59 protein-coding genes and 1 pseudogene (2 of these 60 cut by a window edge) are annotated in these 53,861 nt (G+C 74.3%); 31 read left to right on the forward strand and 29 right to left on the reverse strand.

Features of this window, described 5'->3' with window-relative positions; translation table 11 throughout:
* Positions 1-213, forward strand: partial view of an HAD family hydrolase gene (locus tag C7M71_RS01455; protein WP_111493967.1) — the 3' portion only. 480 nt of this gene lie to the left of the window's left edge; 213 of the gene's 693 nt are visible here — the last part of the coding sequence; its start codon lies beyond the left edge, outside the window; the stop codon is at positions 211-213.
* Between the two features lie 33 nt (positions 214-246).
* Here the strand turns inward: C7M71_RS01455 and dhaL are convergent, their stop codons facing one another.
* Both dhaL and C7M71_RS01465 read right to left on the reverse strand, forming a co-directional pair.
* Positions 247-918, reverse strand: a complete 672-nt coding sequence (gene dhaL / locus C7M71_RS01460; RefSeq protein ID WP_114914126.1) for a dihydroxyacetone kinase subunit DhaL — start codon at positions 916-918, stop codon at positions 247-249.
* Positions 919-932: 14 nt separating this feature from the next.
* Positions 933-1,931, reverse strand: coding sequence for a dihydroxyacetone kinase subunit DhaK (locus tag C7M71_RS01465; RefSeq protein ID WP_111495539.1), 999 nt, complete (start codon positions 1,929-1,931; stop codon positions 933-935).
* Between the two features lie 792 nt (positions 1,932-2,723).
* On the opposite strand from C7M71_RS01465, the gene C7M71_RS31280 reads away from it, so the two are divergent.
* Positions 2,724-2,906, forward strand: a complete 183-nt coding sequence (locus C7M71_RS31280) for a hypothetical protein (protein WP_229758462.1) — start codon at positions 2,724-2,726, stop codon at positions 2,904-2,906.
* Between the two features lie 16 nt (positions 2,907-2,922).
* Here C7M71_RS31280 and C7M71_RS01475 read toward each other — a convergent pair whose 3' ends face one another.
* Positions 2,923-4,212: an ATP-binding protein gene (locus C7M71_RS01475; protein WP_229758463.1), complete on the reverse strand. Its 1,290-nt coding sequence runs from the start codon at positions 4,210-4,212 to the stop codon at positions 2,923-2,925.
* Positions 4,213-4,491: 279 nt separating this feature from the next.
* Between C7M71_RS01475 and C7M71_RS01480 the strand changes: the two genes are divergently transcribed.
* From C7M71_RS01480 to C7M71_RS01500, 5 genes are all read left to right on the forward strand, one after another.
* Positions 4,492-5,025: a ferritin-like domain-containing protein gene (locus C7M71_RS01480; RefSeq protein WP_111494191.1), complete on the forward strand. Its 534-nt coding sequence runs from the start codon at positions 4,492-4,494 to the stop codon at positions 5,023-5,025.
* Positions 5,026-5,124: 99 nt separating this feature from the next.
* Positions 5,125-6,180 (forward strand): PP2C family protein-serine/threonine phosphatase, encoded by a 1,056-nt coding sequence (locus tag C7M71_RS01485; protein ID WP_229758464.1) that lies wholly within the window; start codon positions 5,125-5,127, stop codon positions 6,178-6,180.
* A 148-nt stretch (positions 6,181-6,328) separates the two neighbouring features.
* Entirely contained in the window at positions 6,329-7,465 is a 1,137-nt protein-coding gene (locus tag C7M71_RS01490; RefSeq protein WP_111494193.1) for an MFS transporter, read from the forward strand.
* 61 nt (positions 7,466-7,526) lie between these two features.
* The gene (locus C7M71_RS01495; protein ID WP_111494187.1) at positions 7,527-8,315 is read left to right on the forward strand and encodes an enoyl-CoA hydratase-related protein; all 789 of its coding nucleotides are present in this window, start codon (positions 7,527-7,529) and stop codon (positions 8,313-8,315) included.
* Entirely contained in the window at positions 8,312-9,703 is a 1,392-nt protein-coding gene (locus tag C7M71_RS01500) for a CoA transferase (protein ID WP_229758465.1), read from the forward strand. The genes C7M71_RS01495 and C7M71_RS01500 overlap by 4 nt, the downstream gene beginning before the upstream one ends.
* A 158-nt stretch (positions 9,704-9,861) precedes the next feature.
* Here the strand turns inward: C7M71_RS01500 and C7M71_RS01510 are convergent.
* The 4 genes and pseudogenes from C7M71_RS01510 to C7M71_RS01525 form a co-directional block, all read right to left on the reverse strand.
* Positions 9,862-11,244, reverse strand: a pseudogene (locus C7M71_RS01510) (amidohydrolase family protein); the annotation flags it as partial.
* 67 nt (positions 11,245-11,311) lie between these two features.
* Positions 11,312-11,680, reverse strand: a complete 369-nt coding sequence (gene crcB, locus C7M71_RS01515; protein WP_111492050.1) for a fluoride efflux transporter CrcB — start codon at positions 11,678-11,680, stop codon at positions 11,312-11,314.
* The gene (locus tag C7M71_RS01520; protein WP_229759029.1) at positions 11,680-11,997 is read right to left on the reverse strand and encodes a DUF190 domain-containing protein; all 318 of its coding nucleotides are present in this window, start codon (positions 11,995-11,997) and stop codon (positions 11,680-11,682) included. The genes crcB and C7M71_RS01520 overlap by 1 nt, the downstream gene beginning before the upstream one ends.
* Positions 11,998-12,083: 86 nt before the next feature.
* Positions 12,084-12,647, reverse strand: coding sequence for a fluoride efflux transporter FluC (locus C7M71_RS01525; protein ID WP_111492048.1), 564 nt, complete (start codon positions 12,645-12,647; stop codon positions 12,084-12,086).
* 408 nt (positions 12,648-13,055) lie between these two features.
* Between C7M71_RS01525 and C7M71_RS01530 the strand changes: the two genes are divergently transcribed.
* The 5 genes from C7M71_RS01530 to C7M71_RS01550 all read left to right on the forward strand — a co-directional run bounded on the left by C7M71_RS01530 (position 13,056) and on the right by C7M71_RS01550 (position 17,491).
* The gene (locus tag C7M71_RS01530; RefSeq protein ID WP_111492047.1) at positions 13,056-13,556 is read left to right on the forward strand and encodes an inorganic diphosphatase; all 501 of its coding nucleotides are present in this window, start codon (positions 13,056-13,058) and stop codon (positions 13,554-13,556) included.
* 86 nt (positions 13,557-13,642) lie between these two features.
* Complete coding sequence (locus tag C7M71_RS01535; RefSeq protein WP_111492046.1) at positions 13,643-14,698, forward strand: DUF5954 family protein; 1,056 nt, start codon at positions 13,643-13,645, stop codon at positions 14,696-14,698.
* 147 nt (positions 14,699-14,845) lie between these two features.
* The gene (locus tag C7M71_RS01540) at positions 14,846-15,052 is read left to right on the forward strand and encodes a hypothetical protein (protein WP_111492045.1); all 207 of its coding nucleotides are present in this window, start codon (positions 14,846-14,848) and stop codon (positions 15,050-15,052) included.
* A gap of 147 nt (positions 15,053-15,199) precedes the next feature.
* On the forward strand, positions 15,200-16,558 hold the full coding sequence (lysA, locus tag C7M71_RS01545) for a diaminopimelate decarboxylase (RefSeq protein WP_229758466.1): 1,359 nt from the start codon (positions 15,200-15,202) through the stop codon (positions 16,556-16,558).
* 9 nt (positions 16,559-16,567) lie between these two features.
* Positions 16,568-17,491, forward strand: coding sequence for a LysR family transcriptional regulator (locus C7M71_RS01550; protein WP_111492043.1), 924 nt, complete (start codon positions 16,568-16,570; stop codon positions 17,489-17,491).
* 40 nt (positions 17,492-17,531) lie between these two features.
* Here C7M71_RS01550 and C7M71_RS01555 read toward each other — a convergent pair whose 3' ends face one another.
* Genes C7M71_RS01555 through C7M71_RS01575 form a run of 5 tightly spaced genes read right to left on the reverse strand, consistent with a single transcriptional unit; the run spans position 17,532 to position 22,669 of the window.
* Positions 17,532-18,377 (reverse strand): serine hydrolase, encoded by an 846-nt coding sequence (locus tag C7M71_RS01555; protein ID WP_111492042.1) that lies wholly within the window; start codon positions 18,375-18,377, stop codon positions 17,532-17,534.
* A complete protein-coding gene (locus C7M71_RS01560; RefSeq protein WP_111492041.1) occupies positions 18,374-20,008 on the reverse strand; it encodes an N-acyl-D-amino-acid deacylase family protein in 1,635 nt (544 codons plus the stop codon). Before C7M71_RS01560 ends, C7M71_RS01555 begins: the two co-directional genes overlap by 4 nt.
* Positions 20,008-20,769 (reverse strand): amino acid ABC transporter ATP-binding protein, encoded by a 762-nt coding sequence (locus C7M71_RS01565; protein WP_162824510.1) that lies wholly within the window; start codon positions 20,767-20,769, stop codon positions 20,008-20,010. Before C7M71_RS01565 ends, C7M71_RS01560 begins: the two co-directional genes overlap by 1 nt.
* An 8-nt stretch (positions 20,770-20,777) precedes the next feature.
* Complete coding sequence (locus C7M71_RS01570) at positions 20,778-21,725, reverse strand: amino acid ABC transporter permease (RefSeq protein WP_111492039.1); 948 nt, start codon at positions 21,723-21,725, stop codon at positions 20,778-20,780.
* A 20-nt stretch (positions 21,726-21,745) separates the two neighbouring features.
* Positions 21,746-22,669 (reverse strand): ABC transporter substrate-binding protein, encoded by a 924-nt coding sequence (locus C7M71_RS01575; RefSeq protein WP_111492038.1) that lies wholly within the window; start codon positions 22,667-22,669, stop codon positions 21,746-21,748.
* A 207-nt stretch (positions 22,670-22,876) separates the two neighbouring features.
* Here C7M71_RS01575 and C7M71_RS01580 point away from each other — a divergent pair, with 207 nt between their 5' ends.
* A complete protein-coding gene (locus C7M71_RS01580; RefSeq protein ID WP_111492037.1) occupies positions 22,877-23,206 on the forward strand; it encodes a trypsin-like serine peptidase in 330 nt (109 codons plus the stop codon).
* A 37-nt stretch (positions 23,207-23,243) separates the two neighbouring features.
* Here the strand turns inward: C7M71_RS01580 and C7M71_RS01585 are convergent, their stop codons facing one another.
* Positions 23,244-24,167, reverse strand: a complete 924-nt coding sequence (locus C7M71_RS01585) for a DUF4231 domain-containing protein (RefSeq protein ID WP_111492036.1) — start codon at positions 24,165-24,167, stop codon at positions 23,244-23,246.
* A 262-nt stretch (positions 24,168-24,429) separates the two neighbouring features.
* Between C7M71_RS01585 and C7M71_RS01590 the strand changes: the two genes are divergently transcribed.
* The 7 genes from C7M71_RS01590 to C7M71_RS01625 all read left to right on the forward strand — a co-directional run bounded on the left by C7M71_RS01590 (position 24,430) and on the right by C7M71_RS01625 (position 30,918).
* Positions 24,430-24,732, forward strand: coding sequence for an urease subunit gamma (locus C7M71_RS01590; RefSeq protein ID WP_111492051.1), 303 nt, complete (start codon positions 24,430-24,432; stop codon positions 24,730-24,732).
* A complete protein-coding gene (gene ureB, locus C7M71_RS01595) occupies positions 24,729-25,067 on the forward strand; it encodes an urease subunit beta (RefSeq protein WP_111492035.1) in 339 nt (112 codons plus the stop codon). The genes C7M71_RS01590 and ureB overlap by 4 nt, the downstream gene beginning before the upstream one ends.
* A gap of 1 nt (position 25,068) precedes the next feature.
* Entirely contained in the window at positions 25,069-26,775 is a 1,707-nt protein-coding gene (locus tag C7M71_RS01600) for an urease subunit alpha (protein ID WP_111492034.1), read from the forward strand.
* Positions 26,776-26,791: 16 nt separating this feature from the next.
* The gene (locus C7M71_RS01605; protein WP_114914127.1) at positions 26,792-27,478 is read left to right on the forward strand and encodes an urease accessory protein UreF; all 687 of its coding nucleotides are present in this window, start codon (positions 26,792-26,794) and stop codon (positions 27,476-27,478) included.
* Positions 27,471-28,202, forward strand: a complete 732-nt coding sequence (gene ureG / locus C7M71_RS01610; protein ID WP_111490112.1) for an urease accessory protein UreG — start codon at positions 27,471-27,473, stop codon at positions 28,200-28,202. Before C7M71_RS01605 ends, ureG begins: the two co-directional genes overlap by 8 nt.
* Complete coding sequence (locus C7M71_RS01615; protein WP_111490113.1) at positions 28,199-28,957, forward strand: urease accessory protein UreD; 759 nt, start codon at positions 28,199-28,201, stop codon at positions 28,955-28,957. The genes ureG and C7M71_RS01615 overlap by 4 nt, the downstream gene beginning before the upstream one ends.
* Before the next feature lie 611 nt (positions 28,958-29,568).
* Positions 29,569-30,918, forward strand: a complete 1,350-nt coding sequence (locus C7M71_RS01625) for a transaminase (protein ID WP_111490114.1) — start codon at positions 29,569-29,571, stop codon at positions 30,916-30,918.
* A gap of 10 nt (positions 30,919-30,928) precedes the next feature.
* Here the strand turns inward: C7M71_RS01625 and C7M71_RS01630 are convergent, their stop codons facing one another.
* On the reverse strand, positions 30,929-31,960 hold the full coding sequence (locus C7M71_RS01630) for a bile acid:sodium symporter family protein (protein ID WP_229758467.1): 1,032 nt from the start codon (positions 31,958-31,960) through the stop codon (positions 30,929-30,931).
* Between the two features lie 157 nt (positions 31,961-32,117).
* Here C7M71_RS01630 and C7M71_RS01635 point away from each other — a divergent pair, with 157 nt between their 5' ends.
* The gene (locus tag C7M71_RS01635) at positions 32,118-32,981 is read left to right on the forward strand and encodes a LysR substrate-binding domain-containing protein (RefSeq protein WP_111490116.1); all 864 of its coding nucleotides are present in this window, start codon (positions 32,118-32,120) and stop codon (positions 32,979-32,981) included.
* A gap of 108 nt (positions 32,982-33,089) precedes the next feature.
* Entirely contained in the window at positions 33,090-34,046 is a 957-nt protein-coding gene (locus C7M71_RS01640) for a fibronectin type III domain-containing protein (RefSeq protein ID WP_229758468.1), read from the forward strand.
* Positions 34,047-34,144: 98 nt separating this feature from the next.
* On the opposite strand, the gene pepN is transcribed toward C7M71_RS01640, so the two are convergent.
* The 3 genes from pepN to C7M71_RS01655 form a co-directional block, all read right to left on the reverse strand.
* Entirely contained in the window at positions 34,145-36,658 is a 2,514-nt protein-coding gene (pepN, locus tag C7M71_RS01645) for an aminopeptidase N (protein ID WP_111490118.1), read from the reverse strand.
* A gap of 83 nt (positions 36,659-36,741) precedes the next feature.
* A complete protein-coding gene (locus tag C7M71_RS33090; protein WP_407675844.1) occupies positions 36,742-37,293 on the reverse strand; it encodes a Clp protease N-terminal domain-containing protein in 552 nt (183 codons plus the stop codon).
* The gene (locus C7M71_RS01655; RefSeq protein ID WP_111490120.1) at positions 37,290-37,523 is read right to left on the reverse strand and encodes an RNA polymerase subunit sigma-70; all 234 of its coding nucleotides are present in this window, start codon (positions 37,521-37,523) and stop codon (positions 37,290-37,292) included. The genes C7M71_RS33090 and C7M71_RS01655 overlap by 4 nt, the downstream gene beginning before the upstream one ends.
* Positions 37,524-37,602: 79 nt before the next feature.
* On the opposite strand from C7M71_RS01655, the gene C7M71_RS01660 reads away from it, so the two are divergent.
* Entirely contained in the window at positions 37,603-38,283 is a 681-nt protein-coding gene (locus C7M71_RS01660; RefSeq protein WP_111490143.1) for a ThuA domain-containing protein, read from the forward strand.
* A gap of 21 nt (positions 38,284-38,304) precedes the next feature.
* Here C7M71_RS01660 and C7M71_RS01665 read toward each other — a convergent pair whose 3' ends face one another.
* Positions 38,305-38,670, reverse strand: a complete 366-nt coding sequence (locus tag C7M71_RS01665) for a hypothetical protein (RefSeq protein WP_111490121.1) — start codon at positions 38,668-38,670, stop codon at positions 38,305-38,307.
* Between the two features lie 217 nt (positions 38,671-38,887).
* Here C7M71_RS01665 and C7M71_RS01670 point away from each other — a divergent pair, with 217 nt between their 5' ends.
* A complete protein-coding gene (locus tag C7M71_RS01670) occupies positions 38,888-39,340 on the forward strand; it encodes a MarR family winged helix-turn-helix transcriptional regulator (protein WP_229758469.1) in 453 nt (150 codons plus the stop codon).
* A 651-nt stretch (positions 39,341-39,991) separates the two neighbouring features.
* On the opposite strand, the gene C7M71_RS01680 is transcribed toward C7M71_RS01670, so the two are convergent.
* From C7M71_RS01680 to C7M71_RS01705, 7 genes are all read right to left on the reverse strand, one after another.
* Entirely contained in the window at positions 39,992-40,666 is a 675-nt protein-coding gene (locus C7M71_RS01680; RefSeq protein WP_111490122.1) for a DedA family protein, read from the reverse strand.
* Between the two features lie 83 nt (positions 40,667-40,749).
* Entirely contained in the window at positions 40,750-41,052 is a 303-nt protein-coding gene (locus C7M71_RS01685; protein ID WP_111490123.1) for a GNAT family N-acetyltransferase, read from the reverse strand.
* 128 nt (positions 41,053-41,180) lie between these two features.
* Entirely contained in the window at positions 41,181-41,552 is a 372-nt protein-coding gene (locus C7M71_RS30450) for a hypothetical protein (RefSeq protein ID WP_162824100.1), read from the reverse strand.
* A gap of 679 nt (positions 41,553-42,231) precedes the next feature.
* Complete coding sequence (locus C7M71_RS01690; RefSeq protein WP_162824101.1) at positions 42,232-42,384, reverse strand: hypothetical protein; 153 nt, start codon at positions 42,382-42,384, stop codon at positions 42,232-42,234.
* 48 nt (positions 42,385-42,432) lie between these two features.
* Entirely contained in the window at positions 42,433-42,813 is a 381-nt protein-coding gene (locus C7M71_RS01695) for a hypothetical protein (protein WP_111490125.1), read from the reverse strand.
* A gap of 116 nt (positions 42,814-42,929) precedes the next feature.
* On the reverse strand, positions 42,930-43,772 hold the full coding sequence (locus C7M71_RS01700; protein ID WP_229758470.1) for an ABC transporter ATP-binding protein: 843 nt from the start codon (positions 43,770-43,772) through the stop codon (positions 42,930-42,932).
* Positions 43,773-44,006: 234 nt separating this feature from the next.
* The gene (locus C7M71_RS01705) at positions 44,007-44,219 is read right to left on the reverse strand and encodes a hypothetical protein (RefSeq protein WP_162824102.1); all 213 of its coding nucleotides are present in this window, start codon (positions 44,217-44,219) and stop codon (positions 44,007-44,009) included.
* A 97-nt stretch (positions 44,220-44,316) separates the two neighbouring features.
* Between C7M71_RS01705 and C7M71_RS01710 the strand changes: the two genes are divergently transcribed.
* Entirely contained in the window at positions 44,317-45,141 is an 825-nt protein-coding gene (locus tag C7M71_RS01710; protein WP_111490128.1) for an aldo/keto reductase, read from the forward strand.
* A 74-nt stretch (positions 45,142-45,215) separates the two neighbouring features.
* Here the strand turns inward: C7M71_RS01710 and C7M71_RS30455 are convergent, their stop codons facing one another.
* Positions 45,216-45,731: a hypothetical protein gene (locus C7M71_RS30455; RefSeq protein ID WP_111490129.1), complete on the reverse strand. Its 516-nt coding sequence runs from the start codon at positions 45,729-45,731 to the stop codon at positions 45,216-45,218.
* Between the two features lie 383 nt (positions 45,732-46,114).
* Here C7M71_RS30455 and C7M71_RS32440 point away from each other — a divergent pair, with 383 nt between their 5' ends.
* Positions 46,115-47,605: a GGDEF domain-containing protein gene (locus C7M71_RS32440; RefSeq protein WP_111490130.1), complete on the forward strand. Its 1,491-nt coding sequence runs from the start codon at positions 46,115-46,117 to the stop codon at positions 47,603-47,605.
* 22 nt (positions 47,606-47,627) lie between these two features.
* Here C7M71_RS32440 and C7M71_RS01720 read toward each other — a convergent pair whose 3' ends face one another.
* Entirely contained in the window at positions 47,628-48,236 is a 609-nt protein-coding gene (locus C7M71_RS01720) for a lytic polysaccharide monooxygenase auxiliary activity family 9 protein (RefSeq protein ID WP_111490131.1), read from the reverse strand.
* Positions 48,237-48,410: 174 nt separating this feature from the next.
* On the opposite strand from C7M71_RS01720, the gene C7M71_RS01725 reads away from it, so the two are divergent.
* The 4 genes from C7M71_RS01725 (at position 48,411) to C7M71_RS01740 (ending at position 52,087) form a co-directional block, all read left to right on the forward strand.
* Positions 48,411-48,635 (forward strand): YozE family protein, encoded by a 225-nt coding sequence (locus C7M71_RS01725; RefSeq protein WP_111490132.1) that lies wholly within the window; start codon positions 48,411-48,413, stop codon positions 48,633-48,635.
* A gap of 178 nt (positions 48,636-48,813) precedes the next feature.
* Entirely contained in the window at positions 48,814-50,664 is a 1,851-nt protein-coding gene (gene asnB / locus C7M71_RS01730; protein WP_111490133.1) for an asparagine synthase (glutamine-hydrolyzing), read from the forward strand.
* A gap of 117 nt (positions 50,665-50,781) precedes the next feature.
* Entirely contained in the window at positions 50,782-51,177 is a 396-nt protein-coding gene (locus C7M71_RS01735; protein ID WP_111490134.1) for a hypothetical protein, read from the forward strand.
* On the forward strand, positions 51,170-52,087 hold the full coding sequence (locus C7M71_RS01740; protein ID WP_175607617.1) for a ribonuclease BN: 918 nt from the start codon (positions 51,170-51,172) through the stop codon (positions 52,085-52,087). Before C7M71_RS01735 ends, C7M71_RS01740 begins: the two co-directional genes overlap by 8 nt.
* 3 nt (positions 52,088-52,090) lie before the next feature.
* On the opposite strand, the gene C7M71_RS01745 is transcribed toward C7M71_RS01740, so the two are convergent.
* Both C7M71_RS01745 and C7M71_RS01750 read right to left on the reverse strand, forming a co-directional pair.
* Entirely contained in the window at positions 52,091-52,846 is a 756-nt protein-coding gene (locus tag C7M71_RS01745; RefSeq protein WP_111490135.1) for a hypothetical protein, read from the reverse strand.
* An 89-nt stretch (positions 52,847-52,935) separates the two neighbouring features.
* Positions 52,936-53,517: an AAA family ATPase gene (locus C7M71_RS01750; RefSeq protein WP_111490136.1), complete on the reverse strand. Its 582-nt coding sequence runs from the start codon at positions 53,515-53,517 to the stop codon at positions 52,936-52,938.
* 205 nt (positions 53,518-53,722) lie between these two features.
* On the opposite strand from C7M71_RS01750, the gene C7M71_RS01755 reads away from it, so the two are divergent.
* Positions 53,723-53,861: the 5' portion of an isoamylase early set domain-containing protein gene (locus C7M71_RS01755; RefSeq protein WP_111490137.1), read on the forward strand. Its footprint extends 137 nt past the window's final position; only the first 139 of its 276 coding nucleotides appear in the window; its start codon is at positions 53,723-53,725; its stop codon lies beyond the right edge, outside the window.

Genomic DNA, 53,861 nt, shown 5'->3' on the forward strand with positions numbered 1-53,861 from the left:
CGGTGCGGCGCCGACCCGGGCGACACCCTGGCGGTGGAGGACTCCCCGTGCGGCATCCTGGCCGCCGTACGCGCCGGGCTGCGCGTCCTCGGGGTCGGCCCCTATCCCGAGGCCGAGGTGGCGGGCCTGGTGGACCTGTGGCTGCCCAGCCTGGCCGAGCCCGACCTGCTGGCCTGGGCGGCGAGCCGGACGCCCCGGCCGTCCGCGCGCTGAGTGCCCACGGAGGCGACGGCCGGTCGGCTGGGGTCAGGCCGGGCCGCCGAGCAGCGGCGCCAGCGCGGGCACCTCGCGTCCGGCCGAGGCGAACAGCAGGCCCACGCCGACCGCGCCCGGGTCGGCGATGCCCACCGCGCGGTCCCCGAGGTAGCTGGCCCGGCCCCGCCGCGCCCGCAGCCGCGCGGTGCTGCGGACGCCCTCCCAGGCTCCGTCCGACGCGGCCCGCAGTGCCCGGTCGGGCAGGGTGTCCGGCGGGCACCGGCGCAGCTCCCGTACGGCCGGGTCCAGTGCGTCGACCAGCGTCTTGTCCCCCGGTTCCGCCTCGCCCACCCGCTGTACGGCGGCCAGTCCGGCCGCCGCGCCCGCCGCCAGCGCGGGGGTGGTGAGGATCGGTCCGGCCGCTGCGGCCAGCTCCTGGAAGACCAGGCCGAAGAGCGGGCCGCTGGTGCCGCCCACCTCGTCCAGGAAGGCGGTCGCCGCAGCCGCCAGCGGGGCCGCCGCGTCCGGGCCGCCGCCGGGCGGGAGCCGGTCCAGGGCCGCCAGGGCGGCGCCCAGCCCCGCGCAGAGGTTGATGCCGAAGTCGCCGTCCCCGACCTGCTGGTCCAGCGCGGTCAGCTCCGGCTCCAGGGCGGTGGCCGAGGCCGCGAACCGCCGCAGCCAGCGATCCGTGAACGCCCCGTCGAAGCCGCCGTGCCCGGCCATCCCGGCCGCCCCGCCTACCACTGCCACACCGGGGTCTGCACGGGGGCGTCGAACAGGGCGAGCGTCTCCTCGTCCGCCAGCAGCAGCGAGAGCGAGAACCCCCTCATGTCCAGCGCCGTGACCAGATTGCCGACCCGGCTGCGGGCCACCGTCAGCCCGCTGCCCTCCAGGACCCGCGCCAGCTCGTTGTAGGCGGCGTACAGCTCCAGCAGGGTGACCGCCCCCAGGCCGTTGACCAGGGCTATCAGCGGCGTACCGGGGGGTGGGCGCAGCGCGTCCAGCAGCGCCGCCGCCATCCGCTCCACCAGCGCGCCCAGCGGCTCCTGGCGGAGCGAGCGGTCGGCCCGCTCACCGTGGATCCCCACGCCGAACTCCACCAGGCCCGGGTCCAGCGCGAAGGCGGGCCGACCGGTGGTGGGCACGGTCTGCGCGGCGGACGCGACCGCGACCGTACGGCAGCGGGACGCCAGCGACGCGCCCAGCTCGGCCAGGTCGTCCAGCCCCCGGCCGGTGTCCGCAGCGGCGCCGAGGACCTTCTCCACCAGCACCGTCGCCGCGGTGCCCCGGCGCCCCGCCGCGATGTCGTCGGAGTCGGAGGCGGTGTCGTCGTCCACCAGCACCCGGCGGCAGGCGATCCCGGCGTGGGCCAGCCGCTCCGCCGCGATGCCGAAGTTGATCCGGTCTCCGGTGTAGTTCTTCACGATGTGCAGCACCCCCTCCTGGCGGGCGACGGCGCGCGACGCCTCGAAGATCTGCCGGTTGTGCGGCGAGGCGAAGACCCGGCCCGGGCAGGCGGCGTCCAGCATGCCCGCCCCGACGAAGCCGATGTGCAGGGGCTCGTGCCCGGAACCGCCCCCGGAGAGCAGCCCCACCCGGCGGGTCGGCGAGCCGTGCCGGGCCCGGACGAACGCCTGCCCGGTGTCATGCACCACCAGCCCGGCGTGGGCCCGGGCGAACCCGGCCAGCGCATCGTCCACCAGCGTGTCGGGCGCATTGGCGAAGTACTGGGCCATCAAGCCTCCCACAGTGGTTCGGTGACCGCAGGGGTCCCGCCGCGCCCGACCTGTCGTGCAGCCATCCTGCTGCCCAGCACCGGGCGGTGGCAACCGGGTCTGCGCCCGCGCCGGAGCGCGCCACTGCGCCGCCGTCCGCCCGGCGGCCCCCTCGGCACCCGGCCGGGCCTGCTTCCGGGCTGCTCCGCGCGGGGGGACGGCCCGGCGGACGGGCCCGGGAGGAGCGCTCCGGCGCCCGGGAGGCCCCGGGCCCGCCGCGCACCTCGCGGACTCCGGGGGCGTACGCGGCGGGTCGGGGCGGCGGGTCAGGGAGGGTTCCGGTGGCCTGCTCACGGGCGCGCCGGCCGATGGCGAGGGCGACGGCGGTCATGGTGGCGATGCCGCCGAAGGAGCCGCCCAGGGCGGTCAGCATCTCCCGGGCGCGGCGGAGGGCGGCCACCTCGCCATCGCCTCGGCCGTCGCCGGTGTGGACCAGGGCCCGGCCGCCGATGGCCTGTACGGAGCCCGCCGGGGCCGAGCCGTGGCGGTTCCCGGTCTCCCCGACCTGGGGATATCCGCCGGACGGCGGTCGACGGCAGTTTCGATCTGGCGATCAGTGAGTTCGGCGCCTCGCTCTGGTGCGATCCCTACCGGTGGATTCCGGAGGCCGCCCGGCTGCTGGCTCCCGGCGGGCGGCTGGTCTTTCTGCGCTTCTCCCCGCTGTACGCGCTCTGTGCGCGGCCGGACGGGCAGGCGTCCGACTCCCTGCTCCGCCCGCAGTTCGGCCTGAGCCGGCTGGATTGGGAGCGGTCGGTGCAGTTCGCCCTGCCGCATGGGGAGATGCTGCGGCTGCTGCGGTCCCATGGCTTCACGGTCGAGGACCTGATCGAGATCCAGGCCCCGCAGGACGTCCCCAGGGACTTCGCGGAGGTCTCCGCCGACTGTGCCCGCAACTGGCCCAGCGAGGAGATCGGGAAGGCCCGGTTGGCGGACTGACGGTACGCCATCGTGCTCACAGCCGGGTGTACCGCTCGATGTCCTCCTGGAACTCGGCGAGCGCCTGGTCGGTGAGGGTGGGTCGGGTGTCGGCGATGGCGGCCAGGTAGTCCTCGGTACCGGCGGGCTCGCCGCGTCCCTCGGTGACCTCCTGCTCAAAGGCCGCCTGGGCGCCCTTGCGGGCGGCGAACTCGATGTCGGCCGGGGTCAGCATCTCGCTGGCCGCGACCAGCCGCGCAATGTCGACGGTCGCGGCGGCCGCTCCGAGGTAGCGCGCCCAGACCGCCGCGCGGGCGGCGGGGTCCGGCGGCCCGATCGGGATGACGTAGTCGAACCGGCCCGGCCGCAGAAAGGCCGAGTCCAGCGACCGCACCGAGTTGGTGGCGCAGATCAGCAGCCGGCCCTCGTGCTCCCGGAAGCCGGGGATCAGCTTGAGCAGTTCATTGGTCACCCCGCGCGCCGGGTCGACGGCCTGACCGGACCGGACTCCGGCGATCTCCTCCACCTCGTCGATGAAGAGCAGCACCGACTCCAGCCCGGCCAGATCGGCGAAGACCTCGCGTAGCGAGGCCGCCAGACCGCCTCCGGTGGACGCCGCCAGCCGGGAGGGGAACAGCTCCACGAAGGGCCATCCCAGCCGGGAGGCCACCGCCTTGGCGAAGCTGGTCTTGCCGGTGCCCGGCGGGCCGAAGAGGATCACCGCCTTCGGCGGCACCACCCCGTGCCGGTCGGCCAGGTCCGGTCGGGCCAGCGGCAGTACCACCCGCCGCTCCACGACCCGCTTCTCCTGCTCCATCCCGGCCAGCGCCTCCCAGAGTCCGGCGGGCATCACCCGGCCGCCCAGTTCGGCGAGCAGACCGGCGTCGGCCGGCCCGAGGTGCTCCAGCTTCTCGAAGTAGGTCAGCCCTCCCCTGGACCCGTAGCCGGAGTTCTCCAGCGCCTTGGCCCCGGTGGCGGACTCCGGCAGCAGTGCGCTGATCCGGCGCACCCCCAGCTCCCGCAGCCGCCGCTCCAGCTCGACGAGCAGGGCGCTGCCGATCCCCCGGTGACGCCACCGCGCCGCCAGCGCCACCAGCAGTACCCAGGCCCGCTCCCCCTGGACCTGCGCCACCGCCATGCCCACCAGTTCCTCGCCCACCACCGCCACCACGGCGGGCTGCCCGGAGCGGGCGGCGGCCATCACCTCCGACACGGGGAACACCGGGAACCGGTCGTCGGTCTGCCGACTCTGGTCCCACACCTGGATCGCCTGGTCCAGGTCTCCGTCGTGAAAGTCCCGGAACCGCCATGCCGACACCGCGACCACCGCCTCGCTTCCGTCCCGGCCGCATGGCCTTCCCGGTGCTCGGAGATCCCCCGTCCAGCCTGCCGCACTCGGCGCTCCGGCACCATTCCACCCGCCACCGGGCTGACGAGCGGCAACCGAGCCGCTGCCCAGCCGCTGCCCAGCCGCTGCCGAGCCGCTGCCGAGCGGCGACCGGCCGTGGCAAACCGGTGATCCCGGTGCCCGGCCCGGGACCGGCCGGGTGCGGCCGGGAAGGCATGGAGCCGCACAGACGCGCCCCCCTGAGGAAACGGACATCCCATGAGCGACACCTTCGTCCTGGACGTCACCAGGATCCGCGACGAGGCCCGGCAGAAGATGGCAGCCGGGCCGGTCACCGGCACCTACGGCCTCGACAAGAACCGGGTCATCGGCATCCTCAACGACGTGGTCGCCACCGAGGTGGTGTGCTGGCTGCGGTACACCCGCCATGCGATCTCGGCCACCGGTATCGACCGCGCCCAGGTGTCGGCCGAGTTCACCGAGCACGCCGCCGAGGAGATGAACCACGCCGTGCGGGCGGCCGAGCGGGTCTCCCAGCTCGGCGGCAACCCCGACTTCGACCCGGCGACGCTCGTCCAGCGTGCCCACACCGACTACACCGCCCCGGCCGACAACGACCTCAAGGCCATGCTGGAGAACAACCTGCTGGCCGAACGGATCGTGATCTCCTCCTACCAGGAGATCATCCGCTGGCTGGGCGAGCAGGACCCCACCACCCGCCGGCTGATGGAGTCGATCCTGGAGGAGGAAGAGGAGCACGCCGACGACCTCATCGACCTGCTCGGCCTCTGAGTGCCGCCGGACGCCGACACCGGCGGGTCCACACCCCGGGCAGGGGCGTCGCACCCGCCGGGGCGCCGGGCCCGCCGTACGGGCCCGGGCGGCGGCCGGGTGGGGCCGCTGGTCGGTGCGGTACCGGTGCTGCTCATCGTCGGCGGAGTGGCGGCGGACCTGCTCGGCCCGGAGCCCTACACCGGGCTGCCGCTGCTGGCCGCCGCCCCGCTCACGGCCTGCATGGTCTTCCCGTTCCGGACCGCCGCGTTCACCGCAGTCGCCGTCTGCGTGGCATCGGTGGCCGTGGACCTGCTGGTGGGCCGACCGGCCCCGGCGCTGCTGGTGGACCTGCTGGACGTGGCGCTGATCGGCGGGATCGCCCTCTGGCTGAACCGGGCGGTGCACCGGCAGAGCCGCCGCCTCGCGGTGGTGCAGGACATCGCCGAGGCCACCCAGCGTGCGGTACTGCCGTCGCCGCCGCCCCGGCTGGGGTCCCTCTCGATCGCCTGCCGCTATGAGTGCGCCCATGCGGAGGCCCTGATCGGCGGGGACTTCTACGCGGTGCAGGCCACCCCGTACGGCGTCCGGGCCGTGGTCGGGGACGTACGCGGCAAGGGGCTGCCCGCGGTGTCCACGATGGCGGCCGTGGTCGGCGCCTTCCGCGAGGCGGCCGTACAGGCGCCGACGCTGGAGGAGCTGGCCCGGCGGCTGGACGGCGTGCTGGAGCGGTTCACCGCCGACGGGGACGAGGGCCCGGACGCCCTGGAGAGTTTCGCCACCGCCGTCTTCGTCCAGATCCCCGACGAGGGAGGCGTACTGCACCTGCTCAGCCGGGGGCACCCCGCTCCCTATCTGATCCGCGACGGGAGGGTGACGTGCCTGGAGCCCACCTCGTCCCGCCTGCCGCTGGGCATGGGGCTGCCCGAGGGCGACGGCCCGGAGACCTGCGACACCTTCCCGTTCGACCCGGGGTGCTGTGTGCTGCTGGTGACCGACGGGGTCACCGAGGCCCGCAACCGGTACGGCGTCTTCTACGACCCCCGCATCGGGCTGGCCCACCGCACCTTCCCGCAGAGCCGCGATCTGGTGGACACGCTCGCCAGCGAGGTGGCCGCCTGGACCGGCGGGAGGCAGCAGGACGACATGGCGATCCTCGCCCTGTGCCCGACCTGAGCGGACGGCCGCCACGGAAACGGCCGCCGCAGAAGGAGCACCGTTGAGCACCGAACCGACCGAGCAGCAGCACCGCGCCCGCACCGGGCGCCATGGCGCCGGAGGCCGCTGGGCCTTTCTGGTGGCCGCCTATGCGTTCGCGGTCGCCATGTCCGGCACGACCCTGCTCGCCCCGCTGTACGGCCTCTACCAGAAGCAGCTGGGTTTCTCCGACCTGATGATCACGGTGATCTTCGCCGTGTACGCCGCAGGCGTCATCGCCGCCCTGCTGCTCTTCGGCCGGCTGTCGGACGGTCTCGGCAGGCGCCCGGTGCTGCTTGCCGGGCTGGTGCTGGCCGCGCTCAGCGCCGTCTGCTTCCTGCTGGAGGGCGGGCTGCCCGCGCTCTTCACCGGCCGTGTGCTCTCCGGGCTCTCGGCGGGGCTCTTCACCGGCACCGCCACGGTGGCGGTCGTCGAACTCGCCCCGGAGCCGCGCCGCAACGCCGCCATGCTCCTCGCCACCGTCGCCAACATGGGCGGACTGGGCAGCGGACCGCTGCTCGCCGGGATCCTGGCCCAGTACGCGCCGCAGCCGCTGCGCCTGGTCTTCTTCGTCAACCTGGCGCTGGTGGCGGTGGCCGTCGTCGGGGTGCTGCTGATCCCCGAGACCGTACAGGCCGGGCAGACGGTGCCGCTGCGGCCACGGCGGCTGCGGGTGCCTCCGGCCATCCGCTCCACCTTCGTACCGGCAGCCGCCGCCGGGTTCGCGGGGTTCGCGATGCTGGGCCTCTTCACCTCGGTGGCGCCGAGCTTTCTGCACCAGGTGGAGGGGGTGGACAACCTCGCCGCCTCCGGGGCGGTGGTCTGCGCCGTCTTCGCGGCGTCGACCGCCGGCCAGTTGCTGATGCCCGCCTTCGGTGTGCACCGGGCGCTGATCTGGGGATGCGCGGTGCTGGCGGCGGGCATGGCCGCCATCATCGCCTCGCTGGCCACCTCGGTCCTGGCGCTGCTGGTCCTGGGCGCGGTGGTCTCGGGGGCCGGGCAGGGGCTGTCGTTCCGCGCCGGGGTGACCGTGGTCGGCGAGCAGAGTCCGCCCGACCAGCGCGCTGAGGTCACCTCGGCGCTGTTCGTGGTGCTCTATGTCGCCATCTCGATCCCCGTGGTGGGCGTGGGGGCGCTGGCCGTGGTCGCCGGACTGCGCTCGGCGGGCCTGGTCTTCAGCGCCTGTGTGGCGCTGCTCGCCGGGGCCACCGCGCTGCGGCTGCTGCTGCGGCCGGCAGGGGAGGCTGAGACCGGCGCGGGATAGCGTGGGTGGGCCCCGTACCGGGCGCAACTCACGCCGCCCACGGCGACCGGAGGTCGATGCCATGACCCAGCCCGAACCGCGACCCCCGCACGCCGGGCCGCCCCTGGTGCGCACCGAGCGCCACGGGCGGGTGCTGGTGGTCCGGATGTGCCGGGAGCAGAAGCGCAACGCGGTCGACCGGCAGCTGGCCGACGCACTGGACGAGGCGTTCAACCTGCTGGAGGACGACCCGGAGCTCTGGGCCGGGGTGCTGACCGGTTCCGGCGGCGTCTTCAGCGCCGGCAGCGACCTCGCCTCCCTCGGCGACTACACCACCGAGCGCGGCGGCGAGTACGGGCTGATCCGGCGGCGGCGGCGCAAGCCGCTGATCGCCGCCGTCGAGGGCCCGGCGCTCGGCGGCGGTCTGGAACTGGTCCTCGCCTGCGACCTGGTGGTCGCCGCCACCACCGCCCGCTTCGGCCTGCCCGAGGTCCGCCTCGGCCTGGTCGCCACCTGCGCGGGCCTCTTCCGCGGCCCCCGCGCCCTGCCCGTCAACCTGGCCCGCGAACTGATCCTCACCGGCGACCCGATCGACGCCGTACGCGGCCACGCCGCCGGACTGGTGAACCGGCTGACCGAGGAGGGCGGCGCCCTGGCCGAAGCCCTGGCCCTGGCGGAGCGGATCTGCGCCAACGCGCCGACCGCCGTCCAGGAGAGCCTGGCCGCCGTGGACCGCTGGCTCTCCGCCGCCGACGACCTGGGCTGGCAGGCCACCCGCGACGCCACCGACGCCGTCCTGGCCTCCCAGGACCACCAGGAGGGCATCGCCGCCTTCCTGGAGAAGCGCCCGCCCCGGTGGACCGGCCGATGACCGTCCCGCCCGGTCCCCCTGGCCCCGGCCCCCTGCACACGCTGACGGTGGCTGCGGTCGGCCGCGACCCGGGGCTGGCGCACGCGCGGGACCTGCTGCTCCGCCTCGGCGCGCGCCACACCGCCGACCCGGCTGCTGCACAGCTGCTGTTCGACGCCACCGGGCAGCTGCCGGGCGCCGTCCGGGTGCGCCCCCGCCACCCCGACGACGACTGGGCCGCCAGCGGCGCCATGGCGCTCACCGGCCGCCCGGACGGACCACCGCTGCCCGCGCCCGGTGCACCCGCGTCGGCGGCGCGCGGAGCACTGCTGGCCTTCGAGGCCCTGCTCCGCCACGCCGGGCACGTCGCAGCGGCCGACGCGCTCCCGGGCCCGGGGGTGCTAGCCGAACGCGCCGCCCTGGCCGGGCTCTCCCGGCGCGGGCCGTCCTCCGCCGGGGGCGCCTTCCGGCTGCTGCGCGCCGCCGACGGCACCCTCGGGCTGAGCCTGGCCCGCCCCGACGACCTCGATCTGCTGCCCGCCCTCACCGAGGACCCGTCCCCCGCCGACGACCCCTGGGAGACCGCCGCCCGCTGGGCGGCCCGCACCCCCGCCGGGCAGGCCCGCGACCGCGCCCAGCTGCTCGGCATCCCGGCGGCGGCGGTCGCCCGGCCCGGGGACCGCGACGAACAGCTGACCGCCCGCTGGGGCACAGCCGAGCCGGGGCCCTTCCGGTTCGACCGGCTGGGCGACCCCGGGCCGGTACCCGAACGACCCCTGGTCGCCGACCTGTCGTCGCTGTGGGCGGGGCCGCTCTGCGCGCACCTGTTGGGGTCGGCCGGAATGCGCATCGTCAAGGTGGAGAGCACCCGCCGCCCGGACGGCGCCCGCCGTGGCACCCCCGCCTTCTATGAGCTGCTGCACGCCGGGCACGCCTCGGTGGCATACGACTTCACCACCGAGGAGGGCCGCGCCGAGCTGCGGGCGCTGCTGGCCCGCGCGGATGTGGTGATCGAGGCGTCCCGACCCCGGGCACTGGCCCAGCTGGGCATCGACCCGTACCGGCTGGCGGCCGCACGCCCCGGTCTCACCTGGGTCTCCATCACCGCGTACGGCCGCACCGGCCCCTGGGCGGACCGGCCGGGGTTCGGCGACGATGTGGCCGCCGCGGCCGGGCTGGTGGCCCGCGACGCACAGGGGCCGGTGCCGTGCGGCGACGCAATCGCCGACCCGCTGACCGGGCTGCACGCGGCCGTCGCCGCGCTGGCGGGCGTGCTGGGCGGCGGCGGACTGCTGGCCGATGTGGCCATGCGCGAGGTCTGCCTGGCCGCCCTGCGGCTGGGACCTGACGGACTGTCACCCATCGGCCTGCCGACCGCCGCCCCGCGCGTCCGCACCCCGCCCACCTGACCGGCCGCCCCGCACGTCCGCACCCCGTCCACCTGACCGGCCGCCCCGCACAAGGCCGCCCCTCCGCCTCGCGGTGCGCCACACCGGACCCCGCACGCCCTACCGGCGCACAAGGCCACCCACCACCGCCTCACCCCTCCCCCGCCGAACACCACGACACCCCCGCACAACACCAGCCGCACCAACCCCGCGTCAGGCCGCGACAACGCCTCCCGCCACGGGACGTGCAGCAGGCACAGGTCCGCCGGATCGCCGGGCCGCACCGTGGGCCGGGAGAGCAGACCCCGCAGCGCCGTCCCGGCGCCGACCCGCTCGGCCGGGCCCAGCACCCGGCCGCTCGGGGTGCGCCGGTCGCGCGCCGCCCGCACCCCCGCCCAGGGGTCGAGGCCACCGTACGGAGCGTCGCTGGAGGGGGTCACCGGGATGCCCGCCCCGAGCAGCGAGGCGTACGGGTACAGGTGCGGCCGGTCGGCAGGATCCACCTCGGCGAGGTAGACGTCCCCCCGCTCGGCGACGAAGACCGGCTGGGTGACCACCCGCACGCCCAGGTCGCGCATCAGCGGCCGCAGCTCCGGCGGGACGACGGCCGCGTGCTCGATCCGGTCGCCGGGCACCGGACCGGCCTCCCGCAGCGCCACCAGCGTCAGGACCAGCGCCTCCCGGGTGACGCAGTGCACCGCGACCGGCCGCCGGCCGCTCCCCCGCGCCGCCCGTACCCGGTCGAGCAGTTCGCCGTACGGCCACGGGTCGTGGTCGGGCGGCTGGAGCTTGTACGGCCCCGGGGTCCACCGCTCGTCCACGGGCTGCTCCCCCGGACCGCTGCCGAGCAGTGTGAGGCGCTGCGGCAGCCGCCCGTCGCCGGCGGCCCGGGCGAGTTCCGCGACCGTGCCCGGCTCCAGGTCGGGTGTCGCATCGGTCACGGCGGTGACACCGTACGAGGCCAGCAGCCGCCCGACCGCCGCCAGGTCGGGGGGCTCGGGCGGCCCCAGCCGCTCACGCATCCAGGAGTCCAGCCGCCACAGCCTTCCGATGGCGCGGCCCGCCGCATCCGACTCGACGCCGGCCGGGGGCGTCCGGGCGGGGTCGTCCAGCCCCAGCAGGCGGGCCCCCGCGCTGTTGACGGCCCAGAGCGCCCCGCTGCGGTGCTGCACCCGCACCGGCAGGTCGGCCACCAGGGCGTCCAGCCGGTCGCGGTCCAGCGGTCCCGCGACCGACTCGTGGTAGCCGACCCCCCGGATCCAGCCGCCGGGCGCGGTGGTCGCGGCGCGGGCGCGCAGCGCAGCCGCCAGGGCCTCGGCGGTGCGGACCCGAGGCGGCCCGCAGTCCACCGACGCCAGGGCGGCGGCGCATGCCATCAGATGCAGATGGCGGTCGGCCAGCCCCGGCAGCAGGGCGCCGCCCCGGCCGTCGACCACGGTGTCCCCGGGGCCCGCCCGCAGTCGGCCGACGGCGCGGACCCGCCCGTCGGCGCCGAGCGCGACGTCGGCGCGGCGGCTTCCGTCGAGTTCGACGTCCCGGAACACGATCGCCATGCGGCTCATCTCACCCGGCGGGCGGCCGGTTCGGCAAGCACGGCGCGGACGGTCCCGGACCGCCGGGACCCGGTTCTCACACCACGGTCAGCAGGGCGTACCCCGCCGCTGCGGCGCCCAGGCCGAGGAGGAGGCTGCCGAGGGCGTTGAGGCCGGCTTCGGCGAGCGAGCCGTCCTCCAGCAGGCGCACGGTCTCGAAGGTGAAGGTGCTGAAGGTGGTGAGGCCGCCGCAGATCCCGGTGCCGAGGAAGAGCATGAGGTCGGCGGGGAGGCCGTGCGCGGCTCCCGCCCCGGCGATGGAGCCGAGGATGAAGGAGCCGGCGATGTTGACGGTGAGGGTGCCCCAGGGGAAGACGCTGTCGTGGCGGGCCTGGACGGCCTTGTCGGTGAGATAGCGCAGAGGGGCGCCGATCATGCCGCCGAGGAAGACCATGAGGACCGGCATCAGGGCGTCCCTTCCGGGGTGAGGTGGGCGACCACCTCGATGGTGTCGAGGGTGATCAGCCCCTGGGTGATGACCTCGCGGACCTCGGGGAGGAAGTCGCGGATGCGCTGCTCCTCGTCGACGACGACCACGGCGACCGGGAGGTCCTCGGCGAGGTCGAGCAGGCGGGCGGTGTGGATCAGGGAGTGGGCGCCGAAGCCCTCGATGCCACGGAAGACGCTGGCACCGGCGAGCCCGGCGCGGTGGGCGCGGTGGACGATCTCGGTGTAGACGGGCCGGTGCTCGAACTGGTCGCCGTCGCCGAGGTAGACGGTCATCCGCAGGGCCGGGCCGTGCAGCGGTGCGCGGGGCGGACGGGCGGGTGCGGGGTCCTCGTGCGGGTGGCGGTGGTGCAGGTGGGGGCTCATCGGGCGCGTCCTTTGCTGGAGGTCGGCCGGGGGACGGCCGAGGAGGCGGACCGGCTGCGGCGGCTCGGGCCCCGGCGCACCGGCAGGCGGGCGGCCCTGCGGGCGGCGGCGATACCGGTCCAGACCGCGCCGAGCCCGGCGATCAGGCTGGTGAGGGCATAGGCGTCGGTGAGGGACCAGTGCCCGGCGGCAAGCAGTCCGCGCAGTTCCACGGTGTAGGTGGAGAAGGTGGTGAAGCCGCCGAGGACGCCGACGCCGAGGAAGGGCCGCGCATAGCGGGTGGGCGGCCAGACGTCGAGTACATAGACCATCAGCAGGCCGAGCAGAAAGCTCCCGCTGACATTGGTGGCGAAGGTCGCCCAGGGGAAGCCGCCGGGGGGCGTGGGCCATGCCTGCGCCAGACCGTACCGGGCGACGCTGCCGATCCCGCCGCCGACGGCGATGGCGGCCAGGATGTCCCACTGGCGGCGCCGTGCGGTGCGGCGGAAGGAGGGGCGGGCCCGCCGGGGGCTCGGGGGCGGCTCCGCATCGGGGTCGACCGGCAGGGTCTCAGGGGGCATCCGCGCTCCTTGCGTGGTGTGGCCCGCCGCGCCGCCGTCCGCCGGGTCGCGTGGGAATGCGGGGACGGGCGGTGCTCCGGCGGCGGGCTGCGGGGGCTCGGACGGCGAGTGCTGCTCCATACCTCTCCTACCTGGGGGTGTGCCTGCGGACATCAGCAGGTATCAGGTAGGGACCGTTGGCGACCGGTCGCGGTCGCGGTTGAAGGCGAGCCCCTCCGCCGTCTTCGGCTCCACTCTACCGAAGGGGGCGGTCCGAGCAGGGTCGGTAGTGCTTCGCGGTGCGCGCGCCTAGGCTGGAGGACGCGGTACGGCGATGGGTGTCGCCGTCGGCAGCCCCTCCCCTGAGCGGTAGCGGTCACGCACACCGGCCCCCTCCCGTGCCGCCCCGGCGACCGCAAGGAGTCAGGCATGGAGTTCGACGTGGTCGTGGAGATCCCCCAGGGGTCCCGCAACAAGTACGAGATGGACCATGCGCAGGGCCGCATCCGGCTGGACCGGATGCTGTTCACCTCCACCCGCTACCCGGCCGACTACGGCTACATCGAAGGCACGCTGGGCGCCGACGGCGATCCGCTGGACGCGCTGGTGCTGACCGGCGAACCGGTCTTCCCCGGGGTGGTCATCGGCTGCCGGGCGGTGGGGATGTTCCGGATGACCGATGAGCGCGGCGAGGACGACAAGGTGCTGTGCGTGCCCGCCGACGATCTGCGCGCGGATCCGATCCAGGACATCGGCGACCTGCCGACGTTCGACCTGATGGAGATCCAGCACTTCTTCGAGGTGTACAAGGAGCTCGAACCCGGCAAGTCCGTCGAGGGGTCGCACTGGGAGGGCCGTGCCGAGGCGGAGGCCGAGATCGGCAACTCCCGCCGGCGGCTGCTCACCACCGCGCAGCCGCATGCCGGGTAGGGCCGCGAGCCGGACGGGACAGCGGATCTGACGCTCCGTGGCCGAAGTGCTGCGCGGCGTACCGGCCTGTGGGCACACTGGGGTGCATGGATCACGACGGTGAGCGGGTCGAGGAGCACCGGGTCATCCGGGTGGCACCGCAGGACTCCCCGGTGGCGGACCTGATGGACCTGGAGGCGTGGGAGGCACGCGGCGACTACCCCGAACTGCGGGCCAGGGGGCCGCTGTTCGCGGTCGGCCGACTGCGGGACGACGGGCAGCACGGCGACGGGCAGCACGGCGACGGGCAGCGGGACGACGCGCTGTGGGAGATCGTGCTGCTGGAGGAGGGCAACCCGCAGGCGGCCCGCGACGCACTGCTGTGGCGGCTGAAGACCCAGGGCCGCGAGACGGAGGACCCGGCCGCGCGGGCCGCGTATCTGGCGGCGTCGAAGCGGCTGGAGTGGGAGGCCCTGGACGAGTTGACCGTGCTCGGCGACGCCTACCGGGTCATCCGGGGGGACCTGCTGGTGCGGTTCGGGCCGGACGGGCCGGAGCCGCCCCGCCCCACCGACCCCGACGGCCAGGACCCCCGGGCGCCGCACCGGGCGGAGGGGTTTGTCATCGACCCGGCCAGGGCGACCGGGATGTCCGAGGCCGTGCTCAGGGCCGAACTGCTGGACTTCGCCTACTCCCGCGAGGTGGTACCGGAGGACGTGTACGCCGACTCCGTCCGGGCCCGGACCACCCACCCCGGGGTGGTGCTGCTGCCGGCCGGGTTCGCCGTCGCCGAGCGGCAGGCCGGTCGGGAGTGGGAGCCGATGTCCGGGGTGTGCGCCACCCCGCAGGCCGCCCGGGACGGCCTCTCCGACTATCTGCGCGACCTCGCCCCGCGCCTGCTGGACCTGACCGGGGCCGAGCAGGCCGCATATGCGCGGGAGGCCGACCGCCTCGGGGCGACCCGGGACCACCAGGCGCAGGTGGCGGGCCGCCACTTCCGGGTGGTGCGCGTCGAGAGCATCGTCCGCGTCGGCCCCGACGGGCCGGAGCTGCCCCGCCCGTCCGACTGGGTCCCCTATCCGCCCTCCGCCGTCCAGGACCAGCAGCTCCGCGCGGAGGCGGAGGCGGAGGCGGAGGAGGGGGAGGACAAGGACTCCGGCTGACCGCCGCGCCTGGCGGAGCAGCGGGCGCCCGGCCGGTCAGACCGGTCGGGCCGGGCGCCCGCTGCTGGTCGGAGCGGCCTCCCGGGCCGCGTCCCGGACAGCGCAGCCCCGCTGGAGCCGACCGCCGGATGCCGCGACCCTGGAGGCATGGCAAAGAGCGAGTGGGCCAGGGCGATCGTGTACTGCCGCAAGGGCGAGGCGATCGGGCCTGAGGCGGCGATGACGCACTTCACGGGCGACGCCCTGATCGAGGGGCGGTGGGTCCACTTCCGGCCGGACGGCGGCGGCCGCCCGATGTCCATCCCCGCGCAGGTGATCCAGCGGATCGTCTGGGTGGACGAGTCATCGCCGTGACCCCGAGGCGCCGCCGTCCAGCATCGAGATAGCTGAGGCTCAGCGCCGGAAGAATGCGCTTTCCCCACCCCTCCCCCAGGCCGCAGGATGGCTGCGAACCAGCGTGCGGGAGGAACTGTGTCGCCAGCGTCGTCAGCCTCGTCACCCGTGGATGCGGGTCTGCTGCCCCTCACTGCGGAGGTCCGCCCCGAGGGGCTGGCCGTCGGCGGCGTGCTGCTCGCCGATCTCGCGCGGTGCCACGGCACACCGCTCTTCGTCTATGACGAGGAGCAGTTGCGGCAGCGCTGCCGGGAGGCGGTCGCGGCCTTCGGGCCGGGCAATGTCGCCTATGCCTCCAAAGCCTTCCTGTGCACGGCCATGGCGCGGCTGGCCCATGAGGAGGGGCTGCTGCTCGATGTCGCCTCCGGCGGTGAGCTGCGGGCGGCCCTGGGCGCCGGCGTACCGGCCGACCGGATCGTGCTGCACGGCAGCAACAAGGACGAGGCCGAGCTGCGCACGGCGATGTCCGCCGGGGTGCGCCATGTGGTGGTGGACAGCTTCGACGAGCTGGACCGGATCGAGCGGCTGCACGCCGAGGAGCGGCTGCCCGTGGTCCGGGTCCAGCTGCGGGTGGCGCCCGGTGTCGCCGCCGGCGCCCATGAGGCGATCCGGACCGGCGGCAGTGACTCGAAGTTCGGCTTCGGCCTCGCGGGCGGGACCGCCGAGCGGGCTGCCCGCCGGGCCGCCGACTCCCCGGCGATGCTGCTGGAGGGCGTCCATGCGCATGTGGGCTCCCAGGTGCTGGACGCCCGGGAGCTCGCCGCCGGGGCCGCCGCCGTCGCACGGTTCGCGGCCGGGGTACCGGGGCGCCGGCTCACCGTCGGCGGCGGGTTGGGGGTCGCGTACGAGGCGGGGCAGAGCGTGCCGTCGTTCGCCGACTGGGCCGCGCGGGTGCATGCCGCGGTGCGCGGCGCCGGCTGGGACGGCCAGGTCGGCGTGGAGCCGGGCCGTTCGATCGCCGCCCGGGCGGGGCTCACCCTCTACCGGGTGGGCACGATCAAGCGGATCGAGGGCGTACGGACCTATGTCAGCGTGGACGGCGGGATGAGCGACAACCTCCGCCCCGCCCTGTACGGCAGCCGCTACGAGGCGTTTCTGCCGCGCAGCCCCCGCGCGGACCGGCCGCTGCGGGCGCGGCTGGTCGGCAAGCACTGCGAGAGCGGCGATGTGATCATCGACGAGGCGGCGCTCCCCGCCGACCTGCGGGTGTCGGACCTGCTGGCCACGCCGGTCACCGGTGCGTACGGCTATGCGATGGCGTCCAACTACAACAAGCTGCCGCGCCCCGCCGTGGTCTTCGTCCGGGACGGCGCGGCCCGCGTCGTGGTCCGGCGGGAGACCGAGGAGGACCTGCTGCGGCTGGACGCCGACGGCCCGGCCGGGCCCGCCGGTCCGGGGGTGCTGCCCGGAGCGCGGCGGTCCGGTGGCGGGGACCTGGTGGCTGCCCGGCCCCTGGGCACGGCCTAGCCTGGCCCGATGCTGAACAGCGCCCGCCTGCTCGTCCTGCTGGAGATCGCCCGCCGGGGCACCATCGTGGCTGCGGCCCAGGCCCTGCATCTGAGCCCGTCCGCGATCTCGCACCAGCTCGCCCGGCTGGAGCAGGAGTTGGGCGTGCCGCTGGTGGAGCGGGCGCCGCAGAGCCTGCGGCTGACGGCGGCGGGTGTACGGCTGGCCGAGCATGCGCAGGCCATCGCGGATCTGATGGCCGTCGCCCAGGACGATCTGCGGGCGCACTCCGAGGGCGAGTCGGGGGTGCTGCGCCTCGGCTTCTTCGCCTCCTCCGGTCTGGACCTGCTGCCCCGGGCGCTGGCGTCCTTCGCTGCGCAGCGGCCGCAGGTGGAGCTGGAGCTGATCCTGGGCCAGCCGCATGAGCTGGTGCCCGATCTGGAGGCGGGTCGGCTGGACGCGGCGGTCGTCTTCGAGCATCCGCTGGACCCCTGGTGCCGCCAGGCGGCCGTGGAGGTGCGGATGTTCTTTGACGAGCCGCAGCTGGTGGTGGTGCCGCTGCGGCATCGGCTGGGGCGGCGCAGTGTGGTCCGGCTGGCCGAGCTGGAGGGCGAGAGCTGGATCGGCACCCATGGCGGCAGCACCGGCGAACCGGTGCTGGAGCGCGCGTGCGCGGCCGAGGGGTTCCGGCCCCGGGTGCGGTGCCGCAGCGACCACTACCAGGTCACCATCAATCTGGCCCGGGCGGGCATGGGCGTGGCGCTGGTCCCGGCGCTGGGTCTCGGCGACACGGCGGGCGTACATGTCTGCCGTCTGGACCACCCCCAGCTGCACCGGCGTATCGGTGTGGCCACCCGTGCGACCAACCGCAACCCGGTGCTGCAAGCCTTCCTCAGCGAGTTGCGGTCGGCCGCCGGGGAGATCCGGTCGCTGCTGGGGATGCAGTGGTCCTGACCGCCGCGTCCACCCGCCCCGAAGGCCCCGCGCGCCGGCGTCACCCGGGGGCGGGGCGGTGGGCGCAGGCGGCGAGGGTCCGGCCGACGTCCCTGATGGCGTGCACCGCCGCCCGCTCCGTGCTCGGCCCCAGGGCGACGTCCCAGTGCGCCACCACGGCATAGGCCACCCGGCGGGCCCCGATGATGACGCCGGCGTCGGCGCGGACCCCGGTGTCGGTACCGGTCTTGTTGGCCACCAGCAGCCCGCCGGGGAGCGGGTCGGGGAAGCACGGGGCGTATGGGTCGTGCCCGATCAGGGCGGGTACCAGGCCGTGGTCGGTGTTGGACCGCATCCACTCCAGCAGCCGTCCGGAGGCCGCCGGGGAGGCCATGGTGCCGCGTACCGTGAGCGCCACCAGCCGGGCCAGGTCCCGTGCGGTGCCGGTGGCGAAGACCGGTGGCACGTCCGGGCCGCGCACATCCCGGACGCTGTCGTGCAGGGTGAGGTGGTCGAGCCCGAGCTGCCGTGCCAGCCGGGCGGTGGCCGGGCGGCCGACCAGCCGCAGCAGCGCGTTGGTGGCGGTGTTGTCGCTGACCGAGGCGGTGAGCCAGGCCAGGTCCTCCACCGTCCAGCCGCGCCGCCCCAGCCGCCGCAGCAGGCCGGTGCCGCCCGCCACGTCCTGGTCGGGGATGTCGACGACCTGGTCCGCGCGCAGCTCGCCGCTGTCCAGCCGGCGGGACACCTCGGCGAGCAGCAGCAGCTTGGAGGCGCTGGCGACCGGGAGTACGGCGGTGTCGTCGACGCCCACCGTCCGGCCGCCGTCGACGTCGACGGCGGCCACGGCCAGGGTGAGCGGCAGTGCGGCGGAGCGCCGGGCGGCGGCGGCCACCTGGTCCAGGCTCATCGGACCCTCACCACCGCTCCGGCCCGTACGCCGGTCGGGCGGCCGTGGCGGACGGCGACCCGGCCCGCCACCACGACGGTGTCGACGCCCTCGGGGGCGCGCAGCGGGTGGTCGAAGGTCGCGGTGTCGCGGACCGCCGCCGGGTCGAGGACGACCAGGTCGGCGAGCGCGCCGTCCCGGATCACACCGCGCCCGGAGAGCCCGAACCGCCCGGCGGGCAGGCCGGTCATCTTGTGTACGGCGCGTTCCAGTGGCAGCAGCCGCTGGTCGCGGCCGTAGTGGCCGAGCACCCGGGCGAAGCTGCCGGCCCAGCGGGGGTGCGGTCGGCCGGGTTTGGGGACGCCGTCCGAGCCGATCATCGACAGCGGACTGGCCAGCACCCGGCGGACGTCGTCCTCGCGCATGGAGTGGCTGATGATGGTCACCTCGCCGCGCGCGGCCAGCAGCAGGTCGCAGACGTAGTCCACCGGGTCCAGCCCGCGCTCGGCGGCCAGGTCGGCGATGCGGCGCCCTTCGGCCTCGGGGTGCCCGGGGGCGGCGGCCACCGCGATGAGGTCCCAGCCTCCGTTGCCGATGGTGTTCTCCCAGCCGTTGACGCCGCCTGCGATGTCCGCCCGGATGCGGTCGCGCACCTCCGGCCGGGGCAGCCGCTCCAGCAGGGCGGCGACGCCGCCGTCGCTGGTCCACGGCGGGAGCATGGCGTGCAGCACGGTGCTGCCCGCAGTGTAGGGGTACACGTCGCAGAGCACGTCCACGCCGTCGGCGCGGGCCTGCTCCAGCCGGGGCAGGGTGCGCAGGGTGGCGCCCCAGGCGTGGCGGCCCGCCGTCTTGTGGTGGGAGACCTGGAGTGGGGCGCCGGAGCGTACCGCGATCTCCAGGGCCTCCTCCAGGGCGGTCTCCACCTGGGACATCTCGTCGCGCAGATGGGTCACATAGGGCTTGCCGTGGCGGGCGGCGACGCGGGCCAGCGCGACGATCTCGTCGGTGTCGGCGTAGGTGCCGGGCGGGTAGATCAGTCCGGTGGAGAGGCCGGCCGCGCCCTGGGCCAGGGCCCGGTCGAGCAGTGCGCACATGGCGGCCAGCTCCTCGGGCCGGGGCGGACGGGCGGCGAAGCCCATCACTCCGGCGCGGAGCGTGCCATGGCCGACCAGTGAGGCCAGGTGGGTGCGCCGCAGTTCCGGGCGCTGCCCGGCGGCGAAGGCGTCGAAGTCCTCGGCGGGCTGGACGGGTCCGGTGCCGAAGGTCACCCGCAGATGGGCGGCGAGGTCCGGCAGCCGCTCCGGCAGTGCGGGGAAGAGGCTGGTGCCGCAGTTGCCGCTGATCTCGGTGGTGACGCCCTGGAGCAGCGGCGCCAGCCGCAGTTGCTCGATCGCCTCGGCCGCCTCGGGGCCGCCGGGCGGTGCGCCGCCGTGGGGGGCGGCCAGGGCGTCGGAGTGGGTGTGTACATCGATGAAGCCGGGGGTGACGATCTGTCCGGTGGCGTCCACGGTCTCGGCGGCGGCGACCGCGCTGCCCGGCGGGAGTACGGTGATCCGTCCGTCGGCGACGGCGAGGTCGGCGGGCCTGCCGGGGGCGCCGGTGCCGTCCACCAGGGTGCCGCCGCGCAGCAGCAGTTCGACGGGGCTCCCCATCACAGCACCGTGGAGAGGAAGGCCCGCGTGCGGTCGTGCCGCGGGGCGGTGAAGACCTCGTCGGGGTGCCCGGCCTCGACGACGGCGCCCTGGTCCATGAAGAGGACGCGGTCGGCGACCTCCCGGGCGAAGCCCATCTCATGGGTGACCACGATCATCGTCATGCCGCTGCGGGCCAGGTCGCGCATCACGCCGAGGACCTCGCCGACGAGTTCGGGGTCGAGTGCGGAGGTGGGCTCGTCGAAGAGCATCAGCGTCGGCTGCATGGCCAGCGCCCGGGCGATGGCGACCCGCTGCTGCTGGCCGCCGGAGAGCCGGTCGGGGTAGTGGTCGGCCCGGTCGGCCAGTCCGACGCGGTCCAGCAGCTCGCGGGCCTGCCGCTCGGCCTGGGCGCGGCTGAGGCCCTTGACCGCGACCGGCCCCTCCATGACGTTCTGCACCGCGGTGCGGTGCGGGAAGAGGTGGAACCGCTGGAACACCATGCCGATCCGCTCGCGCTGCCGGCGGATGTCGCGTGGGCGCCGCTCGCGCAGCCGCTCCCCGGACGGGCCGTGCGGCTCGTAGCCGACCAGTTCGCCGTCGACCCGGATCCGCCCGGCGTCGATCCGCTCCAGGTGGTTGAAGCAGCGCAGCAGGGTGGACTTGCCGGATCCGGACGGTCCGATGATGCAGAGCACTTCACCGGCGCGGACCTCCAGGTCGATGCCGCGCAGCACTTCGGTGTCGCCGAACCGCTTGCGGACCCCGCGCGCCGCGAGGATCACGTCGTTCACTGTGCCGTCCCCTTGGTGAGGCGCCCGGGCAGGAGGTTGGCCAGCACCCTGCGCCGCAGCGGCGGGGCGGCGCCGGGGCTGAACCGGCGCTCGACGGCGTGCTGGGCGAGGCTGGCGATGGTGGTGAGCACCAGGTACCAGAGGGAGGCGACCACCAGCAGGGCGATCACCTCGAAGTTGGCCAGGTAGAGGTGCTGGGAGACGGTCATCAGGTCGGCGCCGGCGATGACCGAGACCAGCGAGGTGGTCTTGAGCATGGAGATGAACTGGTTGCCGAACGGCGGGATGATCACCCGCATCGCCTGCGGCAGCACGACCCTGGTCAGGATCTGCCGGTTGGACATGCCGATGGAGGCGCCGGCCTCCCGCTGGCCGGGGTCCACGCTCTGGATGCCGGCCCGGACGATCTCGGCCATATAGGCGCCCTCGTTGATGGAGAGGCCCAGCAGCGCCGCCACGAATCCGGTGATGACCTGGTTGGACTGCCAGCTGATCAGCTTGGGTCCGTCGAACGGCACGCCGATGCTGATCTCCGGGAAGAGCAGCGCCAGGTTGAACCAGAAGATCAGTTGGACCAGCAGCGGGGTGCCCCGGAAGAACCAGGTGTACGCCCCGGCCATCAGCCGCAGCACGGGGCTCTCGGAGAGCTGCATCACGGCGGCGACCACGCCGATGCCGATGCCGACGGCCTGCGAGATCAGGGTGAGCTGCACGGTCACCCAGAGGCCCTCCAGGACGACCCGGTCGAACTGGTAGCGGGCGATGACGTCCCAGTGCAGATTGGGGTTGACGACGATGGTGTAGCCGAGCCAGACCGCGAAGAAGGCGGCGGCGAGGACGGCGAGCCAGCGTCCGGGGCGGGGGCGCCGGGACACCTGGAGGGAGAGGTCTTCCGGCCGGGTCGCGCCGTCGGCGGCCGGTGCCGCTGCCTGATGGGGTCTCATATCCGTGTTCACCGCCGGGTTCACTGCCCGCCGTTGACGGTGGCCCGGGGCACGGCGCTGCCGCCGACCTTCCAGGTGTCCAGGATCCTGCGGTACTCGCCCTGGTCGATCAGGTCCTGGAGGGCCTTCTGCACGGAGTCGCGCAGACCGCTCTCGTTCTTCGCCACGGCGATGCCCCAGGGCGCGGTGCCGTACTGGGTCGGCAGCACCTCATACGCGCCCTTCTGCACAAACAGCTGGGCGACGGGGTAGTCGACGATGGTCGCGACGGCGCGTCCGCTGTCCAGCTGGAGCAGCCCGGTGGGGGCGTCCTCGCTCTGCGAGATCCTCATCCTGGTCGGGCACTTGGCGTTCTGCTGCTCGCCGATGTCCAGGTTGGAGCTGCCCTTGGCCAGCACCACGGGCTTGCCGCAGAGGTCCGCCAGGGACTTCAGCCCCTCCGGGTTGCCCTTCCTGGTCATGATGACGCCGCCGGTGCGGAAGTAGTCGACGAAGTCGACGGCCTGGCGGCGCTGCTCGCTGTCGGTCATGGAGGACATCACCAGGTCGAACCGGCCCGCCTGGAGGCCCGGGATCAGGCCGTCGAAGGCGGCGTTGGTGAGCTCCAGCCTGAGCCCGAGCCGCTGGGCGATGGCCTGGGCGAGGTCCGGGTCGACGCCGGTCAGCTCGGTGGTGCCGGACTTGTACATCTCCATCGGGGGGTAGCCGACCGCCGTGGCGACGCGCAGCACACCACCCTGCCGGTACTTCGCCGGGAGCAGGTCGGCGGCGGTCTGGGCGGCGCCGTTGGAGGCGGTGGCGCTGGCGCCGGCGGCGTTGGAGCCGGCGCTCTGGGGGCCGCCGGCGGCCGGGGCGCTGCCCTGGTCGGAGCGCCCGCAGGAGGTGGCCGTCAGGGCGACCAGTGCCAGGGCGGCCAGACAGCGCAGAGGACGGGGGCGGTTCATCGGTTTCTCCCTCACGCGGTGACGGTGCGCCGATGCTGGCAGCCGGGCCTCGGTGAACGGAAGATGATGAAGCTATTGACGCCTGAGCATCCATTTCTGTACGGCTCGTCCCCGGCGCTCCACACCCCCGGCTCCCGCCGCGCGGGCCCACCGCCGGGAGCGGACTGCGGGTGCGCGAGGGAAGGGGCAGCTGTGACAGGAGCGCGGATGGCGGTCGGACCGATCGGGCGGTGGCCCTCCCTGGCGGCTGCGGCCGCAGGGCTCTATCCGGCCGGCGGGCAGGAGCCGATCTCCTGCATCGGCCGCTCGGCGCAGCAGGACCCGCACCAGATGCGGCTGCCCTGCACCGGGTACACCGGCGGCACCAGCGGCAGCCCGTGGATCACCGAGATCGACCCCCGCACCCGCACCGGGTATGTCATCGGCGTCATCGGCGGCCACCAGCGGGGCGGCGACTCCCCGGACGTCTCGTACAGCGCGTACTTCGGCGCCGACGTCCGGACCCTCTACGAGCGGGCCGTCGCCCAGGGCGGCTGAGCCTGACCCATGAGGACCGGTCTCACCTGGGCGGGGCTCACCGGGGGAAGGCGCGCTTGGCCCGCCAGGTGGTGTGCTCCCGCGACACCGCGTCCTCGGCGTCGGCGGAGAGTTCGGACCAGCGCGTCTCGGCGTCGGGTCCGGTGAGGGTGAGGTCGGAGAGCCGCTGCCGGACCAGGTCGAGTTCCCTGGCGGCCAGCCGGTAGGTGGTGGCCAGCGGCCGGAGCTGGGTCAGCTGGGTCCAGGCGATGATCGCGGCGGCAGCGGCGGCGCAGGTGCCGAAGAGGTGTACGGAGAGCGCCCCGGTCGCCTGGGCGACCGCCGCCGCCCCGCCCACGATGATCAGCGCGGCCGTACCGAGCCCCCAGGAGACCGACTGGGACTCATAGGCGGCGGCCCGGTCGCGGTACCAGTTGCGCTGGCCCTCCACCCGGGACCGCAGATAGAGGCCGCGCCGGGCGGACAGCCCGGCCGCCCGCAGCCGGCGCATCTCCTCGGTGATCCCGGGCACCGCGTCCGGCGGCAGCACCACGGCGTCCTCGAAGGCCAGCAGGACCTCGCCCACCTGCCGCAGATACTCCTGGTCCGTCTCGGCCGACTCCGCCTCGCCCTCGAACGGCCGGGCCCGGACGGTGTACTTCCAGGCCAGGGCCTTCACCGACTCCGCCGCCGCCCGGGCCTCGTGCCAGCGCCGCTGCGGGTTGCCCTGCCGCAGCCGGTACCAGCAGTATCCCGCGACCACAAAGGCGGCGACCGAGAAGAGCGGGGCGATGTCGCTGTCGCCGCTGTGCGCGGGGCCGGGCACGGCGGCGATGACCGCCGCCACCACCAGCAGCACGATCTGCCCCCGGTACCAGCGCACGGTCAGCCGGCGGCCCTGCACGGAGGCCCGGTCGGCCGTCCAGAACGGCTCGGGCAGCAGTCGTGCCTCGTCGACTCCCGGCGGGTCCTGTCGCACCATCTGTTGAATCCCCCTCAGATGAGCCTCCCGGCAGTATGCCCGCGCTCGACTTCGTTACGCAGCCCCCTGGGCGGACATGCCGGGCGCGGCCCGGCGAAGGCGGAGATATGTACCGTTTTGACCGTATTTAGCGGGTCATAACAGTGGAAACAGATATTTTGCCGGGCGATTCGAGTTGCCGTCGCCTCATGCTGAGGTCTATAAGAGGAGCGTGGCATGTGCGGTCCCGAATATGGCGCGGACCGCCGCCGTGGAGGTTTCCATGCTTCTCACTCCGTCCGACACGGAGAAACTACTGCTCTGCGTGGCCGGAATGGTGGCGCGCGACCGGCGGGAGCGCGGAGTCCGCCTCAACTATCCCGAGGCGGTCGCCCTGCTCTCCTGCTGGGCGCTGGAGCGGGCCCGCGAAGGAGCCCGGGTCAGCGATCTGATGGCGCAGGGCAGGACCGTGCTGACCCGCGACGACGTGCTGGAAGGCGTCCCGGAGATGCTGCACGACGTCCAGGTCGAGGCGACGTTCCCCGACGGGCGCAAGCTGGTCACGATCACCGCCCCGATCCCGTGATCCCCGGGGAGGTGCGCACCGGGTCCGGAATTCTGACCCTCAATGGCACCCGCGCGGCGCGCGCACTCGTCGTGGAGAACAACGGGGACCGCCCTATTCAGGTGGGATCGCATCTGCATTTCGCCGACGCGAATCCCGCGCTGTCTTTCGACCGCGCGGCGGCCCGGGGATTCCGGCTGGACATCCCGTCCGGGACATCGCTGCGCTTCGAGCCCGGCGTGGGCATCGAGGTCCCGCTGGTGGAGCTCGGCGGGCGGCGGACCGTGCCCGGGATCGTGGTGCGCCCGGACCGGGGCGACGGGGACGGCGACGAGGACGGCAAGGAGGAGGCGTGACGTGGCGCAGCTGACACGGGAGGCATACGCGGCCCTGTACGGGCCCACCACCGGCGACCGGGTGCGGCTCGGCGACACCGACCTGTGGATCGAGGTCGAGGAGGACCGCTGCTTCGGCGGCGACGAGGCGGTGTTCGGCGGCGGCAAGTCGATCCGCGAGTCGATGGCGCAGGCCACCACACCCCGGGCGGCCGGCGCCCTCGACCTGGTCGTCACCAATGCGGTGGTGCTGGACCACTGGGGCGTCGTCAAGGCGGACGTCGGCGTGCGCGACGGGCGGATCGTGGCGCTCGGCCGCTCCGGCAACCCGGACATCAGCGACGGCGTCCACCCCGATCTGATCATCGGCCCAGGCACCGACGTGGTCTCCGGCGAGGGCCGCATCCTCACCGCCGGGACCGTCGACACCCATGTGCACCTGCTCGTCCCGCACACCCTCCATGAGGCGCTGGCCACCGGTACGACCACCGTGGTCGGCGGCGGTACCGGGCCCACCGAGGCGTCCAAGGCGACCACGGTGACGCCCGGCGCCCGCTCCCTGGCGATGATGCACCGGGCGCTGGACCGGCTGCCGCTCAATGTGCTGCTCTTCGGCAAGGGCAGCACCGTCGGCCAGGAGGCGCTGCGCGAGCAGGCGCTCGCCGGAGCCGGCGGCTACAAGGTGCACGAGGACTGGGGCGCCACCCCGGCCGCCATCGACGCCGCGCTGCGGGCCGCCGACCGCTACGGCCTCCAGGTGGCCCTGCACGCCGACAGCCTCAATGAGACCGGCTATGTCGAAGGCACCCTGGCGGCCATCGCCGGGCGCGGCATCCATGTCTTCCACACCGAGGGCGCGGGCGGCGGGCACGCCCCCGACATCATCACGGTCGCCTCGTACCCGCATGTGCTCCCCGCGTCCACCAACCCGACGCTGCCGCACACCGTCAACACCGTCGCCGAGCACCTCGACATGCTGATGGTCTGCCACCACCTCAACCCCCGCATCCCGGAGGACCTGGCCTTCGCCGAGTCGCGGATCCGCGCCACCACCATCGCCGCCGAGGATGTGCTGCACGACCTGGGCGCGCTCTCCATCACCTCCTCCGACGCCCACGCCATGGGCCGGATCGGCGAGGTGGTCTGCCGCACCTGGCAGGTCGCCCATGTGATGAAGGCCCGGTTCGGCGACCGGGACGGCGGCGGGCTGCCGGCCGACAACGCCCGGGCCCGCCGCTATGTCGCCAAGTACACGATCTGCCCCGCCGTGGCGCATGGCATCGACCACCTGGTGGGTTCGGTGGAACCCGGCAAGCTGGCCGACCTGGTGCTCTGGGACCCGGCGTTCTTCGGCATCCGGCCCGCCGCCGTCCTCAAGGGCGGCATGGTGGTGTACGCGCCGGTCGGCGACCCCAACGCGGCGATCCCCACCACCCAGCCGGTGCTGCTGCGCCCCTCCACGGCAGCCGCCGCCGCACCGCATCTGTCGGTCTCCTTTGTGGCGCCCGCGGCCCTGGAGGACGGCCTGGCCGACCGGCTCGGCCTGGTCCGCGACCTCGTCCCGGTCCGGCCCACCCGCGCCCTCGGCAAGGCCGACCTGCCGAACAACACGGCGCTGCCCGACATCGAGGTCGACCCCGAGACCTTTGCGATCCGCATCGACGGCGAGCTGGTCGAGCCGGCACCGGCCACCGAACTGCCGCTCGCCCAGCGGTACAACCTGTTCTGATGGCAGGCGGCTGCTGATGGCGGGCACGCTGGCGGCGCTGCTGCTCGCGGACGGGCGGCTGCCGGTGGGCGCCCACACCTTCAGCGCGGGCCTGGAACCGGCGGTGGCGGCGGGGCTGACCCGGGATCGCATCCCGGCACTGCTGCGGGCGCGGACCCGGACCGTGGCCGTCACCGAGGCCGCCGCTGCGGTGCTCGCGCTCCGGGCGGCCGGGCGCCACCCGGTGGACTACGCACCCGTGCAGCGGGCACTCGCCGCCCGCACCCCGACCGCGCCGCTGCGCGAGGCATCGGTGTCGCTCGGACGCGGGGTGCACCGGCTCGTACGGCGCCTCGCGCCCGACCACCCCGCCGTGGCGGGCCTGGCCACCGCCGCGCTCCCGGAGCCACGGCCGCTGCGCCCGCTGCGGCCCGTGGTGGTCGGCGCGCTCGCGGCGGTGCTGGGCGTCGGCGAGGCGGACCTCGCCCGCGCCGTCGTCTACGACGACCTCCAGGCCGTCGCCTCCGCCGCGCTCAAGCTGCTGCCGGGCGACCCGTTCGACTCCGTCGCCTGGGTCCTGGACGCGCAGCCCGACGCGGAGGCGGCGGTGGCCGCCGCGCTGGCGGTCACCGGTCCGGCGGACCTCCCGGCCCGCGCCGCCCCGCTCACCGAGCAGTGGGCCCTCGACCACCGACGACACGAATGGAGACTCTTCCTTGCCTGACCCCCGCCCACCCCGCGCGCTGCGACTCGGTGTCGCCGGACCCGTCGGCACCGGCAAGAGCTCGCTGCTGGCCGTCCTGTGCCGCGCACTCTCCGGCGACCTGGCGCTGGCCGTGGTCACCAATGACATCTACACCGACGAGGACGCCCGGTTCCTGCGGGCCGAGGGGGTGCTGCCCGCCGAGCGCATCCGCGCGGTCGAGACCGGCGCCTGCCCGCACACCGCGATCCGCGACGACATCAGCGCCAACCTGGACGCGGTGGAGGACCTGGAGGAGGAGTTCGGCCCGCTCGACCTGGTGCTGGTGGAGAGCGGCGGCGACAATCTGACGGCCACCTTCAGCCCGGCGCTGGTGGACGCGCAGATCTTCTGCCTGGACGTGGCGGGCGGCGGCGATGTCGCCCGCAAGGGCGGGCCCGGCATCGCCCGCGCCGATCTGCTGGTGGTCAACAAGACCGACCTCGCGCCCTATGTGGGCGTGGACGTCCCCCGGATGGTGGCCGACGCGCAGCAGGCACGCGGCGGACTGCCGGTGCTCGCACTTTCCCGGACGGACCCGGCCTCGCTCGCCGGGCTCACCGACTGGGTCCGGGCGCTGCTTGCCCGCTACCGGTCCGGGGCGCACATCCCCACCGACCCGGGCCCGGTGGCACCGCACAGCCACAGCCACAGCCACAGCCAGGGCCGTGGCAACCCGCACCACGGCGATTCCACACAGCCATGACGGTGAGCGAGGCCGAGGCCAGCACCGAGGCCGAGCCGACCGTGATCACCGTGGAGCGCGTCGGCGACCGCCACACCGCCCTCGACCTGCGGCCCGGGGCGTTCCTCGCCCCGCGCCCGCTGCTGCCCACGGCCGGCGGCCTGCGCATCGCCCTGGTCGCGACCAGTGCCGGGCTGCTCGCGGGAGACCGGCTGCGGCTCCACATCACCGTCGGCCCCGGCGCCCGCCTGGAAATGGTCGAACCGGCCGGCCTGGTCGCCTACCACCACCGGGGCGGCGCCTCGTCCTGGCACGCCCGGGTGGACATCGGCCCGGGCGGCGAACTGCGCTGGAGGGGAAGCCCGTTCGTGGTCGCGGACGGGGCCCGGGTGGACCGCCGGATGGACGTCCGCCTGGCCGCCGGCGCCCGGATGCTGTGGCGCGACACGCTGGTGCTCGGCCGCTCCGGCGAGCGCGGCGGAAGCGTCTGCGCGGCGACCCGGGTCGCGTACGGGGGCCGGGAGCTGTTCGCCGAGGACCTGGACCTCACCGACCCGGACGAGCGCGAACTCCCCGGCATCCTCGGCCACGCCCGCGTCCTGGCCTCGGTGGCCTCCTTCGGCCGCACCCCGCCGGAGCGGCCCGGGCATCCCTACCGCACCGACCTGGCCGGTCCTGGCGCCCTGGTCCGGCTGCTGGGCGGCGCCGCCCCCGGACTCGACGCGCAGCTCGACCCGCTCTGGCAAGCCTGGCACGGCCCACCTCCAGGACACTGACCGGGCGCCGCTACCCGACCGCCGGGCCCCGGGACGGCCGGGTCGACGCCGTAGTCCAGCCGGAAGGCCCGGTGTCCGGCGGTGGCGAGCAGGGGCGCGGCGGTGAACCAGGTGGAGTCCGCGTTGCCGAAGGTGCCGTGGACCAGCGCGACCGGCCGCCGGTGCCCGGCCTCCGCGAGGGCGGACCGGTCGTCGATGCCGGGCACCCTGGCGACGGCGGCTGCGGCGGCCTGGGCGACGGCGGTGTGCGGGGGCGGTCCGGCGGGACGCTGCGCAGCTGTCACGGGTTTACCTCCGGAGGATCGTCGGGGACGGATGCCGGCCCGGCGCACACGGGACGAGCACCCGGCCGGGTGGCAGGCGGTGACAGCAGCTCCGGCCGGGGGCGCTCTGCCGCCGGTCAGGCGGGGGCCTCGAAGGTGCCGGGGCTGTCGGCGAGCGCTGCCGGGACCGTGCAACCAGGCGGAGACCGGTCCGACATGGACGCCCGGCGTGCAGAGACCATCAGAGACGCTTGATTCAAGCGTATTGACAATCGAATCAATTGCGCTCGGTTGCCTCTGCAAGCGAATCCGGCTACGGTCCCCCCAACGACCTACCGGGAGGCCCTGATGGACAGCAGCCGGATCCGGCGCCTGCTCGCCGAGGAGATCGCCGCGAGCACCGCCCGCAACCCCCGCTCGCGGGACGCCTACGGGCGGGCGCAGCACCTGTTCGGCCGGGTGCCGATGACCTGGATGAACAAGAACGCCGGGGCCTTCCCGCTCTATCTGGAGTCCGCGCGCGGCGCCCGGGTCCAGGACATCGACGGCCATGAGTACATCGACTTCTGCCTCGGCGACACCGGCGCCATGGCAGGCCACTCCCCCGCGCCGGTCGCCGAGGCGGTCGACCTCCGCTTCCGCGAGAAGGGGGGTGCCACCGCGATGCTGCCGACCGAGGACGCCGAATGGGTCGGCGCCGAACTCACCCGGCGCTTCGGCCTGCCGCGCTGGTCCTTCTCGCTGACCGCCACCGACGCCAACCGCTGGGCGATCCGCCTGGCGCGCGCCGTGACCGACCGGCCCAAGATCCTGGTGAACAGCTACTCCTACCACGGCAGCGTCGACGAGTCGCTGATCGTGGTCGGCCCGGACGGCCGGTCCACCAGCCGCCCCGGCAATGTGGGCGCCCCCTGCGATGTCACCCTGACCAGCCGGGCCGCCGAGTTCAACGACCTCGACGGCCTGGAGCGGGAGCTGGCGCACGGCGATGTGGCCGCCGTCCTGATGGAACCGGCCCTCACCAATATCGGCATCGTGCTGCCGGAGCCCGGCTATCTGGAGGGCGTCCGCGAACTGACCCGCCGCCATGGCACCCTGCTGATCAACGACGAGACCCACACCTTCTCCGCCGGGCCCGGCGGCTGCACCCGCGCCTGGGGCCTGGACCCGGACATCCTCACCATCGGCAAGGCGATCGGCGGCGGCATCCCGTCCGGCGCATACGGCCTGTCGCAGCAGCTCGCCGACCGGCTGCTGGACCGTGCCGACCTGGACCTGGTGGACATGGGCGGCGTCGGCGGCACCCTGGCCGGCAACGCCCTCTCGGTGGCGGCGATGCGGGCGACGCTGGAGCACGTCCTCACCGACGAGGCGTTCGCCCGGATGTGCGCGCTCTCCGAGCGGTTCGAGGACGGGGTGCGCAAGGGCATCGAGTCCTACGGCCTGCCCTGGTCGGTCAGCCGCCTCGGGGCCCGCACCGAGTACCGCTTCGCCGCCCCGGCTCCGCGCACCGGTACGGAGTCGGCCGCCTGCGCCGACGCCGACCTGGAGGACTTCCTGCACCTCTGGATGGCCAACCGGGGCGTGCTGATGACCCCGTTCCACAACATGGCGCTGATGTGCCCGGACACCACCGAGGCCGATGTGGACACCCACACCGCCCTCTTCGCACAGGCCCTGGCGGCACTGGCGGGCTGAGCGCCGCCGCCTACGCCACCACCCCCTCCCGGGCCGGGAGTCCGGCGGGCGCCGGACCGGCCGGGGAGGGGACGTCCGGGGAGGGGACGGGCGTCCGGGCCGCCCAGCGGCGGGCCAGTACCGCGCACACCATCAGCTGCATCTGGTGGAAGAGCATCAGCGGCAGCACCATCAGCCCGGCGGCCGGCCCGGCGAACAGCACCGAGGCAATCGGAAGCCCGCTGGCCAGGCTCTTCTTGGAGCCGCAGAAGACGATGGCGACCCGGTCCTCGCGGGCGAAGCCCAGCCGCCGGGAGCCGAGCGCGGTGACCGTCAGCACCACCGCCAGCAGCACGGCCTCGACCACCAGCAGCATGCCCAGCCGGGGCAGCGTCAGCCGGTGCCAGACGCCGCCGACGACGCCCTCACCGAACGCGCTGTAGACGACCAGCAGGATCGACCCCCGGTCCACCAGCCCGGTCACCCTGCGATGACGGGTGATCCAGCCGCCGATCCGGCGGCGCAGCAGCTGCCCCACCGCGAACGGTGCCAGCAGCTTCAGCGCGATGTCGGCGAGCGAGCCCGCCGAGAAGCCCCCGGAGACACCGATCAGCAGGCCCGCCAGCAGCGGGGTGATCAGGATGCCCAGCAGGTTGGAGAAGGTGCCGCTGCACACCGCCGCCGCCACATTGCCGCGCGCGATGGAGGTGAAGGCGATGGCCGACTGCACGGTGGAGGGCAGCAGGCAGAGGAAGAGCACGCCGGTGGCCAGCTCCGGGCTGAGCAGGGCGGACGGCAGCGCCCGTACGGCGAGCCCGAGCAGCGGGAAGAGGCCGAAGGTGCAGAGCAGCACCGTCAGGTGCAGCCGCCAGTGCCGCACTCCGTCGGCGGCCTCGCGCGGTGACATCCGGGCGCCGTAGAGGAAGAAGAGCAGTCCCACCGCCCAGCCTGCGGCCTGTCCGACCAGGTCGGCCGCCGCGCCACGGGCCGGGAGCAGCGCGGCGAGGGCGACGGTGCCCAGCAGGGCGAGCACAAAGGGGTCGACAGGCAGGCGGCGGGGCATCCGGAGGCGGGACAAGCGGGGGCGGGACAAGCGGGGGCGGGGCATCGTCAGCGCTTTCGGGCGGCGGCGGGGGCCCTTCCATCCTGACCGGGCGGTGTTGATTCGGAAACCCGATCACCATGCTGACTGCCATCACGATTCGCACTAGGCTGGGACGATGTTCGATCCGGTCCAGTTGCAGAGCTTCCTCACCGTGGCGCAGACCCTCAGCTTCACCGAGGCGGGGCGGCGGCTCGGCCTTCGGCAGTCGACCGTGAGCCAGCATGTGCGGCGGTTGGAGCAGGCCGCCGGGGTGGTGCTCTTCACCCGCGACACCCACGCGGTGGCGCTGACCGAGGACGGCGAGGCCATGGTCGGCTTCGCCCGCACCATCCTGGAGGCCGGTGAGCGGGCCGTCCGCCACTTCGCCGGGACGGAGGTGCGCGGGCGGCTGCGGTTCGGCGTCTCCGAGGACTTTGTGCTCACCCGCCTGCCGGAGCTGCTGAACGCCTTCCGGCGCAGCCATCCGCAGGTGGACCTTGAGCTCACCGTGGAGCTCAGCGCGGTGCTGCACCGGATGCTCTCCGCCGGCCGACTGGACCTGGTGCTGGCCAAGCGGCGCGAGGGCGAGGAGCACGGCCGGCTGATCCGTGGCGACCGGCTGGTCTGGATCGGCGCCCGCACCCTGCGGCTGGGGCCGGGCGACCCGGTACCGCTGCTGCTCTATGCGCCGCCGAGCATCACCCGCGACCGCGCGCTGGAGTCGCTGGAGCGGCACGGCCGGCCGTGGCGGATCGCCTGTACCAGCACCAGTCTGAGCGGGCTACGGGCCGCCGCGCTGGCCGGGCTCGGCGTGCTGGCGCATTCGCGCACGCTGACGCCCGAGGGCCTGGTCGAGGTGGCGCCGCAGGCCCGGCTGCCGGAGCTGGGCGGGGTGGACTTCGTCCTGGCCAGCCGGGGGCCGACCGAGCCGGGCTCCCCGGCGCAGGCGCTGGCCGACGCCGTACTGGCCGACGGCGACGGGCTGCGGCGGCTCACCTAGCCCGGCCGTCCCGCACTCTTGCCGGAGTCCGCCCGGCTGTGCCATATATGTCTAGACCAATGTCGTCCAAGGGAAGGCCCGACCGTGAGGCGGAGTCCCTGGCTCGCCGTGTCCGCTTCGGCCGCCTCGCTGCTGCTGGCCGCCGCCTGCGCGGTCGGCGGTGGCGGCGGTGACGGCGGAACGGCCCCACCCGCACCGGACGGGATCACCGCGCAGGCCGGCAGCGCCCACTCGGTCCATGTGATGTGGAACCAGCCCGGCGACACGGAGGCGGTCGGCGGCTATGAGGTCTACCAGGGCGGGGTGAAGGTCAAGGAGGTGCCGGGCAGTCAGCACATGGTGGACATCACCGGGCTGGAGCCCTCCTCCGCCTACCGCTTCACCGTCCGGGCCCGGGACGCCAAGGGCAACCTCTCGCCGCAGAGCGCGGAGACGACCGCCACCACGCTGGCTGCGGAGACCGACGACCGCGTGCCGCCCACCCGGCCCGCCACGCTGCGCGGACACGCCGAGGGGTCCCACGCCGCCTCGCTCACCTGGGGCCGGTCGACCGACAACCTGGGCGTGACCTCGTATGAGATCTACCAGGGCGGGGTGAAGATCCACAGCGTGCCCGGCAGCCAGACCACCACGCTGCTCACCGGGCTGCGGCCCGGCACCGCCTATGCCTTCACCGTCAGGGCGCGCGACGCGGCGGACAATGTCTCACCGGCCGGGCCGGTGCTGCGCCTCACCACCGCGTCCGCACCGGGCAGCGGGCCCAGCACCGCACCGGCCGCCTTCCGGGTACGGAGCCGCGCCGACTCGGGCACCCACTACCTCGACCTCTCCTGGACCCCGCCGCAGACCGACGGCGCGATCACGGAGTACCAGATCTACCTCGACGGGCAGTACACCACCACGCTGGCCTGGGGCGCCGACGCGCCCAGCGGCACGGTCGGCTACAGCCTCCCCGTCGGCGACCGGCCGCACCCCCGCTATGCCGTGAAGGTGCGGGCCCGGCTCCCCGACGGGACCTGGGGCGCCTTCTCCGCGCAGCGCACCGTCACCACCACCGGCTCCTGACGGGCAGGCCGCCGACCGGCAGAGGTCGGCGGCCTGCCGCTGCGGGCCGGTCCGCAGCCCGGTCAGCAGTCCGGCCCGCAGTCCGGCCGGCAGTCCGATCAGCGGGTCGGCGCGGTCTCGGCAGCGGCGGCGTGCACCCGCAGTGCGCGGTCGAGGTCGTCGAGCTGGTCGGCGAGCATCCGGCGCAGCGCGGGGGTGGGCTCGTCGCTCCGCAGGCATTCCCGGCCCAGGCGCAGCGTGTCGGGCCGCACCGCGTAGGCGGGGAAGGCGTGCCGCCCGGCCGCCTCGGCCAGCGCCGGGCCACGGCGCGCGGCGAGGGTGACGGCCGCCGGGTAGTAGCGGGGGAGGTAGTCGCGGAGCAGGTCGTGCTGCTCGGGCTGCCAGAAGCCCTGGGCGGTGGCGTTGAAGAGGTAGTTGGACAGGGTGTCGTCGTCGAAGAGGGCGGCCCAGGCGGACTCCTTGGCCTGCGGGTCGGGGAGGGCGGCGCGGCAGCGGGCTGCGCTCTCCTCGCCGGAGGCGCTGGGGTCGCGGACGAGTTCGGCGGCGATGTCGTCGCCGTCGGCCCGGCCGAGTACGGCGAGGCGGAGCAGCAGCCGCCAGCGCAGTTCGGGGTCGAGGGCCGGTCCGCCGGGGATGCGGTCGGCGGTGAGCCAGTCGCGCAGTTCGGCGGTGTCGTCGGAGCTGCCGATCAGGCTGCGCACGGCGGCCAGCCGCAGGCCGTCGGCGGGGCTGTGCAGCAGGTCGCGGGCGAGTGCGCTGAGGGTGGCCAGGGCGGCGGGCCGCTGGTCGGCGGGCAGGTAGCGGTCGGCGACATGGGTGCGGGCGAAGCCGAGGACGCCCTGGACGATGGCGAGGTCGTCCTCCCGGGGGAGCTGGGTGCGGGCGGCGTCCAGGTAGGCGGCGGGGTGCAGCAGGCCGTCGCGGACCAGGTCGCGGGCGGCGTTCCAGGCGACGGCCCGGGAGAGTGCGTCGGGCAGGCCGCCGAGGGCCTCGGCGACGGTGGTCCAGGACCGCTGGTCGAAGCGGATCTTGGCGAAGCTGAGGTCGCCGTCGTTGAGCAGCACCAGGTCGGGGCGGCGGCCGGGGAGGGTGAGCGGCTGCGGAGCGGCGGTGCCGGTCAGGTCGGTGCGGACCCGGTCGCGCGGCACCAGCCGGGCCGGGTCGGCGGGCGCGCGGTCGTAGAGGCCGATGTCGATGCGGTGCGGACGGCTGCCGGTGTGGCGGATCTCCAGCTGCCATCCGCCGGGGTGGTCCGCGACGACGGGTTCGAGGGTGTCGACTCCGCTGGTGCGCAGCCACTGCGCGGCCCAGGCGTGGACGTCGCGGTCGGTGGACCGGGCGAGGGAGTCCAGGAAGTCGGCCAGGGTGGCGTTGCCGAAGCGGTGGCGGGCGAAGTGGTCGTTGATCCCGGCCAGGAAGTCCTTCTCGCCGATCCAGGCGACGAGTTGACGCAGCGCGGAGGCGCCCTTGGCGTAGGAGATGCCGTCGAAGTTCAGCAGCGCGGAGGCGGTGTCGGGGACGGCCTCGGCGTCCGGGGCGACGGGGTGGGTGGAGGGGCGCTGGTCCGCGTCGTAGCCCCAGCCCTTGCGGGCGACGGCGAAGTCGGTCCAGGTGCCGGTGAAGCCGGTGGCCTCGGAGAGCACCTGGAAGCCCATGTACTCGGCGAAGGACTCGTTCAGCCAGATGTCGTCCCACCAGCGCAGGGTGACCAGGTCGCCGAACCACATGTGGGCCATCTCATGGGCGATGACCATCCCCCGGGTCTGCCGCTCGGTGTCGGTGACGGCGGAGCGGAAGACGAACTCCTCGCGGAAGGTGACCAGTCCGGGGTTCTCCATGGCGCCGGAGTTGAACTCGGGGACGAACGCCTGCTCATAGGAGTCGAAGGGGTACGGCTCGGTGAAGAGCTCCCGGTAGCGGTCGAAGCAGCGGCGGGTGATGTCGAACAGCTCGTCGGCGTCGGCGTCCAGATGGGGGGCCAGGCTGCGGCGGCAGTGCAGGGCGAAGGGCAGCCCGGCGTGCTCGGTGCGCACGGAGTGCCAGGGCCCGGCGGCGACCGCCAGCAGATAGGTGCTGATCGGCGGGGTGGTGGAGATCCGCCAGCGGCCCTCGCCGTCGGGGATGCGCTCGGAGATGCCGTTGCCGAGGACGGTCCACTCGGCCGGGGCGGTGGCGGTGACGTCGAAGACCGCCTTGAGGTCGGGCTGGTCGAAGGCCGCGGTGACCCGCTGCACGTCCTCCATGAAGAGCTGGGTGTACGCGTACGTCAGCCCGTCGGCCGGGTCGGTGAAGCGGTGCAGGCCCTCGCCGGTGCGGGAGTAGCGCATGTCGGCCTCGACCAGCAGCCGGTGCTCGCCTGCCGCCAGGGTGAGCGGCAGGCGGTTGTCGTCCAGGTCCCGGGGGTCGAGTTCGCGGCCGTCCAGGACCACCCGGTGCAGGGTGTCGGGCTTGACCTCGACAAAGGTGTCACCGGCCGCGAGGGCGGTGAAGGTGATCTCCGTGGTCGACCCGAACACCTCCGCACCGCGGGTGAGGTCCAGATCGATGGTGTAGTGGTGGACGTCGATCAGCCGGGCACGGGTCTCGGCTTCGGTCCGGTTCAGAGCTGGCATGGGCCCATGCTGCCCCAGAAGGGTCCCCGGCCCCACCTGTCGGACGACCCGACGGACCGTCAGGCAGGTGCCGGGGCGGATGGTCAGGCGGCCTGCGCGGTGATCAGCCGCAGGGTCTCGTCGCGCAGTGCGTCCGGGTCCGTCCCGGTGTCGGCGAGCAGCCGGGACGCCCGGCCGCTCCCCTCGCGGAGCAGCCCCAGCAGCAGATGGCCGGTCCCGATGTGGCGGTGCTTGAGGCGCAGGGCCTCGCGCAGGGAGAGTTCCAGGGTCTTCTTGGCCCGGTCGGTGAAGGGGGTACGGCCCATCCGCCCGGTGCGGTGGCCCCGGGGGTCCAGCGCGCCCGGCCCGAAGCTCTCCTCGGTGGCCCGGCGCACCTGGTCCAGGTCGATGCCCAGGGTCGCCAGTGCCTGCGGGTCGAGCCCGTCGTCGGCCGGGTCGGCGATCCGGCCGCGCAGGTCGGCCGGGTCCAGGCCGTGTCCGCGCAGCACCCGGGCGGCGGGGCCGCTGCCCTCGTCCAGCAGGGCGATCAGCAGGTGCTCGGTGCCGACGCGGGGGTGGTGGAGGCTGCGGGCCTCCTGCTGGGCGAGCATGACCACCCGGCGCGCGTCGTCGGTGAAACGCTCGAACATCGTCATCGCTCCTTGCTGAGGATCCGGCGGCTGCCGCCGTGCTTCTTGTGGACCGCCTGTCGGCTGACGCCGAGGCAGACGGCGATGTCCTGCCAGGACCACCCCTGGTCGCGGGCATTGCCGACCTGGAGTGCCTCCAGGCGGTCGGCCAGTTCACGCAGCGCGCGGACCGCCCGCAGCCCCACTGCCGGGTCACGGCTGCTCGCCTCCTGGGCGAGCTGTACTCCATCGCTCATGGTGTCAATGTAGGTTGACATTCGCGCGGACGTCAACCCCGGTTGACATCGAACCCGCCGGCAGCCGATCATGGACGCCATGCCCGCATCCGACGCCCTCTCGGCGGTCCTTGTCTTCACCCGCACCACCGACTACCGCCATGACTCCATCCCGGCGGGCGTCGCAGCCCTGCGGGAACTCGGCGACGCGCACGGCTTCGCCGTCGAGGCGTCGGAGGATCCGGCCGTCTTCACCGACGCGGCCCTGGCCGGGCGCAGCGCGGTGGTCTTCCTCTCGACCAGCGGTGAGGTGCTGGACCCGGCGGGGCGCGAGGCGCTGCGCCGCTACCTCGCCTCGGGCGGCGGCTTCATGGGGGTGCACTCCGCGTCCTGCACCGAGGAGGACTGGCCCTGGTTCGGCGGGCTGCTGGGCGCCCGCTTCGCCAGGCATCCGGAGCCGCAGCCGGCCGTGGTCACCGTGGAGGACCGCACCCATCCGGCCACCGCCCACCTGCCGCACCAGTGGCGGTGGAGCGACGAGTGGTACGACTTCCGGACCAATCCGCGCCCGGATGTCCACGTCCTGGCCTCGGTCGACGAGTCCGGCTACCGGGGCGGCGGCATGGGCGCCGACCATCCCCTGGTCTGGTGCCACCCGCACGGGGGCGGCCGCGCCTTCTACACCGCGCTGGGGCACGCCGCCGAGGCGTATGCCGACCCCGACTTCCGCCGCCACCTGCTCGGCGGCCTCACCTGGGCGGCCGGGGCCGACGCCCGGTAGCGGCGGGTCCGCCCGTCCGGCTCACCGGTACGCCGAGGCCGGGGCGTAGACGGAGGTCGGGTCGGACTGGCCGGGCTGCGCGGCGGGCCTGGCCGTGAAGCAGTAGGTGACATCGTCGACGGCCAGTTCCAGTACATAGGTGCATCCGGCGCTCAGCGCGGTGAAGGCCCTGAGGTACTCGTCGGCGTCCCGGAGCTCCCCCCAGACGGTGTGCAGGCCCGGCTCGTCCAGCTGGACCCCGATGTCCAGGGCCCGCGCCAGCAGCCAGTACGCCGCCACGGCCGGCGACCCGGCGTCACACCGGTCCAGCAGGTACGGGTAGCCGCCCTGGTCGGCCGCCGGGCGGGCCGTCTGCTCGCATCTGAAGCAGAATGCCTGCTCACGCACGACCGGCCGCCGGGAACGCGTTAACGGATTCTGCCGCCATGCTTGCCGGGACCTCTCCACTTGGTTCGGAACGTCCGAGATCATGTGGCGCTACGAGGTCGACGCGGTACTCTCCGCTTCCCCCGCCTCTCAGGGTGACGCCACCTGGATGGTCTAGGCAAGTGTCAATGGCTATGTCATGACAATGATCCGGCCAATAGCCAGCTACGCTGAACAAATGACCTCCGATGAACCGCGCGTCGACCCGACCGGGATCGACCCGGCCGCAGTGGACCTGCGGCTCGGCGTCATGCGCCTGGCCCGCCGGCTGCGTGCCGAACGCGAGCCGGACGGGCTGGCCCTCGGCCGGGTCTCGGTGCTCGACCGCCTGGAGCGCGACGGCCCGGCCACCGCCAGCGCGCTGGCCGCCGCCGAGCGCATCACCCCGCAGTCGATGGCCCGCATCGTCCGGTACCTCGCCGGTGCGGGGCTGATCGAGCGCGACCAGGACCCTTCGGACCACCGGGCGGCCATCCTGCGGATCACCGAGGAGGGCCGCGAGCTGGCCCTGTGCGACCGCCGGCAGCGCGACGCCTGGCTCTCCCGGGCCATGGCCGCCCACCTCACCGAGGTCGAACGGGATGTGCTGCTGCTCGCCGCGCGCCTGATGGACCGGCTGGCCGCCGCCTGACGCGGCGGAGCCGAGCCGCCCCGCACCGCCGCTCCCGGGTCGGTCGGAGAAAGGCAGCCTGGCTGACCTGTGTCATCGACAGGCGGAGGCTTCCCGTCCGGATCACCGCGCCGATCGCGGTGGTTCCGGGTCTCCGGGGCCGCGCCTCGCCGCTACCGCTGCTTGCCGGTCTGCGTTCCCGGCGCGGCGGCAGGCGGTTCACCGTCCGGCCGGGTCCTGGCGCGGGTCCGGGGCGAGCGCAGCCGCAGGCCGCGTCCGGACCGCCGCGAGCCGGTGCCGGTCGCACGCAGGCGGCCGGTGGCATCGCCGGGCGGGGCCGCGAGCGCTGCGGGAGGTACGGGGGGCGCGGGTGGTACGGGAGGCGCAGGGGGGCCGGAAGGCGCCGGAGCGGGTGGGACGGGCGGCCGGGAGAGCACCGCCTGCATGCGCTGGTACTGGTCGAGCTCGCGCCATGGCTTGCGGGGCCGGTGGCGCTGGGCCCGTACGGCCCAGAGAGCGGCGCCGAAAGCGGCGAACACCGGGATCAGCAGCCAGAGCAGAGCATCCACGGCAGGCGTGCCCCCATTCCGGGTGGGAGTTGGGCGAATGCCCGGCGGCCGGACCACTGACGGCTGCCGGGCACAGGGCCTCGCCTGCCCGCTCCCGCTCCTCTCATCTGCCGCCATCGGAGTGACGCCCGGGCGGGCGTTCCGCATCCGCCTCGGGAGCCGCGGTGCGGCGGCGGTGCAGCAGATGGCGGGCGATCAGCGCCGCGACCAGGACTCCCAGGCCGATGAGCAGCCAGCGCTGATAGCGGTGGACCTGCTGGTAGATCGCCCCGATGTGGGTACCCGCCGCATAGCCCAGCCCGGCCCACAGGCCGACCCAGAGGACCGCGCCCAGGGTGTTGAAGAAGAGGAAGCGCCGCCAGTGCATCCCGGCGGTGCCCGCGATGATGCCGTTGGCCTGGCGCAGCCCCTCCACAAACCGGGCGATGGTCACCACCTTGGCGCCGTGGCGGACGAAGAACTGCTCGGCGCGCTCGAACCGCTCGGGGGTGAGCAGCACATAGCGGCCCCAGCGGTGGACGAAGGCCCGACCGCCGCTGCGGCCGACCAGATAGCCGATGTTGTCCCCGACGACTGCGGCGGCGACCGCGACGGCGCCGACCGCGAAGATGTTCAACTGCCCGGCGCCGGCATACACGGCCGCGGCGATCAGGATCGTCTCGCCGGGGGCGGGCACCCCGAAGTCCTCCACCAGGACCAGCCCGCCGACTGCGGCATAGCCGTAGTGCTCCAGCAGTGGGGCCAGATGGGCCAGGGGGCCGGGCAGCGGCGGAGCCATAGGGCCACCCTACGACGGGGGCGGACCGCAGGGCGGCCGGGAGCAGCCGGGCGGGGCGGGGCCGGGCGGGTCACCCGCGACGGTCAGTCCGAGACGCGGCTGCGGTTCTGATAGGCCAGGTCGGCGTAGTCAGGGTGACGCCCCATCCAGCCCGCGATGAACGGACAGGTGGCCAGCACCGGCAGGCCACGGGCCCGGGCGTCGTCCAGGGCGGCACGGGCCAGCGCACCGCCGACGCCCCGTCCCTCGAACGCGGGATCGACCTCGGTGTGGGGGTAGACCACGAGGCTGCCGCTGCGGATGTACTCGGCGAAGCCGGCCAGGGTGTCCCCCTGCCGGGCCTCGAAGCGCGTCCGTTCGGGCGCGTCGGTCACCACGATCTCCATGCGGTTCTCCTTCGGTCGGCCGCCGGACGCGACGGATATGACGGACACACATGTGACAGGCACGGACACGACGGACCGGCGGGACCCGGAGTGATCCGAGTCCCGCCGGTGTCGGCGTCGACGAAACGTCAGAAGATGACCGTCACATTGTTGCCGCCCCAGCCTCCGAAGCCGCCGAAGCCGCCGAGGCCGCCGCCGAAGCCGCCGCCGAAGCCCCCGAGGAGGCCCTCGCCGAGGCCGAAGCCGCCGCGGTCGTAACCGCGGTCGATGCGCTCGTAGGTGTGGACCCGCTCGAAGCGCCCGAAGCTGCGGTCGAAGCCCCGCTCGAAGCCCCGGTCGAAGCCCCGGTGGTGGTGCCCGCAGTGGTGGTGACGGCCGAAGCCCTCGCCCCCGAAGCCCCCGCCGAACGAGGTGGCGCTGGCGGTTCCGGCGAGCGGGACGACGGTGGCGGCTGCGGCGAGTGCGGCGCCGGCGACGAGACGGGTGATGCGCTTGGACATGGTGTTCCTTTCGGTGGTTGATCCGAACAACCGGTAAAGCCACCGTAAGCAAGTTCGAGAACTGGGCGCGCGTCGAAAATCCGTCTGAGTGATCGCACAGATGCATGGAGTAGTCACCCTGGTTCTGGCATCACCGCAGGTCAGAGCCACAATTCGGCGCTTGTAAACTTCCTGTCAGGTCTCCCGCATCCCTACGCCGTCCGAGGGGCGGCGCCTCCGGCCGAGCCTCCCCGGCGTCCCCAGGGGCGACCCGCAGCGCGCACCGTCGAACAGCCCGGACGGCACGGAGCAGGCCATCCCGGTGTCGTCGGCCCATGGGCAGGGGCCGCCCGGGAGCGGCTCTGCAAGGTGTTGGGGGCAGCGGTCCGCTGGGCGGTGGCGGAAGTGGTCATCACCGCCGACCGCCCCACCGGTCCAGGTCTTCTGATGGGCCGTCATGGCCGATATCAGGCGGCGGTTTTCGGCGCTGCGCCCATGCGCGGCGGCCCAAGGCGGGCGCGGGGAGGGCCGGCCCGGGTCAGCTGCTCGGGGGGCTCTCCCAGTGGGCGGCGGCATCGGCGCCGTGGGTGCCGTCGGCGGTCTGGGCGGGTGGTCTTCCGCCCCTGGGCGCCGGTGATCTCCAGCTGCCAGCGGAGGCGCGGCTCGGCCGCCTCCCGCGGCGCGGTCGGCCGGAGGGCCCCTACTCCCGGCCCTCCTGGGCGCGGCGTTCGCCGTCCTCGCGGCCGGCCTCGTAGACGCGGCGTACGAAGTCGGCAGCCACCGTCTGGTCCAGGTCGTCGGTGAGCGCCATCAGCTCGTTGGTGAAGCGGACCAGCGGATGCGGTGCGGTCATGGCTACCAGCAGACCGCCGGTGGTGCGGCGCCGCAACCCCGGCGGGGGTCACCCGTGCGGGCGGACGGAGCGATCCCGGTGGCGACCGGTGAGGGCAGGCTCCGGGGCGGGGACGGAGGCGGCGCCGCGCACCGTTCTGATGCCCACCGTGTAGCAGACCTCGTCCTGGAGGATGTCGACGGAGACGCTGCGCCCGGCGCGGAGCCCGGTGACCCCTTCGGCGTACCGGCCGGGGTGGTGGACCCAGCCGGTGACGGTGGCCAGGGCGGGCGGGTCCAGCTGCTCCGCGATCTCCGTCAGCCGGGCGCAGAGCCACTCCATCGCCGCCTCGGCCGTCGCCACGAAGCACCCGCCGAGCACATAGGTGCGCTGCTCACCCGACTCCTGCGCCGCGGCACTGGTGCACCAGTACGCCGTCGAGGAAGCCACGCGGATACTCCTGATGTCCGACCGGTTTTGCCCAGCATGCTGCCATGCTTCCGGCATATGCAGGGGGCGATTCGGTGACTCGGCAGGCCGCTTCGTCCGCCGCACGGGCGGCGCGGTCAGAGGGACCAGCGCGCGTCCGGGCGCCGCCTGGCGGTGAGCCGGGCCTGCCAGCGGCCGTCCTGGCGGGAGACCTCCAGGGGCAGCCCGAAGCAGGTCGACAGATGGTCCGAGGTGAGGGTGGCCACGGCCGTGCCACGGGCCACCGTGCAGCCCCGGCGGAGCAGCAGGGCGTGCCCGAAGGAGGCCGGCAGCTCCTCCAGGTGGTGGGTGACCAGCACCATGGTGAGGTCCGGCTGCTCGGCGGCGAGGGTGTCCAGGGCGTCGATGAGCTGCTCGCGGGAGGGCAGGTCGAGGGCGGCCCCGGGCTCGTCGAGCAGCAGCAGGCGGGGCTGCGGGACAAGCGCCCGGGCGATCCTGGCCCGGCTCTGCTCGCCCTGGGAGCAGAGCAGCATCTCCTGCTCGGCCAGCGGGCCGAGGCCCATCAGCTCCAGCGACTCCAGCGCCCGCTTGCGCTCGGCCTGGCCGTATCTGCCGGGCAGCGGCTGGACGGTGCCGGTGATCCCGGTGAGGACGTAGTCGCGGACCGTGAGCCGCTCCGGGACGCGGGTGGCGGCCGAGACATGGCCGACTTCGGCGCGCAGCTCCCTGAGGTCGGAGCGGCCCAGCCGGCGGCCGAGGATGTCCACGGTGCCGCTGCTGGGGTGCCGGACGGCTCCGGCGAGCGAGAGGACGGTGCTCTTGCCGGCGCCGTTGTGGCCGAGCAGCGCCCAGCGCTCGCCTCGGCGCACCTCCCAGTCGATGCCGGAGAGCAGCGTGTGCCGGCCGCGCGGGGTGTGCCGCCAGAGGTCGACGGCGGCCAGCCGCAGGACGGGCTCGGATGCGGGGGCAGTGGGTTCCACGGGTGCAGTCTTCCTGGTTCCCGGGCGCGGCGGAGCAGTTGTCGGAGTCTGCCGGACGGCGCCCGTGCGCTGTGGTAGATCGGCGGAGCCGGTGCGGGCCGTGCGGGGTGCCGGGCGGCGCGGCCGGGAAGGGCGGCGGTGCGGCCACCGTACTATGCGCGGCAGGGGGCCCGGCATGCGGATGCCCCGCGACGCCGGGCGGCGCGGGGCACGGTGGAAGGGCGGTGCGGCCGGTCAGGCCGCCGTGCAGAGGCCGCTGCGCGGGGCGGAGCGCAGCGCAGCGAGGGCGGCGAGGTAGCCGGTGTGCAGGCGCTGGAGTTCGAGTACGGCCTCTCGGGACCAGTCGGTGCGCTGTGCGGCGAAGGCCCGCACGGCGTCATTGGCCGCGTCGACGTCGCGCTGGAGCGCGAGGACGTCGGTGGCGGCGGTGATCGGAACGTTATGCATGATCACAGAGTAAGCCATGGGTCTGACAGGGCGTAAGGCGTTTTCGGCAGAGCGTGTGCCTTTGCAATAGACGGCGTACGCAATTAACGTCGGCTTCATGAACGTCACCCCCACCACCACGCTCAACAACGGCGTGCGGATCCCCCAGCTCGGCTTCGGCGTCTTCCAGGTCCCCGACGGGGAGACCGCCGCCGCGGTCTCCACCGCGCTGGACGCCGGCTACCGCAGCATCGACACCGCCGCCGTGTACGGCAATGAGCAGGGCGTCGGCGACGCCCTGGCCGCCTCCGGGCTCCCCCGCTCCGAGGTCTTCGTCACCACCAAGCTGTGGAACAGCGCCCAGGGCTACGACTCCACCCTGGCCGCCTTCGACACCAGCCTCGCCAAGCTGCGGCTGGACCACATCGACCTCTACCTCATCCACTGGCCGACCCCGGCCCGGGACCGCTACCTCGACACCTGGCGGGCCTTCGAGAAGCTGCTGGCCGACGGCCGGGTGCGCGCCATCGGCGTCTCCAACTTCCAGCCCGCCCAGCTGCGGCGGCTGCTGGACCACTCGGGCATCGTGCCCGCGGTCAACCAGATCGAGCTGCACCCCCGGCTCCAGCAGGCCGAGCTGCGCGCCTTCCACGCCGAGCACGGCATCGCCACCGAGGCATGGAGCCCGCTGGCGCAGGGCGCCCTGCTGGACGACCCGGTGATCACCTCGATCGCCCGGCGGCACGGGGTCACCCCGGCCCAGGCCGTGCTGCGGTGGCATGTGCAGCTGGGCAACATCGTGATCCCCAAGTCCGTCACGCCCGAGCGCATCCGCGCCAACATCGACGTCTTCGGCTTCGAGCTCGACGCGGACGACCTGGCGGCCATCGGCGCCCTGGAGACCGGCACCCGCATCGGCCCGGACCCCGACGCCTTCAACTGACCCGATTCGAGCTAACCCGAACCCGGCCCCGGCTCCCGGCCCCGGCCCCTGCCCCGGCGGTGGGCCAGGGCCGGTCAGCCGGTGGACGGCCGCTGCCGGGGCATCCGCGTACGCAGCGCCGGGGCGGCGCCGACGGCGGTCGGGCGGCGGCGCCGGGCACGGCCGCACGCCGTCCGCAGCGCCTCCTCGACCAGCTTGACCTGCTCCAGCATGGCCCGGGCCCAGTCCCGCTCCCGGGTGTACAGCTCCGACGCCTGCGGCAGCAGCCCCGGCGCCGGGTCGCGGGGCAGCATCGACCTGGTCACCGCGCGCAGCCCGGCGTGCATCGCTATGACGTCGGCTTCCAGGCGCAGCCGGACCATGCGGGCCAGCTCCGCAGGCTGGCGGTGGAGCAGTTCCTCGTGCCACCAGCGGGCGGGGGCGAGTTCGAAGAGCCAGTCCTTGGCCGACTGCTCGAACCCGGCCGAGGCGGGCGGGCAGACAGCCCTCGGCCAGTGCGGGGACGGTGCGGGCGACGGGGCGCCGCACGGCTGGTCGGGCCGGTGACGCGGGTCGGGGGTCGGCTCCGGGTGGGGTATTGGACGTGCCACGTAGTGCTCCCTTGCTGCTCACCGTCCCCAGGGCCGGGGAGACGCGCGCGCGGGGCCGGTCTGCGCCCGGGCACGGTGGTCCGCGCTCCCGGTCCAGGGTGGCGCCCGGCAGGTCCGGATACGGACGCGGCCGGGGCGGTGTCCGCTCCCGGTCGTCGGTGTCGGCGGGTCCGGTGGCCTGCCAGGTGTTAGGAACGAAACGTACCACTTTATGAAATCCACACAAGGGGTGTCTTCCGGCGGCGGCCGGGCGGCAGGGTCGCCCGGGGACGGTTTCGGTTTCGGGAGTGGCGGTTCCTGCGGAGAATCCGGCGAACGCCTGCCCGGCAGTGATCAAAGTCGTTATAAGGAGAGGGTCGCCGTGGGTGGGCAGGGAGAGGTGGATGGAGAAGCGCAGCGCGGTGGTGGCGTTACCCGGCCCCCGCGCGGCCGCCCGGTCGGTCCGGCGCCCCCCGGCCTGGGTGCGCTGGCTGGCCGTCGGGGGCCCGGCCGTGGCGGGCTACCTCGCTCTGCCGGCGGGCGTGGCCGCCGATGCCGTGTACGGCCTGCTGGGGGTGGCGTGCACGGTGGCGGTGGTGTGCGGGGTGCGGCTGCACCGTCCGGCCGCCCGCGCGCCGTGGTACCTGCTGGCCGCCGGGCAGCTGCTGTGGACCTGCGGCGATGTCGCCTACGGGATGTACGAGGACGTCCTGCACCGGGCGCCGTTCCCCTCGCTGGCGGACGTCCTCTACATCGGCGCCTACCCGGTGCTGGCGACCGCGCTGCATCTGCTGACCCGGCGGCGCGGACCGGGCGGCGACCGGGCCGGGCTGCTGGACGGCGCGCTGATCGCGACCGGGTTGGGGCTGCTCTCCTGGGTGTTCCTGATGCGCCCGGCGGCCGACGCCCGCAGCGGCCTGCTCACCCAGCTGATGTCGCTGGCCTATCCGGTGGCCGACCTGATGGCGCTGGCCATGGTGCTGCGGATGCTGGTCGCCACCAGGATGCGTACGCCCTGCTGCTGGCTGCTGGCGGCCTCGCTGCTGCTGCTGGTGCTCACCGACTCCGTGGCCGCGTCCCTGGCGGTGGCGACCCACGGGCACCTGCATGTCCTGGACGCCGGCTGGCTGCTGTCGTACCTGCTCTGGGCGGCGGCGGCACTGCACCCCTCGATGCGCACCCTGCCCGAGGCGGCGGCCTGCCGCCCGGCGAAGCCGAGCCGCTGCCGGCTGGCGGTGCTCGCGACGACGACACTGCTGGCTCCGGGGGTGCTCTTCGCACAGGGGGTCAGCGGCACCGACCGGATCGACTGGCTCGCCGTGAGCCTCGCCTCGGCGGTGCTGTTCCTGCTGGTGGTGGTGCGGGTGTGGGATCTGACGGCGCAGCTGCGGGTGCAGGAGCACCGGCTGGCCGAACTGGCCGAGCTGGCCGGCACCGACGGCCTCACCGGCATACCCAACCGGCGCACCTGGGACGTCGAGGTGGCGCGGGAGCTGGCGGACGCGGACCGCACCGGCGCCCCGGTCTGCGTGGCGCTGCTGGACCTGGACCGCTTCAAGCGGTTCAACGACGCCCATGGCCACCTGGCCGGTGACCATCTGCTGCGCAGCGCGGCGGCGGCCTGGCAGCGCCAGCTGCGCGCCGGCGACCTGCTGGCCCGCTACGGCGGGGAGGAGTTCGGGGTGCTGGTGGTGGGGCTCGGCGCGGAGCGGGCGGCGGCCGTGGTGGACCGGCTGCGGCTGCACACCCCGCTGGAGCAGACGCTCTCGGCGGGGGTCGCGCTCTGGGACGGCACGGAGTCGCCGCAGGCCCTCCTCGGGCGGGCCGACCGGGCCCTGTACCGGGCGAAGAGCTCCGGGCGGAACAGGGTGGTGGTCGCGGCCGAGGAGGGCTAGCCCGGCAGGGGCCGGGGGCGGCTCAGAAGGTGACGTCGGAGCAGGAGTAGAAGGCGTTCCCGGTGTCGGCGATGTCCCACACGGCGAGGATCATGTGGTGCCCGGTGCGGCCGGTGGGGAGGGTGCCGCTGTGGCTGATGTCCCCGGGCGGCTGTGCGCCGTTGTAGTTGACGGTGAGGAAGGGGGCGGCCTCCAGCGAGCTGCGGGTCAGCGGCCGGGTGGGGTCCCAGCCGGGCTTGGTGACGAAGTAGCGGAACGAGGTGGTGGCGTGCCGCGCGGTGAAGTGCCAGCTGAAGGTGTAGGTGCTGCCGGCGGTGAGCCGGGTGGTCGGCCAGGCTCCGCCGCGCGGGTCGTCGAGCTGGGAGAAGCGGCTGTTGCCGCCGGCGCAGATGGTGCCGTCGGCGGGGCCCTGGGCCGGGAATCCCTTGGGGCCTTCGACGCTCTGCGGCTCCCACTGGATGTCACCGCAGTTGCTGACTACGCGCTGGGCGCACAGGGAGCCCCGGCTGGGCGGGTTGGTGGTGTAGCCGTGCGCCGACGCCGGGGCGGCGGTGGCGAGCGGCACGGCGAGGGCGGCGGCCGCGAGGGCCGCCAGCACGGGTGCGCGGCGGAGGGTGTGACGCCTGGGCATGGTGCTCCTGGGGGCATGTGGCATGGATGCGACAGGTGTCGGGGTGGCTCCCACGGTAGGGGCGCCGACCGCCGGGGTCAATGGTCTGAACCAATGCCGGGGTTGCGACCCTGACGGGTGGATGTCGCGGACGGCTGTCCCGCCGGCCGGCCCGGGCGGGTAGGGATCACCGGCATGGACTACCAGCAGAACAGGACCTTCCGCGCCTGGCTTGTCTCCTACGCACAGCTGCACGGCCCGCTCGGCGACCTGGCGCGCTCGGTGCTGGACGACCCCGAGTGGCCGCAGGGCGCCGACGACCTGGAGCGGTGCCGGGCCCGCCTGGTGGCGCGCGGCGCCGACACCGGCGCGCTGGACACCCTGGAGGAGGCATGGGAGCGCTACCGGCGGGGCCGCTGAGCACACCCCCGCGCCACACGCACCGCAAGCACACCGCAAACGCACCGCAAACACCCCGGAGGCGCCCGACACCTCCGCGACTGGCCGGATTCCCGCTGTTGTACCGCACACGAACCATGCGTACCGTGCTCCCGTGCCGCCGCGGCGGCGGCCGACGCGGACAGAGAAGGGAACTCCCGTGTGCGGGATCACCGGCTGGATCGCTTATGACAGGGACCTGGCGAACGAACAACGGACGCTGACCGCCATGACCCGGACCATGGAGTGCCGTGGGCCCGACGCCGAGGGGATGTGGCTCTCCGCCCACGCGGCCCTGGGCCACCGCCGCCTCGCCGTGATCGACATCGAGGGCGGCAAGCAGCCGATGGCCGTACGGGAGGGCGACCGCACCCTGCTGGTCACCACCTACAGCGGCGAGGTCTACAACTACCGCGAGCTGCGCACCGAGCTGGAGGCGCTCGGCCACCGCTTCCGCACCAGCAGCGACACCGAGGTGGTGCTCCACGCCTACCTGGCCTGGGGTCCCGCCTTCACCGAACGGCTGAACGGCATGTACGCCTTCGCCCTCTGGGACCCGCGCACCGAGGAGCTGCTGCTGGTACGCGACCGCATGGGCATCAAGCCGCTCTACTACCACCCGCTCCCCTCCGGCGTGCTCTTCGGCTCCGAGCCCAAGGCGATCCTCGCCCACCCGGCGGTGGAGCCGGTGGTCGACGCCGACGGGCTGCGCGAGGTGCTGACCCTCGCCAAGACCCCGGGGCACGCCGTCTACACCGGGATGCGCGAGGTCCGCCCCGGCCACACCGTCCGGGTCCACCGGGGCGGCCTCACCGAGCAGCGCTACTGGTCGCTGGAGGCCCGCGAGCACACCGACGACCTGGAGACCACCGTCGCCACCGTCCGGTCGCTGCTGGACGACATCGTGACCCGGCAGCTGATCGCCGACGTGCCGCTCTGCACCCTGCTCTCCGGCGGCCTGGACTCCAGCGCCATCACCGCCCTGGCCGCCGCCGGGCTGGCTGCGGCGGGCCATGGGCCGGTGCGCTCCTTCTCCGTCGACTTCGTCGGCCAGACCGAGCACTTCACCGCAGACGCGCTGCGCAGCACGCCCGACGCCCCGTATGCGCACGCCCTGGCCGAGCATGTCGGCGCCGACCACAGCGACATCGTGCTGGACACCGCCGCGCTGATGGACCCGCGCAACCGGGACGCCGTACTGCACGCCCGCGACCTGCCGGTGGGCCTCGGCGACGGCGACACCTCGCTGTACCTGCTCTTCCGGGCGATCCGGCAGCGCTCCACGGTGGCGCTCTCCGGCGAGTCGGCGGACGAGGTGTTCGGCGGTTACCCCTGGTTCCACGACCCGAAGGCGGTCAACGCCGGCACCTTCCCCTGGGGCGCCGCCCTCCAGGGGTTCTCCGGCACCGGCTCCGGCGCCCGCGAGGCGCTGCTCGACCCCGGCCTGCTGGACCACCTCGACCTGGCCGGGTACCGGCAGGACCGCTACCGCGAGGCGCTCGCCGAGGTGGACCACCTGGACGGCGCCGACCCGCACGAGCGGCGGATGCGCGAGGTCTGCTACCTGCACCTGACCCGGTTCGTGCAGCTGCTGCTGGACCGCAAGGACCGGATGTCCATGGCCACCGGCCTGGAGGTGCGCGTCCCCTTCTGCGACCACCGGCTGGTCCAGTACGTCTACAACACCCCCTGGTCGATGAAGACCTTCGACGGCCGGGAGAAGAGCCTGCTGCGCGCGGCGACCCGGGACATGCTGCCGGACGCCGTCGCCGACCGGGTGAAGAGCCCGTACCCCGCCACCCAGGACCCGCGCTACGCCCGCGCCCTGCAAGATGAGCTGGCCCGGGTGCTCGCCGACCCGGGCGCCCCGGTGCACGCCCTGCTGGACGCCGACGCGGTGCGGCGGGCCGTCGCCCCGGGCACCGATCCGGAGTCGCTGCGCAACCCCGCCGAGCTGGTGCTGGCACTGGACTCCTGGCTGCGGGACTACCAGGTGCAGATCAAGATGTGAGCGTACGGGCGCCCTGCCGCTCCCCCGCCGCCGCAACCGGCGCCGTCCCGGCTCGTCCCCGCTCGTCCCCGCTCGTCCCCGCTCGCGGAAGCGCGGGCGGCGCCGCAGGCTGGAGGGGTGAGCGACGAGCGGCACCGCGACCCTGCGCCGCAGGGCTGGCCGGAGCGGGTGAGCCCACCGCACACGGACGGCTGGGAGGAGACAGCCGTCCGCTGGATGTGGACGCTGCTGCCGGCGGCATGGGCGCAGTACGACGTCTTCCACCACCAGCCGCTGCTGCTGGCCCGGCAGGCCGACCTGCACATCCAGGCGGAGACCGCCGGACTGCGGCACGGCTGGGCCACCACCCGCCGCGACCTGGCGGAGGCCGGCATGGACCCCGGGACCATCGACCGGACCCTGGAGGTGTACGCCGTGGAGGGCCGACGGCTGCGGGAGGTCGACCGGCAGCTGCGGCTGGTCACCGAGGCGTTGGTGCGCGGTATCCGGGAGCGGATGCGTCCGCATGCCTGATCCGGACAGGAGGCGGATCGTCCACCCGGTCCGCCCGATGCGGCCCCGACCCGGGCACCGGCCCTGGTACCGGCGGCTCCATCTGACCTGGCACCGCTCCGGAGTGCGGCGCGGCTGGCTGCGCGGCGGCGAGCTGGAGCTGATGCACCGGGCGCTGAGCTTTGCCGCGCTGGGACTGGTGACGCTGGTGCCGCTGCTGATCGTGGTCGCCGCCGCCGACCCGGTGGGGCATCACGGCTTCGCGCAGTGGGTGGTGGACGGCATGGGGATCTCGGGCCGGTCCGCCGCCGCCGTCCAGCGGCTCTTCACCGCGCCCAACCGGGTGCTGAGCACCACCAGCGCCTTCAGCGTGGTGGCGCTGGCGGTCTTCGGCCTCTCCTTCGCCTCGGTGGTGCAGACCGGCTATGAGCGGGTGTGGAGCATGCGGTCCGGGCCGTGGCACACCGCCTGGCGCCGGGTGGTGTGGCTGGCGGTGCTCACCGCCTACCTCTTCGCGGATGTGCAGAGCGCCACCCTGCTGCGCTCCCAGAGCGTGCTGCGGGTGACGCTCACCCTGGTGAGCGCGGTGCTGTTCTTCTGGTGGAGCCAGCACTTCCTGCTCGGCGGCCGGCTGCCCTGGCTCCGGCTGCTGCCGGGGGCGCTGGCCACCGTGGTGGGGCTGGGGGGCCTGCGGGTGTTCTCCTCGCTGGTCTTCGCGCCGCTGATCGTCTCCAACGCGGTCAGCTACGGCTCGGTCGGCACCGTGCTGATCGTGCAGTCCTGGCTGATCGGCGCGGGTGTGGTGGTCTTCGGCGGCGCCCTGGTGGGGCGGGAGCTGCTGGAGGAGCAGCACCGCCTCCGGCAGCGCCATCCGCACCGCCGGCGGTCGGCCCGGCAGCCGAGGAACGGCCCGGGCGGGCCTCCCTCCTGACCGTCACTCCAGGGTGCCCTCAGCGGCGTTCTCCATCCGGGCGTGCAGCACCGGCTCATTGACCTCCAGATGGTTGATCAGCCGGAGCGCGGCGGCGATGCCATGGCCGACCAGGGCGTCGGCGGTCTCCCCGTACGCGACCCGCAGCCCCACCTGAGCGGCCCGGTCGTCGTCGGCGGCGGCCCGGCGCGGGTCCCGCCAGGTGCCCTCGGTGCCGCTCTCGGTGGCCGCCCGCAGCAGAAAGGCGAGGGTGTGGGACTTGGCCCTCGGCAGGGTGAGGGTGAGCAGTTCCCGCTTGACGCGGTCCAGCCGCACCTCCGCCTCGTCGCCGCCGAAGAGCAGTGCGTAGAGCAGGTCCTTGGCCTCCTCCAGCAGCGCGGCGGCGGCCGGGGAGCGGTGTCGGGCCTCGATCAGGTCGCCGCCGCGCTGCGGCGGGTGCAGCAGATAGCCCTCGGCTTCGAGCCGCTCCCGGGTCAGCTCGCGGTAGCGCAGCACCAGGCCGGTCAGCCGGGCGCGGTCCAGCCGCCAGGCCCGGATGCGGTCCAGGCGCAGCGCCCGGTCCTGCTCGGCCTGCCGGTCGTCCTCCTCGCTCCGCCGGAGCGGCAGGCTGCCGTGGCCGGTCGCGCCCATGGTCTGGACGATGAGCTGCTCCACCAGCCACTCGGCGGGGCGGGCCCGCAGCAGCTGCCGGACGCGCTCGCGGGCGTCGGCGTCGGCCTGCTCGCGGGCCCGGCGGACGATCTCCTCGATGTTCACCATGGGCCGGACGGTAGCCGTGCCCGGGCGGGCCGGTGCGGGGTTGCCGGGCGGATACCAACGATTGGGTGACAGGTCGATCGGAAGACCGGTCAGCAGCTCCGGAGCAGCGCGGCGACCTGCGTCTCCAGCGGCGGGGCGGCGGCCCGGTTGTCGATCGCCAGATGGGGTACGGGCGGTGGCCGGTCGGGCAGCGTACGGGCGGTGAAGGCGTCGAAGTCGGCCAGTTTGCCGGTGTCCCGGGGGCTGCGGCGCTCATGCAGCCGGACGGCGAGGGTGGCGGGGTCGGAGCGTACCCAGACCAGCCGCACCGGGTCGCCGCCCAGCTCGGCGACCCAGGAGTGCCAGCGCGCCGGGTCGCGGATCTGCCCGGTGAAGGGCGCCACCAGCAGCACCGGGCAGCCCGGGGCCCGGATCTGCCGGGCTGCGGCGGTCATCCCGGCGTACTCATGGGCCTTGACGTGCTCGTCGTACCAGGGCCCCTCGCGCTCGCCCGGCGGTCGGCCGTGGGCGTGCTGCACGGCGGCGACGAAGCCGGCGAAGAGGGTGTCCTTGTCGAGCAGCGCCGGGACCGGCCGCAGCCGGGCCAGCAGCAGGTCCGCCACGGTGGACTTCCCGGCGCCCGGGGCGCCCGCCACCACCCACACCGTGCCGCCGCGCCGCTCTGCGTCCATGGGCCCATGGTCGCACCGGGGCCTTCCGCTCATGGCCCCGAGGGTGCGGCCGAGGCGGGCCGTGCCGGGCCCGGTCCGTCCGGGGGCATGGGATGACGCCAGGCGGGTGAGCCACGGCGATCAGGGTGCCGCGCTCCGGCGCGGTGGTGGCGGCGGTGGGTCAGGATCGCCTCGACATCCCCCCACCTGCGAGGAGCCGAGCCCCGTGTTGGAGCGCACCAAACGCAAGAACCGCATCGAGGTCACCTTTGTCCTGCCCGCCGGCCTTCCGCACACCGAGGTGAGCGTGGTCGGCGACTTCAACGACTGGCAGCCGGGCGCCCATCCGCTGGAGCCGCGTGCGG

The organism is Peterkaempfera bronchialis, assembly GCF_003258605.2.
Classification (GTDB): Bacteria; Actinomycetota; Actinomycetes; order Streptomycetales; family Streptomycetaceae; genus Peterkaempfera; species Peterkaempfera bronchialis.

What these genes read in the sequence shown, in the direction of transcription:
- C7M71_RS01490 (WP_111494193.1), top strand. Translation starts at nt 6,329, where the DNA reads ATGTCCGGCACGACCCTGCTCGCCCCGCTGTACGGCCTCTACCAGAAG.
- dhaL (WP_114914126.1), bottom strand. Translation starts at nt 918, where the DNA reads ATGGCCGGGCACGGCGGCTTCGACGGGGCGTTCACGGATCGCTGGCTG.
- C7M71_RS01520 (WP_229759029.1), bottom strand. Translation starts at nt 11,997, where the DNA reads ATGACCGTCTACCTCGGCGACGGCGACCAGTTCGAGCACCGGCCCGTC.
- C7M71_RS01635 (WP_111490116.1), top strand. Translation starts at nt 32,118, where the DNA reads ATGTTCGATCCGGTCCAGTTGCAGAGCTTCCTCACCGTGGCGCAGACC.
- C7M71_RS01560 (WP_111492041.1), bottom strand. Translation starts at nt 20,008, where the DNA reads ATGGGGAGCCCCGTCGAACTGCTGCTGCGCGGCGGCACCCTGGTGGAC.
- C7M71_RS01570 (WP_111492039.1), bottom strand. Translation starts at nt 21,725, where the DNA reads ATGAGACCCCATCAGGCAGCGGCACCGGCCGCCGACGGCGCGACCCGG.
- C7M71_RS01680 (WP_111490122.1), bottom strand. Translation starts at nt 40,666, where the DNA reads ATGGCTCCGCCGCTGCCCGGCCCCCTGGCCCATCTGGCCCCACTGCTG.
- pepN (WP_111490118.1), bottom strand. Translation starts at nt 36,658, where the DNA reads ATGCCAGCTCTGAACCGGACCGAAGCCGAGACCCGTGCCCGGCTGATC.
- C7M71_RS01745 (WP_111490135.1), bottom strand. Translation starts at nt 52,846, where the DNA reads ATGGTGAACATCGAGGAGATCGTCCGCCGGGCCCGCGAGCAGGCCGAC.
- C7M71_RS32440 (WP_111490130.1), top strand. Translation starts at nt 46,115, where the DNA reads ATGGAGAAGCGCAGCGCGGTGGTGGCGTTACCCGGCCCCCGCGCGGCC.
- C7M71_RS01710 (WP_111490128.1), top strand. Translation starts at nt 44,317, where the DNA reads ATGAACGTCACCCCCACCACCACGCTCAACAACGGCGTGCGGATCCCC.
- C7M71_RS01660 (WP_111490143.1), top strand. Translation starts at nt 37,603, where the DNA reads ATGCCCGCATCCGACGCCCTCTCGGCGGTCCTTGTCTTCACCCGCACC.
- C7M71_RS01535 (WP_111492046.1), top strand. Translation starts at nt 13,643, where the DNA reads ATGGATCACGACGGTGAGCGGGTCGAGGAGCACCGGGTCATCCGGGTG.
- C7M71_RS01580 (WP_111492037.1), top strand. Translation starts at nt 22,877, where the DNA reads ATGGCGGTCGGACCGATCGGGCGGTGGCCCTCCCTGGCGGCTGCGGCC.
- C7M71_RS01720 (WP_111490131.1), bottom strand. Translation starts at nt 48,236, where the DNA reads ATGCCCAGGCGTCACACCCTCCGCCGCGCACCCGTGCTGGCGGCCCTC.
- crcB (WP_111492050.1), bottom strand. Translation starts at nt 11,680, where the DNA reads ATGCCGGTCCTCATGGTCTTCCTCGGCGGCATGATCGGCGCCCCTCTG.
- C7M71_RS01630 (WP_229758467.1), bottom strand. Translation starts at nt 31,960, where the DNA reads ATGCCCCGCCGCCTGCCTGTCGACCCCTTTGTGCTCGCCCTGCTGGGC.
- C7M71_RS01725 (WP_111490132.1), top strand. Translation starts at nt 48,411, where the DNA reads ATGGACTACCAGCAGAACAGGACCTTCCGCGCCTGGCTTGTCTCCTAC.
- C7M71_RS01590 (WP_111492051.1), top strand. Translation starts at nt 24,430, where the DNA reads ATGCTTCTCACTCCGTCCGACACGGAGAAACTACTGCTCTGCGTGGCC.
- C7M71_RS01615 (WP_111490113.1), top strand. Translation starts at nt 28,199, where the DNA reads ATGACGGTGAGCGAGGCCGAGGCCAGCACCGAGGCCGAGCCGACCGTG.
- C7M71_RS01525 (WP_111492048.1), bottom strand. Translation starts at nt 12,647, where the DNA reads ATGCCCCCTGAGACCCTGCCGGTCGACCCCGATGCGGAGCCGCCCCCG.
- C7M71_RS01480 (WP_111494191.1), top strand. Translation starts at nt 4,492, where the DNA reads ATGAGCGACACCTTCGTCCTGGACGTCACCAGGATCCGCGACGAGGCC.
- C7M71_RS01530 (WP_111492047.1), top strand. Translation starts at nt 13,056, where the DNA reads ATGGAGTTCGACGTGGTCGTGGAGATCCCCCAGGGGTCCCGCAACAAG.
- C7M71_RS01500 (WP_229758465.1), top strand. Translation starts at nt 8,312, where the DNA reads ATGACCGTCCCGCCCGGTCCCCCTGGCCCCGGCCCCCTGCACACGCTG.
- C7M71_RS01495 (WP_111494187.1), top strand. Translation starts at nt 7,527, where the DNA reads ATGACCCAGCCCGAACCGCGACCCCCGCACGCCGGGCCGCCCCTGGTG.
- C7M71_RS01540 (WP_111492045.1), top strand. Translation starts at nt 14,846, where the DNA reads ATGGCAAAGAGCGAGTGGGCCAGGGCGATCGTGTACTGCCGCAAGGGC.
- C7M71_RS01465 (WP_111495539.1), bottom strand. Translation starts at nt 1,931, where the DNA reads ATGGCCCAGTACTTCGCCAATGCGCCCGACACGCTGGTGGACGATGCG.
- C7M71_RS01555 (WP_111492042.1), bottom strand. Translation starts at nt 18,377, where the DNA reads ATGAGCCTGGACCAGGTGGCCGCCGCCGCCCGGCGCTCCGCCGCACTG.
- C7M71_RS01655 (WP_111490120.1), bottom strand. Translation starts at nt 37,523, where the DNA reads ATGAGCGATGGAGTACAGCTCGCCCAGGAGGCGAGCAGCCGTGACCCG.
- C7M71_RS33090 (WP_407675844.1), bottom strand. Translation starts at nt 37,293, where the DNA reads ATGACGATGTTCGAGCGTTTCACCGACGACGCGCGCCGGGTGGTCATG.
- C7M71_RS01740 (WP_175607617.1), top strand. Translation starts at nt 51,170, where the DNA reads ATGCCTGATCCGGACAGGAGGCGGATCGTCCACCCGGTCCGCCCGATG.
- C7M71_RS01670 (WP_229758469.1), top strand. Translation starts at nt 38,888, where the DNA reads ATGACCTCCGATGAACCGCGCGTCGACCCGACCGGGATCGACCCGGCC.
- C7M71_RS01750 (WP_111490136.1), bottom strand. Translation starts at nt 53,517, where the DNA reads ATGGACGCAGAGCGGCGCGGCGGCACGGTGTGGGTGGTGGCGGGCGCC.
- C7M71_RS01575 (WP_111492038.1), bottom strand. Translation starts at nt 22,669, where the DNA reads ATGAACCGCCCCCGTCCTCTGCGCTGTCTGGCCGCCCTGGCACTGGTC.
- C7M71_RS01690 (WP_162824101.1), bottom strand. Translation starts at nt 42,384, where the DNA reads ATGACCGCACCGCATCCGCTGGTCCGCTTCACCAACGAGCTGATGGCG.
- C7M71_RS01685 (WP_111490123.1), bottom strand. Translation starts at nt 41,052, where the DNA reads ATGGAGATCGTGGTGACCGACGCGCCCGAACGGACGCGCTTCGAGGCC.
- C7M71_RS01550 (WP_111492043.1), top strand. Translation starts at nt 16,568, where the DNA reads ATGCTGAACAGCGCCCGCCTGCTCGTCCTGCTGGAGATCGCCCGCCGG.
- C7M71_RS30450 (WP_162824100.1), bottom strand. Translation starts at nt 41,552, where the DNA reads ATGTCCAAGCGCATCACCCGTCTCGTCGCCGGCGCCGCACTCGCCGCA.
- C7M71_RS01585 (WP_111492036.1), bottom strand. Translation starts at nt 24,167, where the DNA reads ATGGTGCGACAGGACCCGCCGGGAGTCGACGAGGCACGACTGCTGCCC.
- C7M71_RS01625 (WP_111490114.1), top strand. Translation starts at nt 29,569, where the DNA reads ATGGACAGCAGCCGGATCCGGCGCCTGCTCGCCGAGGAGATCGCCGCG.
- C7M71_RS01605 (WP_114914127.1), top strand. Translation starts at nt 26,792, where the DNA reads ATGGCGGGCACGCTGGCGGCGCTGCTGCTCGCGGACGGGCGGCTGCCG.
- C7M71_RS01705 (WP_162824102.1), bottom strand. Translation starts at nt 44,219, where the DNA reads ATGCATAACGTTCCGATCACCGCCGCCACCGACGTCCTCGCGCTCCAG.